The following is a 49,100-nucleotide window of genomic DNA, read 5'->3' on the forward strand; positions in this document are numbered from 1 at the left end:
AACGCCCCCCCCCCCCCCCCCCCCCCCCCCCCCCCCCCCCCCCCCCCCCCCCCCCCCCCCCCCCCCCCCCCCCCCCCCCCCCCCCCCCCCCCCCCGCTTTCGCGTTGACACATCGACACCACGGCACCTCGACACGGGGCAGCGGCCGCAACCCACTCCGGTCCCCCGCACCGGAACTGCACACCCCGCCGTTCCCTCCGAACTGTGACGTGTGGCACGATGCTGGCCACCCCCACCGGTACAGCCCTCACAGGAGACACTCCTAGTGCAGCCTTCCGCCGTTCCGGAGCTCGCCCACACGCATGCACGCCCGATCCACTGGGTCGCCACCGCCACGGCCCTCGCCGGTGTCGTGGCCCTGTCCTCGGTCCTGGGACCCGACGCGGCGACCGCTGTCCCGACACCCGGGCCGCAGACGAAGAGCGCCCCGGCACACATCGCCCCGCCCGACCCGGCCGCCGTCGACTTCCCCCTCGAGTGCGGCCGGGTGAAGCCCGTGGTGAAGAAGAAGGCGTCCGGCGACCTCGACGGCGACGGACGGCCGGAGACGGTGGCGGTGGTGCACTGCGACTCCGCGATGGGCACCCCGCCCGACGGTGTCTACGTCGTCACCCAGGCTGCCGGCAGCGCCGAGCCGCGTGTGGTCGCCACCCTCGCCGACCCCAAGGACCGCACCAACGTCGACGACTTCGCCGTACGCGACGGCGAGGTCGCCGCCACCCTGCTCGGCTACTCGACCGCCGATGTGCCCAGTTGCTGCCCCGATGTGCGCGAGAGCGTGAAATGGCGGTGGCGCAACGGCGCGTTCGTACGATCCGTCCCGTCCGGAGCCAAGAACGTGTGATTTGGCGCGAGGTCGCCTCGGGGCGCGCAGGCCGGGATGTGAGAAATCAGACAGTCGTGACGTGCCGTGCCATATCCGTCACCCGGCGTCCGGCCCGTACACCTCGGCCCTGTCCGAAACCCGACGGATGTGGATGCACTCGCCCGGACACTCCTTGGCGGAGTCGATCACTTCGGTGAGGAGCGGCAGCGGTACGGGTGTTGCCGCCCCCGTGTCCTGCAGCAACTCGTCCTGCGGGCTCTTCACATAGGCCAGACCGTCGATGTCCAGCTCGAACACCTCGGGCGCGTACTGGGCGCAGATGCCGTCGCCGGTACACAGATCCTGGTCGATCCAGACCTCCAGGTCCTCGCCGACGACTCCGGCCTCCTGCTGCACGCTCATCCCTCCTGCTGTTTCCTGCGTCGAACCGAACGGGAATCCGGCCAGCTCCGACGGGTGTTGAACACTTCGACCCTACCTTTGCCTGGGTTCCGATCATCTGCGGTGGGTATTCCCCTGGCGTGAGGGAGAGCGCAAGGGTGAAGATCGGACACACCCCGACCGTCTTTGTGATCTAGGGGTTTCAATCGACACCCGCCCAGGTAGGGTCTGGAAGCGTCCAGCTCCCCTTGGAGGAGGTGAGGACCGTGGCAGCCCACGACGACGACATGAACCGCGGCATCCGCCCGGGACGCGGGTCCGACGACCCGGCCGGGCAGATCGCCTACCTTGAGCAGGAGATCGCCGTCCTGCGACGTAAGCTCGCCGACTCTCCGCGACACACGAGGATTCTCGAAGAGCGGATCGTCGAGCTGCAGACCAACCTGGCCGGCGTGTCCGCCCAGAACGAACGACTCGCGGGCACACTCCGCGAGGCACGCGACCAGATCGTGGCCCTCAAAGAGGAGGTCGACCGGCTCGCACAGCCCCCCGCCGGCTTCGGAGTCTTCCTCACGGCGAACGAGGACGGCACGGCCGACATCTTCACCGGCGGCCGCAAGCTACGGGTGAACGTGAGCCCCAGCGTCGAGCTAGAGGAGCTCAGGCGTGGCCAGGAAGTGATGCTCAACGAAGCGCTCAACGTGGTCGAGGCCATGAAGTACGAGCGCGTCGGCGACATCGTCACACTCAAGGAGATCCTCGAGGACGGCGAACGGGCCCTGGTGGTCGGGCACACCGACGAGGAGCGGGTGGTGCGGCTCGCCGAGCCGCTGCTGGACGTCACCATCCGTCCCGGCGACGCCCTGCTCATGGAGCCCCGCTCGGGCTACGTCTACGAGGTCGTCCCCAAGAGCGAGGTCGAGGAACTCGTCCTCGAGGAAGTCCCCGACATCGGCTACGAGCAGATCGGCGGCCTCGGCGGCCAGATCGAGGCCATCCGCGACGCGGTCGAGCTGCCGTACCTCTACCCGGACCTGTTCAAGGAGCACGAACTGCGGCCGCCCAAGGGTGTGCTGCTGTACGGGCCCCCCGGATGCGGCAAGACGCTCATCGCCAAGGCCGTCGCCAACTCGCTGGCCAAGAAGGTCGCCGAGGTCACCGGTGTGGCCGCCGGCAAGAGCTTCTTCCTCAACATCAAGGGCCCCGAGCTGCTGAACAAGTACGTCGGTGAGACCGAGCGGCAGATCCGCCTGGTCTTCCAGCGGGCCCGGGAGAAGGCCAGCGAGGGCACTCCCGTCATCGTCTTCTTCGACGAGATGGAGTCCCTCTTCCGCACCCGTGGCTCCGGTGTCAGCTCGGACGTGGAGAACACCATCGTCCCGCAGCTGCTCGCCGAGATCGACGGCGTGGAGGGCCTGCAGAACGTGGTCGTGATCGGCGCCTCCAACCGTGAGGACATGATCGACCCCGCCATCCTGCGGCCCGGCCGGCTGGACGTGAAGATCAAGATCGAGCGTCCGGACGCCGAGGCGGCCAAGGACATCTTCGGCAAGTACCTCACCGAACGCCTCCCGCTGCACGGCGACGACCTCACCGAGCACGGCGGCGACAAGTCCATGACGGTCCAGAGCATGATCCAGACCGCTGTGGAACAAATGTACGCGGAATCCGAGGAAAACCGCTTCCTGGAAGTCACCTACGCCAACGGAGACAAGGAAGTCCTGTACTTCAAGGACTTCAATTCCGGTGCCATGATCGAGAACATCGTGGGCCGCGCCAAGAAGATGGCGATCAAGGACTTCCTGGAAAAGAAGCAGAAGGGCCTCCGCGTCTCCCACCTGCTCCAGGCCTGCGTGGACGAGTTCAAGGAGAACGAGGACCTGCCCAACACCACCAACCCGGACGACTGGGCCCGTATCTCCGGAAAGAAGGGCGAGCGGATCGTGTACATCCGTACGCTCATCACCGGAAAGCAGGGCGCGGACACCGGACGCTCCATCGACACGGTGGCGAACACCGGGCAGTACCTGTAAAAACCAGGGCGGCTGCGGGTGCCCTCAGCGGGTACCCGCAGCCGACTGTTTTTTGGGCCACGGCTGGAGCACAGCAATTGACGCAAATGATCTCCCCACCAGGGCGAAGGCGTTCTAGGCTCGTCCGTACCGCCGAGTCGCGCAGTGCGGGGACGGGCACCGCACACGCACCGGAGCGCCAGCGGTACAGCAGCGTCCCCGACCGGGGACGCCGCCGGGCAAGGAGGGCCGCATGACCGTACGGCGAGTAATGGGCATCGAGACGGAGTACGGAATCTCCGTGCCCGGTCACCCCAACGCCAATGCCATGCTCACCTCGTCCCAGATCGTGAACGCCTACGCGGCGGCGATGCACCGGGCCCGCCGGGCCCGCTGGGACTTCGAGGAGGAGAACCCGCTGCGGGACGCGCGAGGCTTTGATCTCGCCCGTGAGGCCGCCGACTCCAGCCAGCTCACCGACGAGGACATCGGCCTGGCCAACGTCATCCTGACCAACGGTGCGCGGCTCTACGTGGACCACGCACACCCGGAATACAGTGCCCCCGAGGTCACCAACCCGCGCGACGCCGTGCTCTGGGACAAGGCCGGCGAGCGGATCATGGCCGAGGCGGCGGAACGGGCCGCGCAGCTTCCCGGCGCCCAGCCGATCCACCTCTACAAGAACAACACCGACAACAAGGGCGCCTCCTACGGGACGCACGAGAACTACCTGATGAAGCGGGAGACCCCCTTCTCGGACATCGTGCGCCACCTGACGCCGTTCTTCGTCTCACGCCAGGTCTTCACCGGCGCCGGCCGCGTCGGCATCGGCCAGGACGGCCACGAGCACGGCTTCCAGCTCAGTCAGCGCGCGGACTACTTCGAGGTCGAGGTCGGCCTCGAGACGACGCTCAAGCGCCCGATCATCAACACCCGTGACGAACCGCACGCCGATGCGGAGAAGTACCGGCGGCTGCACGTGATCATCGGCGACGCGAACCTGTCCGAGATCTCGACCTACCTGAAGGTGGGGACGACCGCACTGGTGCTGTCCATGATCGAGGACGGGTTCATCGCGGTGGATCTGGCGGTGGACCAGCCGGTGCGGACGCTGCACCAGGTGTCGCACGATCCGTCCCTGAAGCGACTCGTCACGCTCCGCAGTGGGCGGACGCTGACCGCGGTGCAGCTTCAGATGGAGTACTTCGAGCTGGCCCGCAAGTACGTGGAGGAACGCTTCGGGGCCGATGCCGACGAGCAGACCCAGGACGTCCTCCTGCGCTGGGAGGACACGCTCACGCGCCTGGAGAACGACCCGATGAGCCTGGCCGGCGAGCTGGACTGGGTCGCCAAGCGGGAGCTCATGGAGGGCTACCGGCGCAGGGACGGCCTGGACTGGGACGCCGCCAGGCTGCATCTGGTGGACCTCCAGTACGCCGACGTACGTCCCGACAAGGGCCTGTACAACCGTCTGGTGGCCCGTGGGCGGATGAAGCGCCTGCTGGACGAGGGAGAGGTCGAGAGGGCGCGTACGGCCCCTCCGGAGGACACTCGCGCGTATTTCCGCGGGCGGTGCCTGGAGCAGTACGCGGACGATGTCGCCGCCGCCTCCTGGGACTCGGTGATCTTCGATCTGCCGGGCCGGGACTCGCTCCAGCGGGTCCCAACCCTGGAACCGCTTCGCGGAACGCGTAATCACGTCAAGGAGCTTTTGGACCGCTGCCGCACGGCAGAAGACCTGGTCAGGGTGTTGTCGGGGAACTGAGCGGGTACCGGGGGTACCCGGGAAGGACGGCCGGACAGGGTGGAAAACGCCTGGTCCGGGAATCATCGAGGTGGTCCCCGTACGTTGGAGCAACGACGGGGGCATTGTCGGACCCTGGGAGTAGGGTCTGATCTTGACCGAGCAAGTGTGTCGGGCGAACCGAGCGGGGTGAGGGTGATGGCGACCAAGGACACCGGCGGCGGGCAGCAGAAGGCCACCCGGTCCACGGAGGAGGTCGAGGAGCAGGCGGCGGAGACGCAGGCTTCCGAGGACCTCAAGGAGCGTCAGGAAAAGCTGGACGAGGACGTGGACGACGTCCTGGACGAGATCGACGACGTGCTCGAAGCCAACGCAGAGGATTTCGTTCGATCGTTTGTTCAAAAGGGTGGGGAGTAATTTCACCTTGAATCCAAGGTGAAATCGGGATCCGTGACCGAATAGTCAGGCATCGGGCGCTGTTCGGGGTGAAGCAGCGCTGTCCGGGGCTGCGTTCGCGACGAGCGAGGCCGCGCCGGGCGGTCTCCAGGTGTGCTGCCGGGAGTGCTCTGCCGAGTACTGCCGGCAGCGCCAGGAGGCTCGGTTCCATCGGCATGACCGAAGCCGAGCGTGAGCCTGACGCGATGATCGCCTCTCGGGTGGGGCAGGGCCCTGTGTGTTCTGTCCGGACGCCCCGGCCAAGCAGGTGGATCACTGCCATGAGACGGGTAGGGTCCGTGGCGTACTGTGCTTCAGCTGCAGTGCAGCGCTGGGGCAGTTCAAGGATCGGCCCGATGCCATAAGGCGGGCTGCCGCATACGTGGAAGGAATCGCGTGGAAGCCAACACTCGTAGCACCGGGCGTCTGCCGGCTGCCTTCCTGACGCCAGGGTCCTCCTCCTTCATGGACTTCCTCTCCGAGCAGCAGCCGGAACTGCTGCCGGGCAGGAGGACGTTGCCGCCCGTCCAGGGTGTGATCGAGGCGCCGCACGGGACGACCATCGTCGCCGTCACGTTTCCCGGTGGGGTCGTACTCGCCGGTGACAGGCGGGCCACCATGGGGAACGTCATCGCGCAGCGGGACATCGAGAAGGTGTTCCCCGCGGACGAGTACTCGGCGGTGGGCATCGCCGGTACGGCGGGGCTGGCCGTGGAGATGGTGAAACTGTTCCAGCTGGAGCTGGAGCACTTCGAGAAGGTCGAGGGCGCGCAGCTGTCGCTGGAGGGCAAGGCGAACCGGCTCTCGACGATGATTCGTTCGAATCTGGGCATGGCGATGCAGGGCCTCGCCGTGGTCCCGCTGTTCGCGGGGTACGACGTGGACCGGGAGAAGGGACGCATCTTCTCCTACGACGTCACGGGCGGGCGTTCCGCGGAGCAGGGGTACGCCGCCACCGGTTCCGGGTCGGTCTTCGCGCGCGGTGCGATGAAGAAGCTGTTCCGGGAGGACCTGAGCGAGGCCGAGGCCACCACACTGGTGGTGCAGGCGCTGTACGACGCGGCAGACGACGACTCGGCGACCGGTGGTCCCGATGTCGCCCGCCGGATCTACCCGATCGTCACCGTGATCACCGAGGACGGCTTCCGCCGGCTCACCGAGGACGAGGCGGCCGACATCGCCCGGTCCGTGCTGGAGCGGCGGCTGGAGCAGCCGGACGGTCCGCGGGCCTCGCTGCTGTAGGGCCGCAGGCGGGTTGTTCGGTTGTTTCAGGGTGATCCAGTGACTTCGACAGAAAGGGACGGATAACCGGTGTCGACGCCGTTCTATGTCTCACCTCAGCAGGCGATGGCCGACCGGGCGGAGTACGCCCGCAAAGGCATCGCCCGTGGCCGCAGCCTGGTCGTGCTGCAGTATGCCGACGGCATCGTGTTCGTCGGCGAGAACCCGTCCCGTGCGCTGCACAAGTTCAGCGAGATCTATGACCGGATCGGGTTCGCTGCCGCCGGAAAGTACAACGAGTACGAGAATCTGCGGATCGGGGGCGTGCGATACGCCGATCTGCGGGGTTACACCTACGACCGCGACGATGTGACCGCCCGGGGTCTGGCGAACGTGTACGCCCAGACGCTCGGGACGATCTTCTCGAGCGTGGGGGAGAAGCCGTACGAGGTGGAACTGGTGGTGGCCGAGGTCGGGGAGACCCCGGAGAACGACCAGATCTACCGGCTGCCGCACGACGGCTCCATCGTGGACGAGCACGGCTCGGTGGCGGTGGGGGGCAACGCGGAGCAGATCAGCGGATACCTGGACCAGCGGCACCGGGACGGGATGACGCTGGCGGAGGCGCTGGAGCTGGCGGTGCAGTCGCTGTCCCGCGACACCAACGGCAGTGAGCGGGAGATTCCCGCGGAGCGGCTGGAGGTGGCGGTGCTGGACCGTATGAGGCCGCAGAAGCGGAAGTTCAGGCGCATCGGCGCCAGGCAGCTGGCGCGTCTGCTGGAGGCCGGCGGAGCCGAGACGGCGGCGGAGGCGGAGGACCGCGAGGACGCGGAGACCGACTCCGGCGGTGACGTCGAGTAGGGACCCGGGCCCGCGTCGTGCCTGCGGCGTGGTGGGCGGATGCCTGCGGCGTGCCTGCGGCGCAGCTTTCGGTCGGGTGAGGGCTGGTGCAGCGCCTGCGGTCGGTGGGTGGGGCGGAGCCAGGTCGGGGGTATCCGTCCTCGGACTGGTGCGGAACCGGTGTCCTGGTCGGGTTGAGGGTGCGGACGCGCCAGTCGCTGCGGGCCACCGCCCCCGCCCCGCCCCGTCCCCTTCCCGCCGCGCGCGACCAGCCCCGGCCACCGCCCCCGCACCGACCGCCGTGCGCGGCGGGATGCCCGCCCTCCGTCTCCGCTTCCGCGGGCAGCCGTACCGCCGGGCCGGCCACGGGTGGGCGCGACGGCACCCCTCCGGCGCCGGCTGCGCGACCTCCCCCGGCCCACATCAGCGCAGGGCGCCCCGCAAACGCCCCGGCCCACATCGGTGCGAGGCCCCCGCAAGCCCGGGCCGTACAGCCCACCTCGCCGCGGGGCGTCCCACAAGGACCGGGTGTGCGAAACGTGGCCCCACAGGAGCGGGGGCACCCCTCACCGCACCGGTGCCGTGGATCCCCGTACCACCAGGTCGACCGGGATGTCGCCGGGCGAGGGGACACGGCCCTCCAGCACCGCCAGCAGCGCCCCCATCCCCCGCTCCCCGAACAGCTCCGCGTCCAGACGGACCGTCGTCAGCTCCGGATCGATCGCCGTCGCCAGCGCCAGATCGTCCCACCCGGTGACGGACAGATGTTCGGGAACCCGCAGTCCCAGCCGCCGTGCGGCCTTGTACACGCCCGCCGCAAGCTGATCGTCGTCGCAGACCACCGCCGTCGGCCGGTCCGGTGCCCCGGAGAGAGCCACCTCCGCCGACGCCTCCGCACCCCTGATGGAGATCGGCGCCCGCGCCGTACGCAACGAGGTGCCCGGTACCGCCCGCAGCCGCGCCACCAGCTTCCGCGCGCGTACCTCGAAGGTCCAGGACGCCACGTCCGCCGCCAGGTGGAGGAAGTGACGGTGGCCCAGGCCGAGCAGGTGGTCCGTGACCTGGCGGACACCGTCGGCGATGTCGAGGTTGACCGTGGCCGCGCCGACAGTGCCCCCGGGATCGCTGTCCAGCATCACCAGCGGCAGCTGGTCTCCGCGGATCGCGGTCAGGGCCTCCGCGGCCATGGAGGAGGCGATCACGCCGTCCAGGGCGGCCTGGGCGGACGCGAAGGGGTCGCGGGCTGGGCCGATCCCCTCGGGGGAGGGGTAGAGGACCACACCGAAGCCGTGCTGGGAGGCCACCCGTGCGGCCCCGGTGTAGACGCCCGCGAAGAACTCCGTGGTGAGCGCGGGGACGACCAGGAGCACCGTGCGGGTGCGGCCCAGACGGAGGTTGCGGGCGGCCAGGTTGGGCCGGTAGCCCAGGGTGCGCGCGGCCTCGCGGACGCGCTCCGCCGTGGCCACCGAGACCCGGCCGCGCCACTTCTCGCCGAGGACCAGGGAGACCGCGGCCTGGGAAACGCCGGCGGCCTGGGCGACGTCCCGGCTCGTGGGGCGGGTGCCGGCTCGGGGCATCGTCGGGCCGCTCCTTCGTCTGGACTGGTGAACAGCGGACATGGTACGTATGGAGACCTTAGTTATACGTAACACTTTCCAGTGGAGGCGCCGGAATGGCCACGGGATACCTGGAGATCCTCCGGGCACGGCACGCCACCCGGCTGCTCGTCGGCACGCTCGTGGGACGGCTTCCCAACGCGACCGCGGCCGTCGCGATCGTGCTGTTCGTGCGCGCCGAGGGCGGTACGTACAGCCTGGCCGGCGCCCTGGCGGCGGTGTACGGCGTCGCCAACGCCGTCGGGCAGCCCGTGCTCGGGCGGCTGGTGGACCTGCGGGGACAGCCGCGGGTGCAGCTGCCGGCCGCCGTGCTGTCGGCGCTGGCGATGGCTGTGTTCGCCTTCGTGGGGATCGGGTCCCCGGCGCCGGCCTACGGCGCGGTGGCCGCAGCGGGACTCTTCACTCCGCCCCTGGAGGGCGGACTGCGGGCGCTGTGGTCCTCCGTGCTGCCCAAGGAGGACCATGTCCACCGGGCCTACGCCATGGATGCCGTGGCCCAGGAGGTGATGTTCACCGTCGGGCCGCTGCTGGTGACGGTGTGCACCGCGTTGTGGTCCGCGCAGGCCGCGCTGCTGGTGCTGAGTGTCATCGGGGTACTGGGCGCTCTCTCCGTCGTCGTCTCGCCGCCCTCGCGCGCCTGGCGGTCGGCACCGCGTGAGGCGCACTGGCTGGGTGCGCTGCGCTCGCCGGGGCTGCTCGCGCTGCTGGGTGCCTTCCTGGCCGTGGGGATGGCGTTGGGGTCCATCACGGTGGCGGCCATGTCGTACGCCGACGGGCACGGCGGGGACCGTGTGTACGGCTGGCTGATGGCGGGGATCGGGCTGGGTGCCCTGATCGGCGGTATGGCGTACGGGGCGCGGCAGTGGGCCGGTGAGCCCGCACGGCGGCTTCAGGTGCTGGTGGCCCTTCTGGCGGTGTGCTATCTGCCGTTGATGCTGATGCCCGGCGTAGTGGCCATGACGTTGCTCACCGTGGTTGCCGGGCTCTTCCTGGCGCCGGCCATCGCCTGTGCCTTCGTGCTCGTGGACCGGCATGCGCCGCGCGGGACGGTGACGGAGGCGTTCTCCTGGCTGGTGACGACCTTCACCGTGGGGGCGTCGGTCGGAACGGGCCTCACCGGTCCGGTGGTCGAGGCGGGCGGGGCCCTGTGGGGGTTCGCCGTACCCGGCGCCGCGGGCGGCGTGTCGCTGCTGGTTTTGATCGCCACCGGACGGGTATTGGCAGGTCCCGCCGGACGAGCCGTGGTTGCGGCCCGTTCGGAAAATGATCCGAACCGTGCCCTCGAACCTCGTTTGGGTTCAGGGGATCGGGCGTAATGTTCCCTCATGGACCGCCGCATTTTCGGGCTGGAGAACGAGTACGGCGTCACGTGCACGTTCAGGGGACAGCGCCGCCTGTCGCCTGACGAGGTGGCGCGGTACCTCTTCCGCCGTGTCGTGTCATGGGGCCGAAGCAGCAATGTCTTTCTGCGGAACGGCGCCCGCCTCTATCTCGACGTGGGGTCACATCCGGAATACGCGACACCCGAATGTGACAACGTGACCGAGCTGGTCACCCACGACAAGGCCGGCGAGCGCATCCTCGAAGGACTCCTGGTGGACGCCGAACGACGCCTGCACGAGGAGGGAATCGCGGGCGACGTCTACCTCTTCAAGAACAACACCGACTCGGCCGGAAACTCCTACGGGTGCCACGAGAACTATCTCGTCGCCCGGCACGGGGAGTTCTCCCGGCTGGCGGACATCCTCATCCCGTTCCTGGTCACCCGCCAGCTGCTGTGCGGCGCCGGCAAGGTGCTGCAGACGCCGCGCGGGGCGGTGTACTGCGTCAGCCAGCGGGCCGAGCACATCTGGGAGGGCGTCTCCTCGGCGACGACCCGCTCCCGGCCGATCATCAACACGCGCGACGAGCCCCACGCGGACGCCGAGCGCTACCGCCGGCTGCACGTCATCGTGGGCGACTCGAACATGTCCGAGACGACCATGCTGCTCAAGGTCGGCGCCACCGACCTGGTGCTGCGCATGATCGAGGCGGGCACCGTCATGCGCGATCTCACCCTGGAGAACCCGATCCGGGCGATCCGCGAGGTCAGTCACGACATCACCGGGCGCAGGAAGGTGCGCCTGGCCAGCGGCCGGGAGGCGTCCGCGCTGGAGGTGCAGCGCGAGTACTACGAGAAGGCAGTGGACTTCTGCGAGCGCCGGGGCATCCGCACCGGCACCGTCGAGCAGGTGCTGGAGCTGTGGGGCCGCACGCTGGACTCGATCGAGTCCGAGGACCTCGACCGCATCGGCACCGAGATCGACTGGGTCATGAAGTACAAGCTCCTGGAGCGGTACCGGGCCAAGCACAACATGACCATGTCGCACCCCCGGGTCGCGCAGATAGACCTCGCCTACCACGACATCCACCGCCGGCGGGGCCTGTACTACCTGCTGGAGAAGAGGGGACAAGCCGCCCGGATCTGCAACGATTTGAAGATCTTCGAGGGCAAGTCCGTACCGCCGCAGACCACTCGGGCCCGGCTGCGGGGCGACTTCATCCGGCGGGCCCAGGAGCAACGCCGGGACTTCACCGTCGACTGGGTGCACCTCAAGCTCAACGACCAGGCCCAGCGCACCGTGTTGTGCAAGGACCCGTTCCGTTCGGTGGACGAGCGGGTGGAGAAGCTGATCGCCGGAATGTGAGCAGGGCGTTCCGCCAGGGATCGGAAGAATTCCCGGAACGTCACACGGGCGCCGTACGTTACACCGTGCGGCGCCCTCGTCACGCCGTAGAGTTGCGCGGACGCCATCCACAAGATCGATGATTACGAGGCCCCCACCGTGCGCCGACGCTCACTTCTCATTGCCGTTCCCGCTGGACTGGCCACCCTCGCCGCGTGCGGGGACGACAAGTCCGAGTCGGGCAAGGCCAGCGACAGCGCGTCGCCCTCGGCGCCGGAGGCGTCCGCCGCGCCGCCGCCGAAGATCGTCGACGGTCCCCTGCCGGCGATCACGGCGGGTACGAAGTTCGGGGAGAAGCCGACGGTGGCCAAGGGCAGCGGTGACCCCTCCAAGGACCTCGCGGTCAAGACGGTCATCGCGGGCGGCGGCAAGACGGTCGCCGAGAACGACTTCGTCGTGGCCCACTACCTGGGCCAGGTGTGGAGCACCGCGAAGGTGTTCGACAACTCCTACGACCGCAAGAGCCCGCTGGCCATCCAGCTGGCTCAGGGCACCATCATCGACGGCTGGCGGTACGCGCTCACGGGCAAGAAGACCGGCAGCCGCGTCCAGATGGCCGTCCCGCCCACCTGGGGATACGGCGAACAGGGCAACGAGCAGGCGGGCATCAAGGGCACCGACACGCTGGTGTTCGTGGTCGACGTGCAGGACGCGTTCAACGCCAAGAGCTCCGCCAAGGGCAGCGAGGTGGCTCAGGACAACAAGGACCTGCCCAAGGTCGGGACCAACACCGACGGCAAGGCTCCCTCCATCGAGGTGCCCGACACCGATCCGCCGAAGAAGCTCGTGTCGAGCTACATCCTCGAGGGCGACGGCGAGGAGGTCGGCGCCGACAACAGCGTCCTCGTGCAGTACAAGGGCGTGCTGTGGGACGGGGAGAAGGAGTTCGACTCCACCTACGGCCGGGGGCAGCTGACGTCGTTCTCGCTCCAGCAGGTCGTCAAGGGCTGGGCGCAGGGACTCACCGGCAAGAAGGTCGGCAGCCGGGTCCTCATCGTCATCCCGCCGGAGCTCGGCTACGGGGAGAACCCGCCGCAGGGCAGCGACATCAAGAAGGACTCCACACTGGTCTTCTCGGTCGACATCCTCGCGAAGCTGTGACGCCGTGGGGATGTAAGACTGTGCGTGTTCGCCTTTCCGCAGACAAGCAGGAGCGTTAGACGTGAGCATCGACAAGCCCGAGATCGACTTCCCGGGCGGCGAGCCCCCGGCGGACCTCGAGATCAAGGACATCTGGGAGGGCGACGGCGAGGTGGCGCAGGCGGGCCAGACCGTCACCGTTCACTACGTCGGCGTGGCGTTCAGCACGGGCGAGGAGTTCGACGCCAGCTGGAACCGTGGCACCCCGTTCCGCTTCCCGCTCGGCGGCGGCCGGGTCATCAAGGGCTGGGACCAGGGCGTGCAGGGCATGAAGGTCGGCGGCCGCCGTCAGCTGACCATCCCCGCGCACCTCGCCTACGGCAACCAGAGCCCCACTCCGGCGATCAAGCCCGGTGAGACCCTGATCTTCGTGGTCGACCTGCTCGGCGTCTGATCCGACCGGAGCCGATCGTCCAGGGCCCATGCCTGTCCGGGCATGGGCCCTCGGCTTTTGCCGCGCCGCCGCGGGGCTGTACGGTCATCGCTCGTAAGCACCATAGGGAGGCGGAGCGCGTCGATGGCCATTGCCAAGGCCGAGCGGCTGATGAATCTGGCGCTGTGTCTGCTCGGGACCCGGCGGCCGCTCAGCAAGCGCGAGCTGCGTGATTCCATCGAGGCGTACGTCGAGGCATTCAGGCCGGGAAACGGCGTGGCGGGCTCGGACGACTCCTTCAACCGCATGTTCGAGCGGGACAAGGACGATCTGCGCGAACTCGGACTGGTCATCGAGACCGTCGAGAACCTCGACGGCGAGACCGGCTATCTCGCCCGTCGCGACAGCAACCGGCTGCCCCCCATCACCCTCGACGCCGAGGAGGCAGCGGCCCTCGGGCTCGCCGCCAAGGTGTGGCAGCAGGCCCGGCTCGCCGGAGCGGCCAGCGGCGCCCTGCAGAAGCTGCGTGCGGCGGGCATCCCCGAGGACGTCGACCCGTACGGTTCCCATGGTGCGCTCGAACCGCGCATCCCCGTGCACGAGGCGGCGTTCGAGCCGCTGATGCTGGCCTGCCGCGACCGCCGGCCGGTCGTCTTCGACTACCGCAAGGCCAACGCCGCCCAGCCCGAACAGCGGCATGTCGAACCGTGGGCACTGGAGTGCTGGCGCGGCCACTGGTATCTGGCCGGCTGGGACCGGGACCGCGGCGCCGAGCGGGTCTTCCGGCTCTCCCGGATCACCGGCAAGGTGCGCTCGCGCAACGGACGGTTCACCGTCCCGGTGCCGGACGTCGTCACCGTACGGGAGACCGTGGCGAGTTGGGCCGGGGAGACCGCGGACCGCTCGGCGCGTATCCGGCTGCGCTCCGACGCCGGTTACCCCCTTCGGGCGAAGGCCACGGCGGTCCGGGAACTCGGTGACGGCTGGGACGAGTTGGAGATTCCGTACGGGCACGGCCTGGATGCCTGGCTGGTGGAGTTCGGACCGGACGTGGTGGTCCTGGAGCCCGCCGAGCTGCGGACCGATGTGGTGGACCGGCTGCGTGCCGTGGCCAAGGGCTGAGGGGGAGCGGACAAGAACGTGGCAGGCAAACCGGTCAGGCCCGTGAACGCCATCGACCAGACCCGGCGGATGCTCTCCCTGGTGACGTATCTGCGCGAGCGCCCCGGCGCCCGGATCGAGGACGTGGCGCGCGCCTTCGGCATCACCGAGGACGAGCTGGTCTCCGACCTCGACGTGCTGCCCATGTGCGGCACCAGCTTCCGCGGCGGCGATCTGCTGGACATCGACACCGACGGCGAGCGCATCTGGTGGCACAACCCGGCCGCACTCGGCGCGGACGCGGCCGAGCCGCTGCGCCTGGCCGCCGACGAGGCCACCGCCCTTCTGGTGGCCGCCCGCGCCGTGGCCACCCTGCCCGGACTGCGCGAAAGCGACCGGCAGGCGCTGCTGCGCGCCACCGCCAAGGTGGAGACCGCGGCCGGTGAGGCGGCCGGTGCCAGCTCCCGGCTCTCGGTGACCTTCGAGTCCGAGGGCGGCGTCTTCGCCGACGTCGACCGGGCCATCGCCGAGCGCCGCAGACTGTGGATCCGCTACTACTCGCCCGCGCGCGACGAGGTCACCGAGCGGGAGATCGACCCCATCCGCCTGGTCAGCGTCGGCCACACCTATGTGGAGGCATGGTGCCGCCGCTCGGAGGCACGCCGCACCTTCCGGCTGGACCGGGTCGCCGAGATCAGGATCCTCGACGAGCCGTCCGCGCCGCCCGAGGTCGAGTTGCGGGACCTGTCGGAAGGCCTGGTGCAGCCCGCGGCCGAGGACCCGGAGGTCGTGGTCGAGGTCGCGCCGGGCGGGCGTTGGGTCGCCGAGTACTACCCGCACGACAGCGCGGATGAGCTTCCCGACGGCGGACTGCGTATCACTTTGCGCACACCCGAGCCGGCCTCGTTGAGGCGGCTGGCCCTGCGGCTCGGCCGCGACGGCCGCATCGTCGAACCGCCCGAGCTCGCCGACAGCGCCCGGTATGCCGCCCGCGAGGCACTGGCGGCGTACGACGGGGTCGAGGCCGCCGGATGAGCGGCCGCACCTCGGGCGCGGTGCGGGCAGCCGGTGGGGTACGGGCAGGACGACAGGCAGGAGCGAGGGCTTTGAGCGAGTCGGCGACCCCTGGGACGCGGGGCATGACGGCGGCGTCCGCGTTCGCCGGGATGAGAAGCGTGACCCCGGTGATGTTCCGGGCGGGCTGCCCGGACTGCCGGGAACGTTTCGAGCTCGCCGCGGGTGCGCTGCGGCTGGCCATCGGGGCGAGCAGTCGTACCACCTTTTACTCCTTCACCTGCCCGCGGTGCGGGGTTGCCGTCCGGAAGCCGGCGGGGGAGCGGATCGTGGAGCTGCTGACCGGGGGCGGGGTCCGGACGCTGCGGCTGCACTCGACCGTCTAGGCTCGCCCTCATGTTCTGGCCGATGTTCGCGGTTGCCGTGGGGTTCCTGGGTGTACTGGTGCTCGGGGTGTTCGCCGTCCGGGTCTTCGTCGAGGCGGAGCGGCTCGGCAGGCAGGTCACGGACTCGGCCCGGCGGATCAGCCGGGCCGCGGAGGACCTGGAGCGGGCGGCGGGGAGTGCGGCGCGGTCTGCCGAGGCGCTCTGAACGGTCCGGGCCCCCTTCGCCGGGTCGGCGCGTGCCGGGCTGCGGTGTGTCGAGGGAGCTCGCAGGCGGCCCCGGGTGCTCGGTCCGGTCGCCCTGCGCGGGGGCGGACCGAGGTGCGCGGCCCGGCGCTGGCTTGGTGCCTCATCCGCTCTCGGCTTCGCCCGAGCGGGAGGTGCCCCCGTCGTCCTGCGGCGCGACTGCCCGCAGGAGCGGAGGCTCGGCGGGCGTGCGGCCTGTCGACCCAGGGGGCGCGGCGGGTACGCTGCTGAGCGCGGCCCGGAGAACGAGGCGCGGACCGCGGACGGGAGTACGCACGGGGATTGCCGGACGTTCACCCCTGAGCGTTACGATCGCTGCCAGCACCGTCGTTCGGGCGCATGTCCGACCGGTCGGACAGCTACCCACCCACCCGCCTCGGTGAGAAGGTAAAGACTTATGGGACGGCTCGGACCTACCGAGATCATTCTGATCCTCGTCGTCATCATCCTGCTGTTCGGCGCGAAGAAGCTCCCGGACATGGCGCGGTCGCTCGGCAAGTCCGCGCGCATCCTCAAGAGCGAGGCCAAGGCGATGAAGGACGACAACAAGTCCTCTGCCCCGGCCGATCCGCCGGCCACCGGCGAGCAGCCCCCGGCACAGCGCACCATTCAGGCGGCCCCCGGCGACGTGACCAGCTCCCGCCCGGTCACCGAGCCGACGGACACGACCAAGCGCTGACGCAGGGCCGGTGACCTCCGGCCCGCCGCACGAGATGGGAACGTGGGTTGCTCAAGTCTGCCCGCAAACACGAAAGGGATCCCGAGGGGCGCATGCCTCTGGTGGAACACCTTCGTGAGCTGCGCAATCGTCTCGCCAAGGCCGTTGTCGCGATTGTCCTGGTGATGATCGTGGCCGCGTTCTACAGCGAGCAGCTCATGCAGTTCCTCGCGGAGCCGGTGCCGAAATGCGAGGACCTGGCGAACAGCGACGGCGGCAACTGTGCCATCGTCTCCTTCAACACGCTGACGTCACCGTTCACCACGACGATCAAGGTGAGCCTCATGGCCGGCCTGATCGTCTCCAGCCCTGTGTGGCTCTACCAGCTCTGGGCCTTCATCGCCCCCGGACTGCACAAGCACGAGAAGAAGTACACGTACGTCTTCGTCGCGGCCGCGGTTCCGTTGTTCGTGGGCGGCGCCTACCTGTCGTACGTCATCCTCCCCGTCAGCATCAAGGTGCTGCTCAGCCTCACACCCGGGGGATCGGCCAACATCCTCTCGCTCGACGAGGTGCTCGACTTCACCATCAGGATGGTGCTGGTCTTCGGTCTGGCCTTCGAGCTTCCCCTGCTGCTCATCATGCTGAACATGGTCGGCATCGTCTCCGGCCGCCGCATGATCGGCTGGTGGCGCGGTGTCGTCATGGGCGTCTTCGTCTTCGGCGCGGTCGCGACGCCCACCACCGATCCGGTCGGCATGATCGCGCTCTCGGGGCCCATCGTCGTCCTCTACTTCGTCGCTGTGGCGATCTCGCTGCTCAACGACAAACGACGGGCCCGCAAGGAGTCCGAGGGCCCCGACGACGACGAGGCCTCCGAGCTGGATCTCACACCCGAGCCCATCGAAACGGTGGAGCCCGTGGCCGCCCTGCCCGAGCAGACGACCAAGGACCGGGTCAACGGTTATGACGACGTGACCTGAGGACCGCCTCGCAGCTCATAGGGTCACTCCCGTGACCAGCGAGATCACCCTCTTCGTCAACCCCACCGCGGGTCGCGGCCGGGGCGCCCGCGCGGCGCTGCCGGCCGCTTCCGCGTTGCGGGACGCCGGCTTCTCGGTGCGGACCGTCCTCGGTGACGACCCGCGGGACGCCCTGGCCCGGGCGCGTGCCGCGATCGAGCAGGGCACGGGCGCGCTGGTCGCCGTGGGGGGCGACGGCATGGCGAACCTCGCCCTGCAGGCCGTCGTCGGCACCGGCACTCCGTTCGGCCTGGTCGCCGCCGGAACCGGCAACGACTTCGCCCGCGCGCTCGGCATGCCGTTGCGGGAACCGGCCGCCGCGGGCCGGATGATCGCCGATGCCCTCAAGTGCGGCCGGGTCCGTGACATCGACCTCGGCCGGATCGGCGACCGCTGGTTCGGCGCCGTGCTCGCCTCCGGCTTCGACTCCCGGGTCAATGACCGCGGCAACCGGATGCGGCTGCCGCTCGGGCGCTTGAAGTACGACGTCGCGATGGTCGCCGAGCTGGCCGCCTTCCGGCCGCTGCCGTACCGGATCACTCTCGACGGCGGTGAGGTCCGCGAGGTCGAGGCGACGCTGGTGGCTGTCGGGAACGGGCCGTCGTACGGCGGCGGCATGCGGATCTGCCCTGGCGCGGATCTCACCGACGGGCTGTTCGACATCACGGTGGTGGGCGACTGTGGCCGGGCCACGCTGCTCAGGGTGTTCCCGAAGGTGTACCGGGGGACGCACGTCGGCCACCCCGCGGTCACCGTGCTGCGCGCGGCGAGCGTCGAACTGGCCGCCGAGCAGGTCACCGGCTATGCGGACGGCGAGCCGGTGGGCCCGCTGCCGCTGACCGCGCGGTGCGTACCGGGCGCCCTCCGAGTCGTCGGCCCCTGACCCGGCAGCCCGCGCTGCGCACCGGGACGGTTCCCGATAATGATCGTCCTGTTGTCGGTGCGGCCCGGTACGCTCGAAAGCACGATGACAGACGATCTCTCACCGGCCGAGCGGTACGCGGCAGCACGCAGGCGCGCTGCCGAGCAGGCCACCGCGCTCGCCTCCTTCCGCGAGATGTACGACTTCGGCCTCGACCCTTTCCAGATCGAGGCCTGTCAGGCGCTCGAGACGGGGAAGGGCGTGCTGGTCGCCGCGCCCACCGGCTCAGGAAAGACGATCGTGGGCGAGTTCGCCGTCCACCTCGCCCTCGGCCAGGGCAAGAAGTGCTTCTACACGACACCCATCAAGGCGCTGTCGAACCAGAAGTACGCCGACCTGTGCCGCCGCTACGGCACGGAGAAGGTGGGCCTGCTCACCGGCGACAACAGCGTCAACTCCGAGGCTCCGGTGGTCGTGATGACCACCGAGGTGCTGCGGAACATGCTGTACGCAGGATCACAGACCCTCCTCGGCCTCGGCTATGTGGTGATGGACGAGGTGCACTACCTGTCCGACCGTTTCCGAGGTGCCGTCTGGGAGGAAGTGATCATCCATCTCCCCGAGTCGGTGACCCTGGTGTCCCTGTCGGCGACGGTGTCGAACGCCGAGGAGTTCGGCGACTGGCTGGACACCGTCCGCGGTGACACCCAGGTGATCGTCTCCGAGCACCGGCCCGTGCCGCTGTTCCAGCACGTGCTCGCCGGACGCCGCCTCCACGACCTGTTCGAGGAGGGCGAGGGCCACAAGAAGGCCGTCAACCCCGACCTCACCCGCATGGCGCGCCTGGAGGCGAGCCGCCCCTCCTGGGGCGACCGCCGGCGCGGGCGGGGCAACACGCGCGAGGCCGACCGGGAGCGGGAGCGCCGACAGCGTTCGCGCGTGTGGATCCCGAGCAGGCCCGAGGTCATCGAGCGCCTGGACGCCGAAGGCCTGCTGCCCGCCATCACGTTCATCTTCAGCCGCGCCGCGTGCGAGGCCGCGGTCCAGCAGTGCCTGTACGCGGGACTGAGGCTCAACGACGAGGAGGCGCGGCTCCAGGTGCGCTCACTGGTCGAGGAGCGCACCTCCTCCATCCCGGCCGAGGACCTGCACGTCCTGGGTTACTACGAGTGGCTCGAAGGCCTGGAGCGCGGCATCGCGGCCCATCACGCGGGCATGCTGCCGACGTTCAAGGAGGTCGTGGAGGAGCTGTTCGTGCGCGGTCTGGTGAAGGCCGTGTTCGCGACCGAGACCCTCGCCCTCGGTATCAACATGCCCGCCCGCTCGGTGGTGCTGGAGAAGCTCGTCAAGTGGAACGGCGAGCAGCACGCCGACATCACCCCGGGCGAGTACACCCAGCTGACGGGCCGGGCGGGCCGGCGCGGCATCGACGTCGAGGGCCACGCGGTGGTGCTGTGGCAGCGTGGCATGAACCCCGACCACCTGGCGGGACTGGCCGGCACCAGGACATATCCGCTGCGGTCCAGCTTCAGGCCCTCGTACAACATGGCGGTCAACCTGGTCGAGCAGTTCGGCCGGCACCGCTCGCGCGAACTGCTGGAGACGTCCTTCGCGCAGTTCCAGGCGGACAAGTCGGTCGTGGGCATCTCGCGCCAGGTGCAGCGCAACGAGGAAGGGCTGGAGGGCTACAAGGCCTCCATGACCTGCCACCTCGGCGACTTCGAGGAGTATGCGGGGCTGCGCCGGGAGCTGAAGGACAGGGAGACCGAACTGGCCCGGCAGGGCGCGGTGCAGCGGCGCGCGGAGGCCGCTGTCGCGCTGGAGAAGCTCAAGCCCGGTGACGTCATCCACGTACCCGCCGGAAAGTTCGCGGGGCTGGCTCTGGTTCTCGATCCGGGGCTGCCCGCGGGCCGTTCGGGCGGGCACCGGGGTGTGGAGTACCACGACGGTCCGCGTCCGCTGGTGCTGACCGCCGAGCGGCAGGTCAAGCGGCTGGCGTCGATCGACTTCCCGGTGCCGGTGGAGGCGCTGGAGCGGATGCGGATCCCGAAGTCCTTCAATCCGCGTTCGCCGCAGTCCCGTCGGGACCTTGCCTCCGCCCTGCGCACCAAGGCGGGGCACATCCCGCCGGACCGGCACCGCAAGAAGCGTTCCCAGGCGGCGGACGACCGGGAGATCGCGCGGCTGCGCAAGGCGCTGAGGGCGCACCCGTGCCACGGCTGCCAGGACCGTGAGGACCACGCCCGCTGGGCCGAGCGCTACCACCGGCTGGTGCGCGACACCTCGCAGCTGGAGCGCCGTATCGAGGGCAGGACGAACACCATCGCCCGCACCTTCGACCGGATCGTCGCCCTGCTGACCGAGATGGACTATCTGCGCGGCGACGAGGTCACCGAGCACGGCAAGCGGCTGGCACGCCTGTACGGCGAACTCGACCTGCTGGCCAGCGAATGTCTGCGCGAGGGCGTCTGGGAAGGGCTCGCCCCGGCCGAACTCGCCGCCTGCGTTTCGGCGCTGGTGTACGAGGCCCGGGTGGCCGACGACGCGATGGCGCCCAAGCTGCCCTCGGGCAAGGCCAAGGCGGCGCTCGGCGAGATGGTGCGCATCTGGGGCCGGCTGGACGCCCTGGAGGAGGACTTCCGGATCAGCCAGACCGAGGGGGTGGGCCAGCGCGAGCCCGACCTCGGCTTCGCCTGGGCCGCCTACATGTGGGCCTCGGGCAAGGGCCTGGACGAGGTGCTGCGCGAGGTGGAGATGCCGGCCGGTGACTTCGTGCGCTGGTGCAAGCAGGTCATCGACGTGCTCGGGCAGATCTCGGCCGCGGCACCGGCCGTCGAGAGACCGACGGTCGCCAAGAACGCCCGCAAGGCGGTCGACGCACTGCTGCGCGGCGTGGTCGCCTACTCCTCCGTGGGCTGACCGAAGCCGACCGATACCGCCACAAAGCCCGGTGCGCCCCGCGCGCGCCGGGTTTGTGCGTTCCACTGCGCCGTGTGGGCCGTATCGTCGGCCCGCCCGATGGGCAGGATGAGGTCGCCGGGGGCTTCCCTCACTCGTGACGGTGAGTGGTTTTCGCACGCCCGTACGCCGTAACTCAATGTGTTCGAAAGGCGGCGCAGCGTGCAAATGTCACGAGCGTACTCCTGCCCCAGAGGTCATTTCCGGCACTCGCTGAATATGACATGGCGATGATCCGCTCGGACTAAGCTCGCCCGCAGCGCACTGGGTTGAGATGAAATCGTGCGCTTGTTCCCCTATGTGCATGTTCCCCGATCATCAGTCGATTCGCTTCAGAGGGCTCACATGGCGAGTGTCCAACTTCCTTATGCACGTGTGCTGTTGCTGCCGGCCATAGTGATGGCCGCGGCGACCGGAGCCGCCGTCGCCCTGGTGACGGAGCCCGCCCGGACCGCTGTCGGGGTGTGCGGCGCCGTCGCGACCCTGCTGGTGACCGCCGCAACGGCCGAGGCGGTGCGCCGTGGCCGCGGACTGCGGGAGGCCCGAGCCGAGTACGCCCGTCACCGTGCGTATCTGGAGGCCCGGATCGCCGCCCACGACACGGAGACGCAGTACTTCACCCAGCAGGTTTTCCCCGCGACCCTCGACTACCTGCACAGCGGCAACGACCCCGACGAGGTGATCCGCGCCCTGCCCCGCCTCGACCCGGCCTGGCGCGACCTGCCGAAGTACCAGGTCCAGCTGCTCAGGACGATGCTGAAGATCATCGACGACGAGGAGAACCTGCGTGACTCCTCCCAGCGCTCCTTCGTCAGCATCGCCCGACGCGTCCAGGCCATCGTCCACCAGCAGGCCAAGGAACTCCGGGAGATGGAGGAGGACCACGGCCGCAACCCCGAGGTCTTCGACGACCTGCTGCGCATCGACCACGGCACCGCGCTGATCGGCCGCCTCGCCGACTCCATCTCCGTCCTCGGTGGCGGCCGCCCCGGACGCCAGTGGCCCAAGCCCGTCGCCCTCTACAGCGTGCTGCGCGGCGCCATGTCCCGCATCCTCGAGTACCGCCGTATCGACCTTAAGTCGATCGCCAAGATCAACATCAAGGGCATCTACGTCGAGCCGGTCATCCACGCCGCCGCCGAAATCCTCGACAACGCCACCCGCTACTCGCCGCCGACCTCCAAGGTGAGCGTCACCGCCACGGAGGTGCAGACCGGCGTCGCCATTGAGATCGAGGATGCCGGAGTCAGCCTGGACGAGCAGGCGCGGGCCCGTATCGAAGGCATCCTGGAGCAGGCCCAGCGGGGTGTCGACCTCCAGGAGATCGGGGGCAACCCGCGCCTCGGCCTCGCCGTCGTCGGCCGGCTCTGCACCGCGTTCAACATGCAGGTCTCGCTGCGCGCCTCCGCCTACGGCGGTGTCCGTGCCGTCCTCGTCGTACCGAGCGAGATGATCACCGACCAGCCCGGCGTGGGTCTCGCCCATGGCATCGGGGCGACGGCCGTGCCCCGCCCGGTCGACGCCCTCCCGGGACCGGAGCGCACGCCCAAGAAGCGACGCCCCACCAGCCCGCGCATCCCCGACACGGTCCCGATGGAGGACGACGTCCCCGAGGTCACCGAATGGACCGCGGGCGGGCTGCCGCAGCGCCGCAGCCGGGTGAAGACCCCGCTGGCCCAGCGGTACGCCGAACAGGCGGCCGCCGAGCGGGCCGAACGGGAGGCCAAGGAGCGGGGCGAGGAGTACCACGACATCTGGGCCGTGCCCGAGCCCGAGAAGAAGCGGAACGACCGCGAACCCGGGTTGTGGGTCGACGCCTTCTGGGAGGGCCTGAAGAAGGACCTCGACCCGGGTGTCCACCCCACCGACTTCACCCGCAACCCGACCGCATACCTGCATCTCATCAACGAACCGGCCCGCACCGAGGCCGATGACGAGGGGGACCTCAAGTGATCCAGCAACGCGCCAACTTCGACTGGATGCTCAAGGAGCTCGCCGACGGCGTACCAGGCGTCGAGATGATCGTGGTGCTCTCCGCCGACGGTCTGCGCATCGCCCGTTACGGCGGTGAGCCGGACGCCGCCGACCGGGTCGCCGCGGCCTGCGCGGGCGTACAGAGCCTCGCCGGAGCCGTCGCCCAGGAACTTCCGCACGGCGACGGAGAGATGAAGATGGTGCTCATCGAGATCAACGAGGGTTACTTCTACCTCATGGCGGCCGGTGCCAACGCCTACCTCGCGGTGCTCTCCGACATGACCTGCGAACCCGGCCGCATGGGGGGCATGATGCGCGACCTCGTCGTCCGCATCGGCGCCCATCTGACCAGTCCGCCGCGACGGAACGGGCAGACCGTATGACTCCTCCGAAACGCCAGAGGCGCTCCCCCCAGGGCGGCCCCCCTCCGCAGCCGGCCGGACCGGCCAAGAAGGAGGGCGAGGGCGGCAACCCCGAGCGGCTGTACGTCGTCGCCGGCCCGGACGGCGACCGGGCGGACATCGACCTCGTGACGCTGATCGTGGCCCGCTCCCCGGACCCCCCGCCCTCCGCCACCCCCGAGCAGGCGGCGCTGCTCCGGCTCTGCGCCGCACCCTTGTCCGTGGCCGAACTGTCGGCCTATCTCAGCCTGCCGTTCAGCGTGGTGACCGTGCTGCTCACCGAGTTGCTGACGGCGGAACTGGTCCAGGCGCGCTCCTCGATCGTCCGCAAGGCGCTCCCCGACCGTTCCCTTCTCGAAGCGGTGATGCATGGACTTCAAAGGCTCTGAGACCATCCCGGGACCCCGGGCCGAGGATCAGCTGCCGCATACGGCCGAGGCCGCGGTGAAAATCGTCATCGTGGGCGGATTCGGCGTCGGCAAGACGACCATGGTCGGCTCGGTCAGCGAGATCAAACCGCTGACCACCGAGGAGACCATGACACAGGCCGGCATCGGGGTCGACGACAACTTCGGCTCGGCGTCCAAGACGGCCACCACCGTCGCCATGGACTTCGGGCGCATCAAGATCACGGAACAGCTGGTGCTGTACCTCTTCGGGACCCCGGGCCAGGAACGCTTCTGGTTCCTGTGGAACGGGCTGTTCGAGGGTGCGCTCGGCGCGGTCGTCCTCGTCGACACCCGTCGCCTCGAAGTCAGCTTCGACGTCATGGGGCGCCTCGAGGAGCGCGGCGTGCCGTTCGTCGTCGCCGTGAACTCCTTCCCGGACGGCCCGCGGTACCCCGTCGGTGATCTGCGGTCCGCCCTCGATCTGTCCGAGCAGATTCCCATCGTGGAGTGCGATGTGCGGCGCCGTGCCTCCAGCCGTGACGTCCTGATGACCCTGATGCGCTTCCTGCACTCCCTCGCCTTGAGCCGCTCGCTCACCTGATCCGCGGCATCAGTTCCCCCAGCCCCTGCCTTCCCCTTCCGGAGCGACCACTGTGACGCCTGAATCCCACTCCCAGACGGAAGACTCCCCGACCGGCACGGACGGCCCCCGGCCCGGGCCGCCCCCCGGCTGCCCCGCGCACGGCCTGGGTCCCGGTGGGCTCGCCCGGCTGCACGAGTCGGAGGACCTGAGGAAGCTGTACGAGGAACTGCGGGCCGAACACGGTCCGGTGGCACCCGTGCTGATCCACGACGACGTCCCGATGTGGGTGGTCCTCGGCCATGCCGAGAGCCAGCAACTGGTGCGCACTCCCGCGCAGTACTGCAAGGACAGCCGTATCTGGTCCCCGCTCGGGGACGGTCTGGTCAAGCCCGATCACCCGCTGATGCCGCACATCGCCTGGCAGCCGATGTGCGCGCACGCCGAGGGCGACGAGCACAAGCGGCTGCGCGGCGCCATCGACGGCGCCGTGGCGGCCACCGACTTCCGCAGCCTGCGCCGGCACGTCAACCGCAGCGTCCAGCGGGTCGTCAACCGTTTCTGCGAGGTGGGCGAGGCCGACCTGGTCAGCCAGTACGCCGAGCATCTGCCCATGGCCGTGATGTGCCACGTCCTCGGTATGCCCGACGAGTACAACGACCGGATCGTCCAGGCCGCCCGCGACATGATCCGGGGCACCGAAACCGCCATTGCCAGCAACGCCTATGTCATGGCGGCCCTGGAACGTCTCACCGTCCGCCGCCGTGCCGAGCCGCTGGGGGACTTCGCCGGCCATCTCATCGCCCACCCGGCCGGGCTGACCGACGAGGAGGTCAGCCAGCACCTCAGAGTGGTCCTGATCGCTGCCTACGAGGCCACCGCCAACCTCCTCGCCAACGTGCTGCGCCAGGTGCTGATCGACCCGCGCTTCCGCTCCCAGCTCAACGGCGGCCAGATGACCGTGCCCCAGGGGGTGGAGCAACTGCTCTGGGACGAACCGCCGTTCAGCACCATCTTCGCCTACTACGCCAAGCAGGAGACGGAGCTCGGCGGCCGGCGCATCCGCAAGGGCGACGGACTGCTGTTCGCGCCCGCGCCGGCCAATGTCGACCCACGCGTGCGCCCCGATCCGACCGCCGACATGCAGGGCAACCGCTCGCACCTCGCCTTCGGTGGCGGCCCGCACGAGTGCCCCGGCCAGGACATCGGCCGCACCATCGCCGAAGTCGGCGTCGACGCGCTGCTCATGCGGCTGCCCGACGTGGAGCTCAGCGTCGACGAGGCGGAGCTGTCCTTCACCGAGTCCATCGCCTCGCGGCATCTCGTGTCGCTGCCCGTCCACTTCACACCCCGGCCGCAGCAGGACGTGACGCAGCGGCCGAGCCACGAGAACGAGGCGTCCCTGCAGCAGGACTGGCACATCGGGGGAGCCGCCCGGCCGGAGACCGCGGTGGCCTCCGAGCCGGCGCCGCCCGTGCCGCACATCGAGCCGCCCGTGCCGGTGCCGCCGCCTGCCCCGGTGACGGAAGCCGCCCCGCCGCGGAACGCGTGGCAGCGCCTCCTGCGCTGGTGGCGCGGCTACTGACCGGCCGCCCAGTCCTCGTACGACGTCCAGGCCGCGAGCACCCGGCCGCTGGTGAACCGGTGCTCCACGCCCGTCATCGGATCGGTGAACTCCAGCGCCCGCGCGAGTAGTTGCAGCGGACGCCGGAAGTCACCGGCCGGGACGGGGCCGGTCACCACGGGGTACAGCGGATCGCCGAGGATCGGCACGCCGAGGGCGTTCATGTGTACGCGCAGCTGATGGGTCTGTCCGGTGGCGGGCACCAGCCGGTACCGGCCCAGACCGTCCGGACGGTGGCCGGTGAGCTCCACACGGGTCACCGCGTTCGGCTCGCCCCCGACCTCCTCGGCGGTCAGCACCCCGCGTTCCTTCACGATCCGGCTGCGTACGGTCCGGGGCAGCTCCAGCGCCGGGTCGTACGGGGCGACGGCCTCGTACTCCTTGTGCACCAGACGGTCGCGGAACAGCGTCTGGTACGCGCCGCGCTCCCCGGGCCGCACCGTGAACAGCACCAGGCCCGCGGTGAGCCGGTCGAGGCGGTGCGCGGCGCCCAGGGCAGGGATGCCCAGCTCATGGCGGAGCCGGGCGAGCGCGGTCTGGGCGACATGGCTGCCGCGGGGGGTCGTGGCCAGGAAGTGGGGCTTGTCGACGACGACGATGTGCTCGTCCCGGTGCACGACCTCCAACGGGAACGGCACGGCCACCTCGGCGGGCAGCTCCCGGTGGAACCACAGAAACATACCGGGCGCGTACGGTGTGTCCGCCGGTACGGCCCGCCCGTCCGCCCCGACGATCAGCCCCGCGGCGAACATCGCGTCGATCACTGGCGCGCCGGCCGCCAGCCGCCGCACCAGATGCTCCCGCACCGTGGCCCACTGCTCCCCGGCGGGCAGTCGCACCCGCACCGGGTCCACGCCGTCGCGCTGCGGCAGGGGAGAGGGCGGCACCGTCCGTCTGCGTCTCACACCGAGCAAGCGTACGGGCGCCCTACGCGCACAGGGACGCGCCGCCGGCGCCCGGGCGGCCCGACCCGGTGCCGGTACGGTCTGCGGTGACCCGGCTGGGGGCCGTTCACGCCCGCACGTCCTGGTTCCCGTGGCCGGGCCCGCGGGACCCGAGGTCGTGGTGTGGGGAGCCCGTACCGGTGATCGGTGTGCTACCCATCCGGCGTGCTACCTGTCCGGAGTGCCCGGATCCGGCGGCTCCTCGTGGTGGAGCGCCCGGGTCAGCTCCGCCTCGATCTCGTGGAGCGGTCTGCCCTCGGCACGGGCGTAGTCGGTCACCGCGATGCGGACGTCCCGGGCGAGGTCCCGCCAGGCCCGCCAGGCCGTCTCCCACGTCGCCCGCTGGTGCGCGCTCCAGTGGGCGCGGGCGCGCGGGTCGTAGGTGTCCCGCAGTTGCTGTACCCGGGTGTGTGCCTCGTCCGCCGCACGGTGCTTGGCCACGAGTTCGTCGAAGGTGTGTGCCACGCGCCCGGATCCTGGGGCAGCGGCGCGCCGTCGGGGGCTCGCCACGCCGCCCGGCCCGGTGCGGGGTGCCGCGGTTCACCCGGCCGGTGGCCGGACCGGAGGTCAGGCGGCGGTTTCCGCGCCTTCCTGCTCCGCCTCGATACGGGCGTTCCAGTCCCGCTTGGAAGCCTGCCAGCCGTCCTCGTTGTGACCGAGCCGCCAGTACCCGGAGATCGACAGGTCCTCGCGCGGTATGCCGCGTTCCACGCGGAGCAGCCGGCGCAGCTCCTTCACGAAGTGCGCCTCGCCGTGGACGAAGGCGTGCACCCGGCCCTCGGGGAAGTCGAGGCTCCGCACGGCCTCCACCAACGCCTCACCGACGCGACGGTCGCCCCGGTGCAGCCACCGCACCTCCACGTCGGAGTCGATCTTCTGCTCCTCCTCGGGACCGGAGACCTCCACGAAGGCGAACGCCCTGGCACCCCGCGGCAGTGCCTCCAGGGACCGGGCGATCGCGGGCAGCGCGCTCTCGTCTCCGACGAGCAGATGCCAGTCGGCGGCCGGGTCCGGGGCGTAGGCGCCGCCGGGGCCGTTGAACCGTACGGTCTCGCCCGGCCGGACGTTCGCCGCCCAGGGGCCGGCCAGCCCTTCGTCACCGTGGACCACGAAGTCCAGGGTCAGCTCGCGGTGCTCGGCGTCCCACTGGCGCACCGTGTACGTGCGGGTGACCGGCCACTGGTCGCGCGGAAATTCCTCGCGGATGCGCTGAAGGTCGAAGGGCTCCGGATAGGTGACCCCCGCGGCCGGGAACAGCAGTTTGACGTAGTGATCCGTGCAGGTGTCCGCCGCGAGGCCGGCGAGGCCCTCGCCGCCCAGCACCACGCGCTGCATGCGCGGGGTCAGCCGCTCGGTGCGGACGACCTGGGCGGTGTGCGGCGTGCGCGCTGCGCGTCCCGGACGCTCTGCCATGAGGTGCCTCCCAGCTGTCACAGTTAGGGTTACCTAAGTTAGCACTCTCGACCTCCGTCGGTGGGTGAGCCCGGGTTCGGCCGTGCGCGCGGCTCACGACGACAGCGTCGTCAGCAGACGCCGCAGCGAGCCGCCCAGCCCCCAGCGGGCGGCCAGCGACTCCACTCCGTCCGGATCGCGCGGCGTGCGCGGCAGTGCCGTGTCGACGTCCGGCAGCGGGACGTCGTCCGCGACCCTGACCACCTTGGGGGCGACCGCGAGGTACGGGCGGGCCACATCCAGGCGCTTCCGCTGCGTCGGCGTGAGCCTGGCCCGGGGGTCGTCCACGGCAGCCAGGATCCCGGCCAGGTCACCGAACTCGGCCAGCAGCTTGGCCGCGGTCTTCTCCCCGACACCCGGCACACCCGGCAGTCCGTCACTCGGATCGCCGCGCAGCAGCGCCAGATCCGCGTACCCCTTGCCGTCCACCCCATACTTCTCGCGCAGCGTGGCCTCGTCGGTCACCTGGAGCGTGCCCACGCCCTTCAGCGGATACAGCACGCGCACCCCGCGCGCGTCGTCCACCAGCTGGTACAGATCGCGGTCGCCGGTGACGATGTCGACCGGTCCCGTCGCCCGGCCGGTGAACGTGCCGATCACGTCGTCCGCCTCGTACCCGGCGACTCCCACGCGCGCGATGCCCACCGCGTCGAGCACGGTCTCGATGACCGGCACCTGCGGGGACAGTGCGTCGGGCACCTCCTCCTCGTCCGGGCCCGCCGCGCGCTCCTCGGCCACGCGGTGCGCCTTGTAGGAGGGGATGAGCTCCACCCGCCACTGCGGACGCCAGTCGGCGTCCATGCAGGCCACCAGATGGTCCGGCCGGTGGTCCTTGACCAGACGGTCGATGAAGTCGAGCAGCCCGCGCACGGCGTTCACCGGAGTGCCGTCCGGGGCCCGGACGGACTCCGGAACGCCGAAGTAGGCGCGGAAGTACAGGGAGGCGGTGTCGAGGAGCATCAGTCGTCCGGTCACGTCCGCATCATGCCGCACCGCACCGACACTGCCCCGCACGCAGCGCCCCGTTGCGCTGTAAGCAACAGGTTGCGTCATCCGCCGCCTGTGTGAGGCGGCGCACGAATGCGTTTGCCCTGTGCAGAACCGGGGAGGCGCGGACCCGGAGCGATGCCGGTTGCAGTTTCAACTGTTGTGGGCCGCGTGAGCCGTCCGCCGGACATCGCTTCTGCCATGTGCCGTCGAGACAAGAGGTACGCGTGTCATCCAGGCTTGAGGCCGAGCACCTGTTCAAGGTGTTCGGCAGACGACCGGACCAGGCGGTCGAACGACTGCGTCACAAGAAGGCAGACCGGGACGAGCTGCGCGCCGACGGCGTCACCGCGGCCGTCATCGACGCCTCGTTCACGGTGGAGCCGGGCGAGATATTCGTCGTCATGGGCCTGTCGGGTTCGGGCAAGTCCACCCTGCTGCGGATGCTCAACGGCCTGCTGGAGCCGACCGCCGGGCACGTGCGCTTCGACGGTCAGGACCTGACCGCGCTGTCCGGCCGGGAACTGCGCCAGGTCCGCTCGAAGAAGATCAGCATGGTGTTCCAGCACTTTGCGCTGTTCCCGCACCGCAGCGTCCGCGACAACGCTGCCTACGGTCTTGAAGTGCAGGGCGTGCCCCGCGCCGAGCGTGAACGCCGCGCCGACGAGGCGCTCGCCCTGTGTGGCCTGGCCGGCTGGGAGAAATCGTGGCCCGACGAGTTGTCCGGCGGTATGCAGCAGCGCGTCGGCCTGGCCCGCGCGCTCGCCACCGACGCCGACCTGCTGCTGATGGACGAGTCCTTCAGCGCCCTCGACCCGCTGATCCGCCGCGACATGCAGGACCAGCTGATCGAGCTGCAGAAGAAGCTGAAGAAGACGATCGTCTTCATCACCCACGACCTCAACGAGGCCATGCGCCTGGGCGACCGCATCGCGGTGATGCGGGACGGCCGCATCGTGCAGATCGGCACCGCGCAGGACATCCTGATCCGGCCCGCCAACGACTACGTCGCCTCCTTCACCCAGGACGTCGATCGCTCCCGCGTCCTGACCGCCGGGTCCGTGATGGACTCCGACGTCCGCGGTGACGAGGCGGACTGCGGCTGCGAGACCGCGACGCCCGAGACCCCGTTCACCGACCTGTGCGCGATCAGCGCCCGGGTGCCGCACCCCGTGGCGGTGCTCGACAACGAGGACGCGCTCGTCGGCGTCGTGCCCCGGCAGCGGCTCGTCGGCTTCCTCGGCGACGAGGAGTCCGGCCCCGGTGTCTGTGACACCCCGCGGGACAAGGGCGGCGAGAAGGTGATGGCCCGTGCCTAGGATTCCGCTCGGCGACTGGGTCAACAGCACCGTCGACTGGCTGCTCGCCAACGTCACCTGGCTGTTCGACTTCTTCAAGGCCGTCTTCACCGGCGCCTACGACGGTGTCAACGCCGTCCTCCAGGCGCCCGAGCCGCTGATCCTGTGCGGCATCTTCGCGATGATCGCCTTCTGGCTGCGCGGCACCTTCGCCGGTGTCCTCACCTTCTTCGGCTTCGCCTTCCTGGACTCCCTCGAACTGTGGGAGGACTCGATGGTGACGCTGGCCCTGGTCATCGTCGCCACCGTGATCGCGCTGGTCATATCGGTGCCGGTGGGCATCTGGGCGGCCCGCTCGGACCGGGTCAGCGCCGTTGTCCGGCCGATCCTGGACTTCATGCAGACGCTGCCCGCGATGATCTACCTCATCCCGGCGATCCTGTTCTTCGGGACCGGCTCCGCCCCGGGCATCGTCGCCACGCTGATCTTCGCGCTCGCCCCGGGCGTGCGCATGACCGAGCTGGGCATCCGTCAGGTCGACAAGGAACTGGTCGAGGCCGCCGAGGCGTTCGGCACCACTCCCCGCAACACCCTGTTGCGCGTCCAGCTTCCGCTGGCGCTGCCCACGGTGATGGCGGGCGTCAACCAGGTCATCATGCTCGGCCTGTCCATGGCCGCGATCGCCGGCATGGTCGGTACCGGCGGTCTCGGCGGGGCGGTCATCGAGGCCATCGGCCAGCTGAACATCGGCCTCGGTGCCGAGTCCGGTCTCGCCATCGTGATCCTGGCGATCTACCTGGACCGGATGACCAGCGCCCTGGGCACCCACGTCTCCCCGCTCGGCCGGCGCGCCGCCGCCAAGGCGCGTGCCACCCAGGGGCTGAAGATCTGGTCCTACCGGCCCCGTCCGCAGGTCGCCGTGGTCGGTGTCGTCGTCCTCGCCCTGGTCGCGGGCGGTATGGGACTGTTCGGCGGCAGCGCCGGCGGCTCCGGCACCGCCGCCGACGCGAAGAAGGTCGGCGACGGCAAGAAGATCAGCATCGGCTACATCCCCTGGGACGAGGGCGTCGCCTCCACCTTCCTGTGGAAGGAGATCCTCGAGCGGCGCGGGTTCGAGGTCGAGGCCGAGCAGTTCGAGGCCGGACCGCTCTACACGGCACTCGCGCAGGGCACCATCGACTTCCAGACCGACGCCTGGCTGCCCACCACCCACGAGGCGTACTGGAAGAAGTACGGCAAGCGGCTCGACGACCTCGGCACCTGGTACGAGGAGACGACTCTGGAGCTGAGCGTCCCGGCGTACATGGACGACATCGACTCGCTGGAGGACCTGCAGGGCAAGTCCTCCACCTTCGGAGGGAAGATCACCGGCATCGAGTCCAGCGCCGGCATGATGGGTCTGCTGAAGGACAAGGTCCTCGGGGACTACGGCCTGGACAAGGAGTACGAGGTCGTCGACAGCTCCACCCCGGCGATGCTGGCCGAGCTCAAGCGGGCGTACAGCAAGAAGGAACCGGTCGTCGTCACACTCTGGTCGCCGCACTGGGCGTACAGCGACTACGACCTGAAGAAGCTGAAGGATCCCAAGGGCTCCTGGGGCGAGGGTGACGGGGTGCACCTGGTGTCCCGCAAGGGCTTCGCCGGCGACAACCCGGTCGTGGGGAAGTGGCTGAAGGACTTCTCGATGACCGAGAAGCAGCTCACCGGTCTCGAGGCCGAGATCAACAAGGCGGGCAAGGGCAAGCAGCAGGACGCCGTCCGCGCCTGGCTCGAGGACAACCCGGAAGTCGTCGACAAGCTGGCCCCGGTCGCGTCCGGCTCCGGCGACACCCCCGCCGAGGCGAAGCGGCCCCTGGACGTGGCCTGGTTCCCCTGGGACGAGGACATCGCCGTCACCTACCTGTGGAAGAACGTCCTGGAACGGCGCGGCTACCGGCTGAACCTCAAGCAGATGGAGGTCGGCCCGGTCTACACCGGCCTCGCCTCCGGGGACCTCGACCTCAATTTCGACGCCTGGCTGCCGTACGCGCAGAAGAACTACTGGGACAAGAGCAAGGACCGTCTCACCGACCTGGGCACCTGGTACGAGCCCACCTCGCTGGAGATCGCCGTCCCCTCGTACGTCAAGGACGTCCAGTCCCTCGAGGACCTCAAGGGCAAGGCCGACCTCTTCGACGGGAGGATCATCGGCATCGAGCCGGGCACCGGTGAGATGCAGCTGCTCAAGAACGAGGTCATGCCGGGCTACGGCCTGGAGGACGAGTACGAGGTCGTCGACGGCTCCACGCCGGCGATGCTGGCCGAGCTCAAGCGCGCCCTCGCCAAGAAGGAACCGATCGCGGTCACCCTGTGGTCGCCGCACTGGGCCTACAGCGAGTACGAGCTGACCAAGCTGAAGGACCCGAAGAAGGCCTTCGGTGAGGGCAACACGATCCGCACCATCGCGAGCAAGAAGTTCCCCGAGCAGTACCCGCAGCTCACGAAGTGGATCAAGGGCTGGCGTATGAGTGAGGACGAGCTGGGCACCTTGGAGGCGGAGATCAAGAACCGTGGCCAGGGCCATGAGGAGGAGGCCGTCGCCGCCTGGCTCGAGGAGCACCCGGACATGGTGGAGCGGATGACCCCGCAGTAGCGAGGGCCCCGCAGCGGCCGGTGCTCCGCAGCCAGTGGTCGACGGCACCGCGCCGTCCGCCGGCCGCGCGGTCCACCGCCGTACCGGCCAACCCCCGAGGGGCGGGCCCGGACCCGCACCTGACGGCGCGGCCGGGCCCGCCCCTCGGGCATGTCCCGCCCCTGCCGGGAACACGGTAGGAATCCGGCCAAACGCAGAGGGTGATGCCCTCCCCGAACCTTTCCGATCCTTCCCGAACCTCCCCGTGACCTTCTGCCCGGCCCGGGGAACAATGGCCAGAACACCCCTTTTCCGTATCCGTGGGAAACCGAGGGGCCCGCCGGGCGGCTGGCGCGAACCGTGAGGTCCGCACCGGCCTGGTGGGACGGCGACGTGACAGGCGCCTGAAACGGTTTGCCGAACGTGCGTAGGGTGCAGTCAACTCAACACAAGGAGTGCGCCGGTACGGCGGGCGTGCAGGGTGCGGGACGATCGGTGAGGAGGGAGCCGGAGCGATGGGCGACCACAAAGAACAGCCCTTGCGGGTGGGCGCGGCCGTGCGCCGCCGCCGCCGCGCGCTGGACCTCACCCTTGCCGTCGTGGCCGAGCGCAGCGGTCTGTCGGTCCCGTTCCTGAGCCAGATCGAGAACGAGCGGGCGCGGCCCAGCCAGACGTCGCTGGAGAAGGTCGCCGACGCCCTGCGCACCACCGCCGTGGAACTCCTCGCCGCCGCCGACCCGGCATGCAGTGTGGACGTCGTCCGCGCCGAGGGCAGCGAGCCCTGGGCGGAGCCCCGCGTGCGCTCCCTGGTGCGAGGTCACCACCAGATGTACGCCTCCGAGTTCACCGGTGACCATGACGCGGGCCGTGAACTGCAGTACCGCAACGACCAGTTGATGTACGTGGCGGACGGCGCCGTGGAGATCGAGGCGGAGGGCCGCGCGTACCGCCTCGGCCGCGGCGACACCCTGTATCTGACCGGAGGTGTGCGGCACCGCTGGCGGGCCACGGTGCCGGAGACCCGGTTGCTGGTCGTCGCGGTCGCCGAGGACATCGAGGCGCTGCGGGACAAGCCGCGCCGATGAGCCCCGCCCGGGTCGTCTCCCTCGTGCCCTCGCTGACGGAGGCCGTGGCCCACTCCGCCCCCGGCGTCCTCGTCGGCGCCACCGACTGGTGCAGCCATCCGGCCGGGCTGGACGTCGTGCGCGTCGGCGGTACGAAGAACCCGAAGGTGGACCGGATCACCGCCCTCGCCCCCGACCTGGTGATCGCCAACGAGGAGGAGAACCGCGAGTCCGATCTGGCGGCACTGCGGGCGGCGGGCCTCGACGTGCTGGTGACGGAGGTGCGCACGCTGGCGGGGGCCTTCGGAGAACTGGACCGGGTGCTCACCGCGTGCGGGGTGGCGCCACGGCCCCGGTGGCTGGAGGAGGCCGAAGCCGCCTGGGACGCCCTGCCCGCGCCTCCGGAGCGGCGGACCGCGGTCGTGCCCGTGTGGCGGCGCCCCTGGATGGTGCTGGGCCGGGACACCTTCGCCGGCGACCTACTGGCCCGCCTCGGCGTCGACCAGGTGTACGCGACCCACCCGGAGCGCTACCCCCGTATCCCGCTCGACGAGTTGCGCGCGGCGCGACCGGACCTCGTCGTGCTCCCCGACGAGCCGTACCGCTTCACCGCCGACGACGGCCCGGAGGCCTTCCCCGGGCTGCCCTGCGCGCTGGTCGACGGCCGGCACCTCACCTGGTACGGGCCGTCGCTGGCCGGGGCGCCGACGGTGCTGGGCCGGGCCCTGCGAGCAGCGAGCCGCTGACCGGGCCGCGCACGGTGTGCGGAGCGGCCGGCCCGGGCGGCGGCGAGGGGCGCGGTGCGCACGTCGGGTGCGCGGGAAGTACGGCGGCGGGGGCCGCCACGGTGGCGGTGCCCGTGACGCAAGTCTGCCCGTTGGGCCCGAGGCGACGCACGGGCGTCGCACACGAGGGCCGGACGGTGGCGAGGACCGTGGTCATACGGTCCTGCCCGGGGGGAGAACGGTCACCGGGGTGGGGGAGGGCGCTCACCAGGGAGTCCGCCCACCAGGGAGTCCGCTCCTGTGACGGCATAAGCTGGCCTTATGAGCAAGACGGAGGACCCCGTCGGCGACCGTCCCCTGAGCGTCGGATCGCTGGGTCACCGGGTGCCGGACCTCGGGGCGCTGGAGCTGCTGCTGGCGGTGGCGCGGCTGGGAAGCCTGGGCGGCGCGGCGCGCGAACTGGGCATCACCCAGCCGGCGGCGAGCAGCCGCGTCCGGTCGATGGAGCGGCAGCTCGGGGTGGCCCTGGTCGACCGCTCGCCGAGGGGATCGCAGCTGACCGACGCGGGGGCGCTGGTCACCGACTGGGCGCGGCGGATCGTGGAGGCGGCGGAGGCGTTCGACGCGGGTGCGCAGGCGCTCAGGGACCGCAGGGACTCACGGCTGCGGGTGGCGGCGAGCATGACGATCGCCGAGTATCTGCTGCCGGGCTGGCTGCTCGCGCTGCGCGCGGAACGCCCGGACACGGCGGTGTCACTGCTCGCGGGGAACTCCGCGGCGGTGGCGGAGCGGCTGATGTCCGGGGAGGCGGACGTCGGGTTCGTGGAAGGGCTGACGGTGCCGGCGGGGCTGGACTCCGCGGTGATCGCCCACGACCGGCTGATCGTCGTGACGGCACCGTCGCATGCGTGGGCGCGTCGGCGGCGGCCGCTCGCGGCCCGGGAGCTGGCGGCGACCGAGCTGATTCTGCGGGAGGAGGGGTCGGGCACGCGGCAGGTGCTGGACGCCGCGCTGGGTGGGCTGGCGCGACCGTTGATCGAGTTGTCCTCGACGACCGCGGTGAAGGCGGCGGTGGTGGGCGGGGCGGGGCCGGCGGTGCTGAGTGAGCTGGCGGTGGGGGAGGAGTTGGCTCTGCGGCGGCTGGTGCGGATTCCTGTGGAAGGGGTTGCGCTGACTCGGGATCTGCGGGCGGTGTGGCCCACGGGGCATCGGCCCACCGGGCCGGCGCGGGACCTGTTGTCGCTGACGCGGGGGTGAGTGTCCGGTGTGGTCTTCATGGCGTGCCCCTCGGTGGTGCTGAGCGGGGGAGGGGATGTGCGGCCCGGCGCTTACGGGGTGCCGCCGCGCCCTCCCGCGCCGCCCTGCGGCACGACTGCCGGTGTGACTGCCCGCGGAACGGAGGAGCGCCGGAGCGGGGGAGTGGGGAGCGGGGCGCGGTGTGGCCGAGCGTGGCTAAGCGGATGCCGAGGTGATCAGGGCTTGCATGACGCGTAGGTCGTCGTCCATTTCCGGGTGCCATTGGACGCCCAGGGTCCAGGGGGCGGTGGGGAGTTCGATGGCCTCCACCGTGCCGTCCTCGGCGTACGCCGAGGGGACGAGGTTCTTGCCCAGGCGGTCGACCGACTGGTGGTGATAGGTCGGTACGGAGGTTTCCTCCGGGACGGCGGCGGCGTAGCGCGTGCCCGGGACCGGCTTGACCGGGTGGCGGCCGAAGGTGCCCGGCACCTCCGCGTGCCCGTCGATGTGCTGGACGAGCGTGCCGCCGAGGGCGACGTTCAGCAGCTGCATGCCCCGGCAGATGCCGAGCAGCGGGACGCCCCGGTTGAGGGCGGCCTCGATCAGGGCCAGTTCCCAGGCGTCCCGCGCCCGCGCGGGCGGCCCGGTGCGCGGGCCGGGCTCGGCGCCGTAGCGGACGGGTTCCACGTCCGGGCCGCCCGCGACGACCAGGCCGTCGAGCCGGGCCACGGTGTCCGCCGCGTGCTCCGGCGCGTCCGGCGGGAGCATCGCGGCCAGTCCGCCCGCCCGCCGTACCAGCCGTGGGTAGCCGGCCGGCAGCAGCGCGGCATCCAGCTGCCACACGCCCCAGCGCACACCGGACTCCGCGTACGTGCTGATGCCGATCAGTGGCCTGGCCGACACGTAGGGCACCTCCCTCTGCCTCAGTCCCGTGACAACTCTGCCTCGGCCGCCGCCAGCGCCGCGAATTCCTCCTCCGGCGCCTTCGCCACCAGATGCTTACGGCTGTACAGGCCGAAGTACGCCAGCGCCACGATGTACACCGCCAGCGCGATGAACGCCGCCGTCACATCCACCAGGAACGTCGCCACCAGTGCCGCGCACGCCAGCACCAGTGCCACGGAGGAGGTCAGCACGCCGCCCGGCGTCCGGTACGGCCGCGGCAGTTCCGGTTCCCTGCGACGCAGAACGATGTGGGAGAGGGACATCAGCGCGTACGAGATCGTCGCGCCGAAGACGGCGATGTTCAGCATGCGGGCCCCGTCGCCCGTCCCGGCGGCCAGCGCGAAGCCGATCGCGCCCGGTACGAGCAGACCGAGGTACGGCGCCCGGCGGCTGCTGGTGAGGGACAGGAACCTCGGCAGGTAACCCGCGCGGGACAGGGCGAACAGCTGGCGCGAACCGGCGTAGATCAGTGAGAAGAACGACGCGACCAGGCCCGCGAGGCCCGCGTAGTTGACGATTCGGCTCAGCGTCGTCGCCTCGCCGTCCGGCTGGAGTGCCTCCACCAGCGGGTTGCCCGCATCCTGGACCGCGGCCGAGCCCCGCGCCCCGGCCGCCGCGAAGAAGGTCACCACGGCCAGCACCACCAGGATGCCCATGGACCAGCGGATCGCCTTCGGCAGCGTACGGGCCGGTTCCCTGGTCTCCTCGGCGGCCAGCGGTACTCCCTCCACGCCCAGGAAGAACCACATCCCGAACGGGAACGCCGCCCAGATGCCCAGCAGCCCCATCGGCAGCCAGGAGCTCGCGCCGAGGGCCGAGGAGTCCACCGGGATGTCGTCGAGGGACGACGCGTCGAACTCGGGCAGTGCGGCCAGCGCGAAGACCACCAGGGCCGCCACCGCGATGCCGGTGACGACGAAGCTGAACCGCAGCGCCTCCCCCACGCCCCACAGATGGATGCCGATGAAGACGATGAAGCAGGCCAGATACACCGGCCAGCCGGACTCCAGGCCGAACAGGCCCAGTGACTCGACGTAGTCGCCGATGAAGATGGAGATCGCGGCGGGCGCGAGCACGTACTCGATGAGGATCGCGGTCCCGGTGAGGAACCCGCCCCACGGTCCGAGCGCCCGGCGGGCGAAGCCGTAGCCGCCGCCCGCCGTGGGCAGGATCGAGGACAGCTCGGCGAGGGCGAAGACCATGCAGGTGTACATGGCGCCCATCAGCACCATGGCGATCGCCAGGCCGCCGAAGCCGCCCTCGGCCAGGCCGAAGTTCCAGCCCGAGTAGTCGCCGGAGACGACATAGGCGACACCGAGACCGGTCAGCAGCAGCCAGCCGGCGCTGCCGCGCCGGAGCCTTCTGCGCTCGAGGTAATCGTCCTCGGCGGCGGGTTCGTGGGGCGTGGTCGGAAGGCTCACGGGGCGACTCCCCAGGGGGCGGTGGCGAGCAGGGCGGCAATGGAGTGGATCCAGACCTTTGTGGGCCCATACCTTCGTGGCGCGAACGGCGTGCGCGCAAGACCCGTGCGTCAAGCCGCGGTAAACCCTGCCCCGACCCCCGGCGCGTCACGCCCTCACGCCAGAAACCCCCGCAGCAGCGCCGCCGTCCCCGCACAGTGCTCGCGCATCATCTCCCGCGCCCCGTCCGCGTCCCCCTTCAGCACCGCCTCGACCAGCGCCGCGTGCTGCCGCTGCGAGTGCTCCAGGTTGCGCACCAGCAGTGGGATGCAGTCCAGCAGATCGTTCACCGCGGCCCGTACCGCCGCGTACTGCGCGGTCAGTGTCGGTGAGCCGCACAGCTCCGCCAGCGTGAGGTGGAACAGCGTGTCCAGCCGCCGGTAGTCACCCAGTGGCGCCTCCTGCGTGCCGGACAGTGCCTCCCGCAGCCGTGCCGCCTGCCCGTCCGTCAGCCCGTGCGCCGCGCAGAGACCCGCCGCGCCCACCTCCAGCACCTCCCGGAAGCGCAGCACGTCCTCGATGTCCACCTCGGTGATCCGCCGCCGCAGCTCCCGCTCGCCGGTGTCCGTCGCGCGGGGCAGCACGAACGTTCCGCCGTACCGCCCGCGCCGCGACTCCACCAGACCCTGGTCCTGGAGCACCTTCAGTACCTCGCGCAGCGTCACCCGGCTGATGCCCAGCCGCTCCGCCAGCTCCCGCTCGGCCGGCAGCCGCTCCCCGCCCGCCACCAGACCCAGCCGCACCACCTGGAGGATCTGCTCCAACGCCTCCTCGAAGCCGTTGCCGGCACGGACCTGCCTCAGCACCGGTGCCAGACGGTCCCCGACCGCGCCGACCGCGTCTTCCGGCATCTCGTCGTGCCCCCTTCCCAAGCAATGGTTCTCCGCAATACCTTATGGCTCCCGGCTTGACCGAAGAAGCCCGAAGAAGCCCGAAGAAGCCCGAAGCAGCCCGAAGAGGCCCGAGGAGGCACTCCCGTGGCAGACCGCACACCACCGCTGGCCGTCGAGGAGCTGCACGCACTCGTCGCCGGCGGCGAGATCGACACTGTCGTCCTGGCCTTTCCCGACATGCAGGGGCGGCTCCAGGGCAAGCGGTTCGCCGCGCGCTTCTTCCTCGACGAGGTGCTCCGGCACGGCACCGAGGGCTGCAACTACCTGCTCGCCGTCGATGCCGACATGAACACCGTCGACGGTTATGCCATGTCCTCCTGGGAGAACGGTTACGGCGACTTCGCCATGTACCCCGACCTCGACACCCTGCGCCGGGTGCCCTGGAACGCGGGTACCGCCATGGTCGTCGCCGACCTCGCCTGGGCCGACGGCTCCCCGGTCGTCGCCGCCCCCCGGCAGATCCTGCGCCGCCAGCTGGACCGCCTCGCCGCGCTCGGTCACACCGCCCAGGTCGGCACCGAGCTGGAGTTCATCGTCTTCCGGGACACCTACGAACAGGCCTGGGACGCCGGCTACCAGGGGCTTACCCCCGCCAACCAGTACAACGTCGACTACTCGGTGCTCGGTACCGGCCGCATCGAGCCCCTGCTGCGCCGCATCCGCAACGAGATGGCCGGCGCCGGACTCACCGTCGAGTCCGCCAAGGGCGAGTGCAACCCCGGCCAGCACGAGATCGCCTTCCGCTACGACGAGGCCCTGGTCACCTGCGACCAGCACGCCGTCTACAAGACCGGAGCCAAGGAGATCGCCGCCCAGGAGGGCGTCTCGATCACCTTCATGGCCAAGTACAACGAGCGGGAGGGCAACTCCTGCCACATCCACCTCTCCCTCGCGGACGCCGCCGGCGACAGCGTCATGCCGGGCTCCGCCGAGGAGCCGGAGTCCATGTCCGAGGTGATGCGCCACTTCCTCGCCGGGCAGCTCGCCGCGCTCCGCGAGTTCTCCCTGCTCTACGCCCCGCACATCAACTCCTACAAGCGGTTCCAGCCGGGCTCCTTCGCCCCGACCGCCGTCGCCTGGGGGCGCGACAACCGCACCTGCGCCCTGCGCGTCGTCGGCCACGGCCGCTCCCTGCGCTTCGAGAACCGGCTGCCCGGCGGCGACGTCAACCCGCACCTCGCCGTGGCCGGCATGGTCGCCGCGGGTCTGTACGGCATCGAGCAGGAGCTCGAGCTGCCCGCACCCTGTCCCGGCAACGCCTACACCGCCGACTTCGAGCACGTCCCCACCACCCTGAGTGAGGCCGCCGAGCTGTGGGAGAACAGCGCGATCGCCAAAGCGGCCTTCGGTGAGGAGGTCGTCGCGCACTACCGCAACATGGCGCGCGTCGAGACCGACGCCTTCGACGCCGCGGTCACCGACTGGGAGCTGCGCCGCTCCTTCGAACGCATGTGAGGCCCTTCTTGTCCGAGCAGTCCTGCGACCACTCCTCCGAGCTCCAGGTACGCAACCCCGCGACCGAGGAGGTCATCGCCACCGTCCCGGCCACCACCCCCGCCGGCGTCGATGCCGCCGTCGTACGCGCCGCACGCGCGCAGAGCGCCTGGGCCGCCCTCGCACCCGGTGACCGGGCCCGGCTGCTGCGCCGGTTCGCCGTCACGGTCGACGAGCACATCGAAGAACTGGCGCGCCTGGAGGTCCGCGAGGCCGGCCACACCCTCGGCAACGCACGCTGGGAGGCGGGCAACGTGAGGGATCTGCTCGACTACGCGGCCGGGGGAGTGGAACGCCTGACGGGGCGTCAGATCCCGGTCTCCGGCGGGGTGAACGTCACCTTCCTCGAGCCCCTCGGCGTCGTCGGCGTCATCGCCCCCTGGAACTTCCCCATGCCCGTCGCCGCCTGGGGAACGGCACCCGCCCTCGCCGCCGGCAACGCGGTACTCCTCAAACCCGCCGAGACCACCCCCCTCACCGCCCTGCGCCTGGCCGGACTCGCCCTGGAGGCAGGGCTTCCCGAGGGCCTGTTCCAGGTGCTTCCCGGACACGGCCCCGTCGCCGGAAACGCCCTCGTCGAACACCCGGGCGTCGCCAAGATCGTGTTCACCGGATCGACGGCCGTGGGAAAACAGGTGTGGGCCAGGGGCGCGGACCGCCTCAAGCGCGTCACCCTCGAACTCGGCGGCAAGAGCCCCAACATCGTCTTCGCCGACGCCGACCTGGAGGCCGCAGCTGCCGCCGCCCCCATGTCCTTCCTCGACAACGCCGGCCAGGACTGCTGCGCCCGTACCCGCATCCTCGTCGAGCGTTCCGCGCATGACCGGTTCCTGGAGCTGCTCGCGCCCGCCGTCGAGGCGGTCCGGGTGGGCGACCCCGCCGACGAGACCGTGGACATGGGCCCGCTGATCTCCGCCACCCAGCTCGCCCGCGTCCGCTCCTACGGCACCGACGGCCTCGACGGCATCCGCGGGAAGGCTCCCGAGGGCCCCGGCTACTGGTTCCCGCCCACCGTCCTCACCGGCGTCGACCCGGGCGCCCGCGTCGCCGTGGAGGAGGTGTTCGGCCCCGTCGCCGTCGTCCTCCCCTTCGACGACGAGGCCGACGCCGTACGCCTGGCCAACGCCACCGACCACGGCCTGTCCGGCTCGGTCTGGACCCGGGACGTCGGCCGCGCCCTGCGCGTCTCCCAGGCCGTCCGCGCGGGCAACCTGTCCGTCAACTCCCACTCCAGCGTCCGCTACTGGACCCCCTTCGGCGGGTTCAAACAGTCCGGCGTCGGGCGCGAGCTCGGCCCGGACGCGCTGACCGCCTTCACCGAAACCAAGAACGTATTCATCAGCACGGAGGCCTGACCGCACATGAGCGAAGAGAACATCTGCCGCCGGCTGACCGGCCGCAGCGCCGTCGTCACCGGCGCGGGCAGTGGCATCGGCCTCGCCACGGCCCGCCGGCTCGCCTCCGAGGGCGCCCATGTCGTCTGCGCGGACGTGGACGAGGCACGCGGCAAGGCCGCCGCCGAGGAGACCGGCGGCATCTACGTCCACGTCGACGTCACCGACCCCGAGCAGGTCGAGGCCCTGTTCCAGGCCGCGTACGACACCTACGGCAGCGTCGACATCGCCTTCAACAACGCCGGGATCTCCCCGCCCGACGACGACTCCATCCTGGAGACCGGCCTCGAGGCCTGGAAGCGCGTCCAGGAGGTCAACCTCACCTCCGTCTACCTGTGCTGCAAGGCCGCCCTCCCCCACATGCGGCGCCAGGGCAAGGGCTCGATCATCAACACCGCGTCCTTCGTGGCCCGGATGGGCGCGGCGACCTCGCAGATCTCGTACACGGCCTCCAAGGGCGGCGTTCTCGCCCTGTCCCGGGAACTCGGTGTGCAGTTCGCCCGCGAGGGCATCCGCGTCAACGCCCTGTGCCCCGGCCCGGTCAACACCCCGCTGCTCCAGGAGCTGTTCGCCAAGGATCCGGAGCGCGCGGCCCGCCGCCTGGTGCACATCCCGCTCGGCCGGTTCGCCGAGGCGGAGGAGATCGCCGCCGCCGTCGCCTTCCTGGCCAGCGACGACTCCTCCTTCGTCAACGCCACCGACTTCCTGGTGGACGGCGGAATCTCGGGGGCGTACGTCACCCCGCTGTAGCGCTCGTCGTTACAGTGCCCGAATGAGCATGACGCCCCCGCCCGGCTGGTACCGCGACCCGCACGCCCCGCACCGGGAACGCTGGTGGGACGGCACGGCCTGGACCGGGCACCGGCGTCCGCCCGAGGCTCCCGCCGTGCCACCGGTCCCGTCCGCGGGAGGCACGGGCGGCACGGGAGGCGGAGGCTCAGGCGGTGCGGACGGCACGGGCCGCGCGAAGGCGGTCGCCCTGACCACCGCGGGGGCCGTGCTCGTCGCCGCGGTCGTCACCGGCGTGGTGGTGCTCGGCGGGGACGACGGCGACCCGGAGACGAGAACCGGCCCGGCAGTCACCGGTACGGTCTCCGCGACCGAGCCGCCGTTCGTGTCGCCGACCGCGCAGGAGCCCCCCACCGACGACCCGGACATCGTCGAGGACCAGCTCAACGGCGTCACCTTCCCGCTCATCGACGGCTGGGTCAGGCCCGAGCACATCGCCCAGGACGACGTCGTCATGACCACCGACGGCACCTACGACTGCCCCGGCGAGGGCTCCGTCTGCCGCCACGGCCTCGTCATCTCCCGCACCGTGACCGAGAGCGACACGGCCTCGCCCGAGGAACTCGCCAAGGACGACATCCCCGACGCCGCCGACGACGCCTTCGACGAGGACACCCTCGGCCAACGCCCGTACGGCGGCCTCACGTCCCACAAGGTCGTGAAGTCCGGCCCGGTCGCGGTGGCCGGCCGCGCCGGGTACTTCGTACGCTGGCGCGTCACCACCGCCAAGGGCCCGGGCGGCTATGTGCAGTCGACGGTGTTCCCCTCCAGCGTGGGCACCGGGTCGCCGGTGCTCGTCCGGTACGTCTTCGAAGCGGGCGAGGACGGCCCGCCCCTGGCCGACATGGACCGCATCACCAAGGGCATCCGCGCGGTCACCGACGAGGCGTCCGGCGGTGGCGTCGGCAGCAGCATCGGCCCGACGGACTGAGCCCTCACAGGAACGTGTGACCCTCACCACGGTACGTCGGCACGGTAGCCGTCACCCTGTCGCCCTCCACCAGACGCAGCGCGTCGAACCGCTCGCACAGCTCGCCCGCCTTGGCGTGCCGGAACCACACCTTGTCGCCGATCAGCAGGTCGTCGGCGGGCGGACCCAGCAGCGGGGTCTGTACCTCGCCGGCCCCCTCCTGGGGGTCGTACCGCAGTCCCTCGGGCAGGTACGGCACCGGCAGCCGGTCCGCGCCGGGAGCACCGGAGGCCGGATAGCCCCCGCCGAGGACCGTCACCACGCCGACCCCGGGCCGCCGTACGACGGGCAGGGCGAAGAGGGCCGCCGGACGCCCACTGAACGACGTGTAGTTGTCGAACAGCCGCGGCACATACAGTCCGGAACCGGCCGCGATCTCGGTGACCGCGTCCTCCGCGGCGGTGTGCTGCACGCTGCCCGTGCCGCCGCCGTTGACGAACTCCAGATCCGGTACGACCTCCCGCACCGCCCGCACCACCGCGGCCCGCCGCTCGGTGAGCTCACGGCGCGCGGCGGCCTGCATCAGCCGCACCGCCCGGGACCGCAGCGGGCGTCCGGCCACCGCGTCACCGACCCCGGCCACATGACCCTCGTACGCCATGATCCCGACGACCCTGAACCCGGGCCGACGGGCCACCGCGCGCGCGACCTCGGCGACCTGGGCGGGGGAGTGCAGTGGCGAACGGCGGGCGCCGACCCGCACCCGTCCGCCGAACAACTGGAGCGCCGTGTCCAACTCCAGGCACACCCTCACCACCTCGTCACCACCGGCGCGGGACGCGTCGATCAGGTCCAGTTGTGCCGGATCGTCGACCATGACCGTGACGGCGGCGGCGAGTTTGGCGTCGGCGGTGAGTTCGGCGTAACCGGTCCGGTCGGCGGACGGATAGGCGAGGAGAACGTCGTCGAAACCGGAGCGGGCCAGCCACAGGGACTCGGCCAGCGTGAACGACATGATGCCCGCGAAGCCGTCCCGGGCCAGCACCCGTTCCAGCAGCGCACGGCAGCGCACGGACTTGCTGGCGACCCGGACCGGCTTGCCTCCGGCCCTGCGGACCAGATCGTCCGCGTTGGCGTCGAAGGCGTCCAGATCCACGATCGCCAGAGGGGCTTCGAGCTGGGCGGTGGCCCGGTCGTAACGGGCCCGGTCGGCGGCGCGCGCAGTCATGACCGCAGCCTGCCAGACAGAATTACCGCAGGGTAGGGGGACGTTCCGGGCAGATGCCACGCGCCTGCGGACTGGTTCCCGTTGCACGCGGACTACGCCGTAGAGTGACGCGCACGCACGGTGGAGCGAGGCCGGCCCGGGGTCCGGGCGGGATGACGCGCCGTCCGTGCGGGTATCTCTGCCCGGGACGAGTCCGTGCCGGGCCCCTGGCAGCGAAGACACCGGCCCGCACTGGCAGAAACGGCCCGGGCACGAGGAAACGGGGGGTGCATGAGCACGGAAGCGCGCCGCGCCTCCCTCCCTCCGCGCCCCACCGTCCCTCCACTCCCCGCCCAGCCACCGGCCCCACCGGAGCCCGCCCCGGCAGACCCCGCCCAGCGGGGCCGGACCGCGGGCGGCCCGGGCGCCTTCGACGCCCGGGAGCCTGTCCAGGGAGGTTCGGAGTCCGCGGCGCCCCCTCCGCCGCGCGCCTCCGCCCGTTTCCCCGACACCCCGCCGACCGTGGGCCGGGGTTCGCGTTCCCCGGATGTCCCGCCGGTCCTGGGGCGGGGTCCGGGGAACGCGGATGCCGCACCGACCGTGGGCGGGGGCCCCGGTTTCCCCGACGCCCCGCCCGCCGTACCGCCGCAGCCCAGCCACCGGCCCGCCGCACGAGGCGCGGGCGCTCCCGCGGAGACCGCGTCGGAGACCACCACCCGCCTGCGTCCCGTCCCCGCCCGCCCGGTGTACCGGCCGGGCGGCACGTCCCGGATGCCGACCGCCCCCTCCCGCCCGGCGCGCCCGCACCCCGGGGAGGAGCACCGACCCTCCGGGGCGGGCCCCGCGCACGCCCCGACCGGTGCTCCCGACCCCTCGCTGTCCTGGAGTACCCCCACGGCGCCCGGCGGCGTCCCGGGGGCCGGACGGGCGGCCGTCGTGTCGTTCGGGGAGCCGGAGGGCTACGACGAGCACACGCGTCCGCGGCCCTTCGGGCGGCGAAGCCGGTCACGGATCGTGACCGCCGCGGCCTGTCTCGTCCTCGGCACCGGGCTCATCGGCGGTGCCGTCACGGGCAGTTGGCTGGCGGGCGACTCCGAAAAGACCGGCGCCCGGCACGGCTTCGCGGCCGCCGGGGACATGTGGCACACCGTGCCCGTCGACCAGCTGTTCCCGCCCACCCTGCAGGGCAGGGGCGCGGGCCCCGGCGACGCCGACCGTTCCTGGACCCGTATTGCCGTGGCCCCCGACAGCGGCTGCAAGGGTGCCTTCGACCCTCTGCTGCGCAAGGCACTCGACCCCGTCGGCTGCGAGCGCCTGCTGCGCGCCACCTACACCGATGCCACCCAGAGCCATGTCACCACCGTCGGCCTGCTGTTCACCGAGGCCGACGCCGCCGGCATGACCTCCCTCGCCCGCCGCTTCGACACCGAGCGCCTGGACCGCCGTACCGACCTGATGCCCCTGCCGTACGCGGCGAAGGGCACGGCCGCCGCCGGTTTCGGCGCCGAGCAGCGAGCCTCCTGGGTGATCTCCGTCCTCACGGACGCCCCCGTCGTCGTCTACGCCGTCACCGGTTGGGCCGACGGCCGCACCGCCGACGACCCGCAGCCCGCCGAGGACGCCATGGAGCCCGGAGCCACCACCGCCCCCGCCCAGGCAGGCCTGGGCCACGAGGCGCAGGGACTCGCCGACCGCGTCGAGCGCGGTCTGCGCAAGAAGGCGGGCGCCACGGAGCAGCCGTCGTGAGGCCCGTCACCGGCCGGCGTCCCGCCGCGGTCCTCGGCGCGCTCCTCGCCGCCATGCTCGTGCTCCTGCCCGCCACGCCCGCGCACGCCGACGGCATCCGCGTCCGGCAGTGGTCCCTGGAGGCCATGCACACGCAGGAGGTGTGGCAGACCACGAAGGGCGCGGGTGTCACCGTCGCCGTGCTGGACACCGGCGTCGAGGCCGACCATCCCGACCTCGACGGCAACGTCCTCACCGGCAAGGACCTCGTCGGCTTCGGCGCGGGTGAGGGCGACCGCGCCTGGGCCCGCCACGGCACCGCCATGGCCGGGATCATCGCCGGTCACGGTCACGGCCCCGGGAACGCCGACGGCGTCATGGGCATCGCGCCCGAGGCGAAGATCCTCCCCGTCCGCGTGATCCTGGAGGACGGCGACCCCTCCCGCGCCAAGGCCCGCAGCACCCGTGGCAACGCCCTCGCCGAGGGCATCCGCTGGGCCGCCGACAACGGCGCCGACATCATCAACCTCTCCCTCGGCGACGACTCCGCCTCCGCCCACCCCGAACCCGGTGAGGACGAGGCCATCCAGTACGCCCTGCGCAAGGGCGCGGTCGTCGTCGCGTCCGCCGGGAACGGCGGCGAGAAGGGCGACCGCGTGTCCTACCCGGCCGCCTACCCGGGCGTCATCGCGGTGACCGCCGTCGACCGCTACGGCACCCGTGCCCCGTTCTCCACCCGCCGCTGGTATGCCACGGTCAGCGCCCCCGGAGTCGACGTGATCATCGCCGACCCCGACCACAAGTACTACGAGGGCTGGGGCACCAGCGCCGCCGCCGCGTTCGTCTCCGGGGCCGTCGCTCTGGTGGAGGCGGCCCATCCGGGTCTGACCCCGGCCCAGATCAAGCGGCTCCTCGAGGACACCGCCCGCAACGCCCCCGCCGACGGCCGCGACGACTCCCGCGGCTTCGGCTTCATCGATCCGGCCGCCGCGATCAAGGCCGCGGCCCGTCTGAAGCCCGGCGGCCTGAGGTCGGCGGCCCACGGCGAGAAGTACTTCGGCCCCGGCCCGGACACCGAGAAGTCGGACGACAGCACCGCCGACTGGGCGGCCCCCCTGGCCGGCAGCGCCGGCGCCGTCCTGCTCGTCGCCACCGTGGTGCTGTGGCGCGGACGCCGCCCGGGCCGGGAGCGGTTGTAGCCGCTTGCCGGGGATGGTGACGAGGCCGAACCGGCTCGATCGCGTGATCGTCCATTCAGCGACCTGCGGCACGCCGGGCCGACCGGGCCGACGTGCCCGTGCGGCCCGCGGCGCCTGTACGGTGCCGACCTGCGGGCCCCCGCTTCTCCCCCGTTATGTTTTTCGCGGTCCTGCAAGAGGGCCGCTGGCCTCCGGGTCCGGCATGACTGTGTCCCCCTGTCGAACGGATGACCTGGGGGGT

Annotated in this window: 44 protein-coding genes and 1 pseudogene; 35 read left to right on the top strand and 10 right to left on the bottom strand. The window is 70.9% G+C overall.

The genetic code is table 11. From position 1 onward, the window contains the following. Positions 1 to 265: 265 nt before the first annotated feature. The gene (locus ACZ5C2_RS24925; protein WP_468794927.1) at positions 266 to 844 is read left to right on the top strand and encodes a hypothetical protein; all 579 of its coding nucleotides are present in this window, start codon (positions 266 to 268) and stop codon (positions 842 to 844) included. A gap of 78 nt (positions 845 to 922) precedes the next feature. Here ACZ5C2_RS24925 and ACZ5C2_RS24930 read toward each other — a convergent pair whose 3' ends face one another. Continuing rightward, entirely contained in the window at positions 923 to 1,228 is a 306-nt protein-coding gene (locus tag ACZ5C2_RS24930) for a ferredoxin (protein ID WP_468794930.1), read from the bottom strand. Positions 1,229 to 1,473: 245 nt separating this feature from the next. Between ACZ5C2_RS24930 and arc the strand changes: the two genes are divergently transcribed. The 6 genes from arc (at position 1,474) to prcA (ending at position 7,480) form a co-directional block, all read left to right on the top strand. Then, on the top strand, positions 1,474 to 3,240 hold the full coding sequence (arc, locus tag ACZ5C2_RS24935) for a proteasome ATPase (protein WP_468794933.1): 1,767 nt from the start codon (positions 1,474 to 1,476) through the stop codon (positions 3,238 to 3,240). Positions 3,241 to 3,472: 232 nt separating this feature from the next. Continuing rightward, entirely contained in the window at positions 3,473 to 4,984 is a 1,512-nt protein-coding gene (gene dop, locus ACZ5C2_RS24940; protein ID WP_468794936.1) for a depupylase/deamidase Dop, read from the top strand. 177 nt (positions 4,985 to 5,161) lie between these two features. Further along, entirely contained in the window at positions 5,162 to 5,380 is a 219-nt protein-coding gene (locus ACZ5C2_RS24945) for a ubiquitin-like protein Pup (protein WP_468794939.1), read from the top strand. 286 nt (positions 5,381 to 5,666) lie between these two features. Next, positions 5,667 to 5,843, top strand: coding sequence for an endonuclease domain-containing protein (locus ACZ5C2_RS24950; RefSeq protein WP_468795047.1), 177 nt, complete (start codon positions 5,667 to 5,669; stop codon positions 5,841 to 5,843). After that, the gene (gene prcB / locus ACZ5C2_RS24955; RefSeq protein WP_468794942.1) at positions 5,795 to 6,640 is read left to right on the top strand and encodes a proteasome subunit beta; all 846 of its coding nucleotides are present in this window, start codon (positions 5,795 to 5,797) and stop codon (positions 6,638 to 6,640) included. Before ACZ5C2_RS24950 ends, prcB begins: the two co-directional genes overlap by 49 nt. Before the next feature lie 69 nt (positions 6,641 to 6,709). Continuing rightward, on the top strand, positions 6,710 to 7,480 hold the full coding sequence (gene prcA / locus ACZ5C2_RS24960; RefSeq protein WP_468794945.1) for a proteasome subunit alpha: 771 nt from the start codon (positions 6,710 to 6,712) through the stop codon (positions 7,478 to 7,480). Positions 7,481 to 8,025: 545 nt separating this feature from the next. Here the strand turns inward: prcA and ACZ5C2_RS24965 are convergent. Next, positions 8,026 to 9,036 (bottom strand): LacI family DNA-binding transcriptional regulator, encoded by a 1,011-nt coding sequence (locus ACZ5C2_RS24965; protein ID WP_468794947.1) that lies wholly within the window; start codon positions 9,034 to 9,036, stop codon positions 8,026 to 8,028. A gap of 95 nt (positions 9,037 to 9,131) precedes the next feature. Here ACZ5C2_RS24965 and ACZ5C2_RS24970 point away from each other — a divergent pair, with 95 nt between their 5' ends. The 17 genes and pseudogenes from ACZ5C2_RS24970 (at position 9,132) to ACZ5C2_RS25050 (ending at position 26,487) form a co-directional block, all read left to right on the top strand. Further along, positions 9,132 to 10,391, top strand: coding sequence for an MFS transporter (locus ACZ5C2_RS24970; protein WP_468794950.1), 1,260 nt, complete (start codon positions 9,132 to 9,134; stop codon positions 10,389 to 10,391). A 9-nt stretch (positions 10,392 to 10,400) separates the two neighbouring features. Next, on the top strand, positions 10,401 to 11,762 hold the full coding sequence (gene pafA, locus ACZ5C2_RS24975; protein ID WP_468794953.1) for a Pup--protein ligase: 1,362 nt from the start codon (positions 10,401 to 10,403) through the stop codon (positions 11,760 to 11,762). 138 nt (positions 11,763 to 11,900) lie between these two features. Beyond that, a complete protein-coding gene (locus ACZ5C2_RS24980; RefSeq protein ID WP_468794956.1) occupies positions 11,901 to 12,902 on the top strand; it encodes an FKBP-type peptidyl-prolyl cis-trans isomerase in 1,002 nt (333 codons plus the stop codon). A gap of 61 nt (positions 12,903 to 12,963) precedes the next feature. Continuing rightward, a complete protein-coding gene (locus ACZ5C2_RS24985) occupies positions 12,964 to 13,335 on the top strand; it encodes an FKBP-type peptidyl-prolyl cis-trans isomerase (protein ID WP_030835713.1) in 372 nt (123 codons plus the stop codon). A 123-nt stretch (positions 13,336 to 13,458) separates the two neighbouring features. Next, on the top strand, positions 13,459 to 14,436 hold the full coding sequence (locus ACZ5C2_RS24990; protein WP_468794959.1) for a helix-turn-helix transcriptional regulator: 978 nt from the start codon (positions 13,459 to 13,461) through the stop codon (positions 14,434 to 14,436). An 18-nt stretch (positions 14,437 to 14,454) separates the two neighbouring features. Next, positions 14,455 to 15,447, top strand: a pseudogene (locus ACZ5C2_RS24995) (helix-turn-helix transcriptional regulator); the annotation flags it as partial. Between the two features lie 107 nt (positions 15,448 to 15,554). Beyond that, positions 15,555 to 15,815: a hypothetical protein gene (locus tag ACZ5C2_RS25000; protein WP_468794962.1), complete on the top strand. Its 261-nt coding sequence runs from the start codon at positions 15,555 to 15,557 to the stop codon at positions 15,813 to 15,815. A gap of 10 nt (positions 15,816 to 15,825) precedes the next feature. After that, on the top strand, positions 15,826 to 16,020 hold the full coding sequence (locus ACZ5C2_RS25005; protein ID WP_468794965.1) for a hypothetical protein: 195 nt from the start codon (positions 15,826 to 15,828) through the stop codon (positions 16,018 to 16,020). A 435-nt stretch (positions 16,021 to 16,455) separates the two neighbouring features. Next, the gene (tatA, locus tag ACZ5C2_RS25010) at positions 16,456 to 16,737 is read left to right on the top strand and encodes a Sec-independent protein translocase subunit TatA (RefSeq protein ID WP_145870252.1); all 282 of its coding nucleotides are present in this window, start codon (positions 16,456 to 16,458) and stop codon (positions 16,735 to 16,737) included. 92 nt (positions 16,738 to 16,829) lie between these two features. Then, on the top strand, positions 16,830 to 17,699 hold the full coding sequence (tatC, locus tag ACZ5C2_RS25015) for a twin-arginine translocase subunit TatC (RefSeq protein ID WP_468794969.1): 870 nt from the start codon (positions 16,830 to 16,832) through the stop codon (positions 17,697 to 17,699). 31 nt (positions 17,700 to 17,730) lie between these two features. Beyond that, positions 17,731 to 18,621: a diacylglycerol kinase gene (locus ACZ5C2_RS25020; protein WP_468794972.1), complete on the top strand. Its 891-nt coding sequence runs from the start codon at positions 17,731 to 17,733 to the stop codon at positions 18,619 to 18,621. Between the two features lie 39 nt (positions 18,622 to 18,660). Beyond that, complete coding sequence (locus tag ACZ5C2_RS25025) at positions 18,661 to 21,519, top strand: DEAD/DEAH box helicase (RefSeq protein WP_468794975.1); 2,859 nt, start codon at positions 18,661 to 18,663, stop codon at positions 21,517 to 21,519. 384 nt (positions 21,520 to 21,903) lie between these two features. Next, positions 21,904 to 23,511 (top strand): sensor histidine kinase, encoded by a 1,608-nt coding sequence (locus ACZ5C2_RS25030; RefSeq protein ID WP_468794978.1) that lies wholly within the window; start codon positions 21,904 to 21,906, stop codon positions 23,509 to 23,511. Then, on the top strand, positions 23,508 to 23,915 hold the full coding sequence (locus ACZ5C2_RS25035) for a roadblock/LC7 domain-containing protein (RefSeq protein WP_125507959.1): 408 nt from the start codon (positions 23,508 to 23,510) through the stop codon (positions 23,913 to 23,915). The genes ACZ5C2_RS25030 and ACZ5C2_RS25035 overlap by 4 nt, the downstream gene beginning before the upstream one ends. Then, positions 23,912 to 24,322: a DUF742 domain-containing protein gene (locus ACZ5C2_RS25040; protein ID WP_468794981.1), complete on the top strand. Its 411-nt coding sequence runs from the start codon at positions 23,912 to 23,914 to the stop codon at positions 24,320 to 24,322. The genes ACZ5C2_RS25035 and ACZ5C2_RS25040 overlap by 4 nt, the downstream gene beginning before the upstream one ends. Beyond that, positions 24,303 to 24,923, top strand: a complete 621-nt coding sequence (locus tag ACZ5C2_RS25045) for a GTP-binding protein (RefSeq protein ID WP_468794984.1) — start codon at positions 24,303 to 24,305, stop codon at positions 24,921 to 24,923. Before ACZ5C2_RS25040 ends, ACZ5C2_RS25045 begins: the two co-directional genes overlap by 20 nt. Before the next feature lie 52 nt (positions 24,924 to 24,975). After that, on the top strand, positions 24,976 to 26,487 hold the full coding sequence (locus ACZ5C2_RS25050) for a cytochrome P450 (protein ID WP_468794987.1): 1,512 nt from the start codon (positions 24,976 to 24,978) through the stop codon (positions 26,485 to 26,487). Here ACZ5C2_RS25050 and ACZ5C2_RS25055 read toward each other — a convergent pair. The 4 genes from ACZ5C2_RS25055 to ACZ5C2_RS25070 all read right to left on the bottom strand — a co-directional run bounded on the left by ACZ5C2_RS25055 (position 26,481) and on the right by ACZ5C2_RS25070 (position 29,882). Further along, on the bottom strand, positions 26,481 to 27,431 hold the full coding sequence (locus ACZ5C2_RS25055) for an RluA family pseudouridine synthase (protein WP_468794990.1): 951 nt from the start codon (positions 27,429 to 27,431) through the stop codon (positions 26,481 to 26,483). The genes ACZ5C2_RS25050 and ACZ5C2_RS25055 overlap by 7 nt on opposite strands. 207 nt (positions 27,432 to 27,638) lie before the next feature. After that, positions 27,639 to 27,935, bottom strand: a complete 297-nt coding sequence (locus ACZ5C2_RS25060) for a hypothetical protein (RefSeq protein WP_468794993.1) — start codon at positions 27,933 to 27,935, stop codon at positions 27,639 to 27,641. A 102-nt stretch (positions 27,936 to 28,037) separates the two neighbouring features. Then, positions 28,038 to 28,883 (bottom strand): siderophore-interacting protein, encoded by an 846-nt coding sequence (locus tag ACZ5C2_RS25065; RefSeq protein WP_468794996.1) that lies wholly within the window; start codon positions 28,881 to 28,883, stop codon positions 28,038 to 28,040. A gap of 93 nt (positions 28,884 to 28,976) precedes the next feature. Next, complete coding sequence (locus ACZ5C2_RS25070) at positions 28,977 to 29,882, bottom strand: 5'-3' exonuclease (RefSeq protein ID WP_468795050.1); 906 nt, start codon at positions 29,880 to 29,882, stop codon at positions 28,977 to 28,979. 254 nt (positions 29,883 to 30,136) lie between these two features. Between ACZ5C2_RS25070 and ACZ5C2_RS25075 the strand changes: the two genes are divergently transcribed. The 5 genes from ACZ5C2_RS25075 to ACZ5C2_RS25095 all read left to right on the top strand — a co-directional run bounded on the left by ACZ5C2_RS25075 (position 30,137) and on the right by ACZ5C2_RS25095 (position 36,864). After that, on the top strand, positions 30,137 to 31,228 hold the full coding sequence (locus ACZ5C2_RS25075) for a quaternary amine ABC transporter ATP-binding protein (protein ID WP_468794999.1): 1,092 nt from the start codon (positions 30,137 to 30,139) through the stop codon (positions 31,226 to 31,228). After that, entirely contained in the window at positions 31,221 to 33,839 is a 2,619-nt protein-coding gene (locus ACZ5C2_RS25080) for an ABC transporter permease/substrate binding protein (protein WP_468795002.1), read from the top strand. Before ACZ5C2_RS25075 ends, ACZ5C2_RS25080 begins: the two co-directional genes overlap by 8 nt. Positions 33,840 to 34,333: 494 nt before the next feature. After that, positions 34,334 to 34,903: a helix-turn-helix domain-containing protein gene (locus tag ACZ5C2_RS25085; RefSeq protein WP_468795005.1), complete on the top strand. Its 570-nt coding sequence runs from the start codon at positions 34,334 to 34,336 to the stop codon at positions 34,901 to 34,903. Next, positions 34,900 to 35,628: a helical backbone metal receptor gene (locus tag ACZ5C2_RS25090; RefSeq protein ID WP_468795008.1), complete on the top strand. Its 729-nt coding sequence runs from the start codon at positions 34,900 to 34,902 to the stop codon at positions 35,626 to 35,628. The genes ACZ5C2_RS25085 and ACZ5C2_RS25090 overlap by 4 nt, the downstream gene beginning before the upstream one ends. Before the next feature lie 300 nt (positions 35,629 to 35,928). Then, on the top strand, positions 35,929 to 36,864 hold the full coding sequence (locus tag ACZ5C2_RS25095; protein ID WP_468795011.1) for a LysR family transcriptional regulator: 936 nt from the start codon (positions 35,929 to 35,931) through the stop codon (positions 36,862 to 36,864). A gap of 195 nt (positions 36,865 to 37,059) precedes the next feature. On the opposite strand, the gene ACZ5C2_RS25100 is transcribed toward ACZ5C2_RS25095, so the two are convergent. From ACZ5C2_RS25100 to ACZ5C2_RS25110, 3 genes are all read right to left on the bottom strand, one after another. Continuing rightward, positions 37,060 to 37,746 (bottom strand): gamma-glutamyl-gamma-aminobutyrate hydrolase family protein, encoded by a 687-nt coding sequence (locus ACZ5C2_RS25100; protein WP_468795014.1) that lies wholly within the window; start codon positions 37,744 to 37,746, stop codon positions 37,060 to 37,062. A gap of 20 nt (positions 37,747 to 37,766) precedes the next feature. Beyond that, the gene (gene eat, locus ACZ5C2_RS25105) at positions 37,767 to 39,209 is read right to left on the bottom strand and encodes an ethanolamine permease (protein WP_468795017.1); all 1,443 of its coding nucleotides are present in this window, start codon (positions 39,207 to 39,209) and stop codon (positions 37,767 to 37,769) included. A 155-nt stretch (positions 39,210 to 39,364) separates the two neighbouring features. Next, entirely contained in the window at positions 39,365 to 40,099 is a 735-nt protein-coding gene (locus tag ACZ5C2_RS25110; RefSeq protein ID WP_468795020.1) for a FadR/GntR family transcriptional regulator, read from the bottom strand. A 126-nt stretch (positions 40,100 to 40,225) separates the two neighbouring features. On the opposite strand from ACZ5C2_RS25110, the gene ACZ5C2_RS25115 reads away from it, so the two are divergent. Genes ACZ5C2_RS25115 through ACZ5C2_RS25130 form a run of 4 tightly spaced genes read left to right on the top strand, consistent with a single transcriptional unit; the run spans position 40,226 to position 44,749 of the window. Continuing rightward, positions 40,226 to 41,596 carry a glutamine synthetase family protein gene (locus ACZ5C2_RS25115; RefSeq protein ID WP_468795023.1) on the top strand — a complete coding sequence of 457 codons (1,371 nt, stop codon included), beginning with the start codon at positions 40,226 to 40,228 and terminating at the stop codon, positions 41,594 to 41,596. Positions 41,597 to 41,604: 8 nt separating this feature from the next. Then, on the top strand, positions 41,605 to 42,990 hold the full coding sequence (locus tag ACZ5C2_RS25120; protein ID WP_468795026.1) for an aldehyde dehydrogenase family protein: 1,386 nt from the start codon (positions 41,605 to 41,607) through the stop codon (positions 42,988 to 42,990). Positions 42,991 to 42,996: 6 nt separating this feature from the next. After that, positions 42,997 to 43,779: a 3-oxoacyl-ACP reductase gene (locus ACZ5C2_RS25125; RefSeq protein ID WP_468795029.1), complete on the top strand. Its 783-nt coding sequence runs from the start codon at positions 42,997 to 42,999 to the stop codon at positions 43,777 to 43,779. 28 nt (positions 43,780 to 43,807) lie between these two features. Further along, positions 43,808 to 44,749: a DUF2510 domain-containing protein gene (locus tag ACZ5C2_RS25130; RefSeq protein WP_468795053.1), complete on the top strand. Its 942-nt coding sequence runs from the start codon at positions 43,808 to 43,810 to the stop codon at positions 44,747 to 44,749. 4 nt (positions 44,750 to 44,753) lie between these two features. Here ACZ5C2_RS25130 and ACZ5C2_RS25135 read toward each other — a convergent pair whose 3' ends face one another. Further along, the gene (locus ACZ5C2_RS25135; RefSeq protein WP_468795032.1) at positions 44,754 to 45,956 is read right to left on the bottom strand and encodes an amino acid deaminase/aldolase; all 1,203 of its coding nucleotides are present in this window, start codon (positions 45,954 to 45,956) and stop codon (positions 44,754 to 44,756) included. Between the two features lie 579 nt (positions 45,957 to 46,535). Between ACZ5C2_RS25135 and ACZ5C2_RS25140 the strand changes: the two genes are divergently transcribed. Together ACZ5C2_RS25140 and mycP are read left to right on the top strand one after the other, a co-directional pair. Continuing rightward, on the top strand, positions 46,536 to 47,681 hold the full coding sequence (locus tag ACZ5C2_RS25140) for a hypothetical protein (RefSeq protein WP_468795035.1): 1,146 nt from the start codon (positions 46,536 to 46,538) through the stop codon (positions 47,679 to 47,681). Between the two features lie 53 nt (positions 47,682 to 47,734). Further along, positions 47,735 to 48,859 (top strand): type VII secretion-associated serine protease mycosin, encoded by a 1,125-nt coding sequence (gene mycP / locus ACZ5C2_RS25145; RefSeq protein ID WP_468795055.1) that lies wholly within the window; start codon positions 47,735 to 47,737, stop codon positions 48,857 to 48,859. Positions 48,860 to 49,100: the final 241 nt, after the last annotated feature.

It is taken from the genome of Streptomyces sp. NPDC031365 (assembly GCF_055569765.1).

Bases quoted from the DNA above. Each gene is read 5' to 3' on its own strand.
- ACZ5C2_RS25090 (WP_468795008.1), top strand. From the start codon at position 34,900: ATGAGCCCCGCCCGGGTCGTCTCCCTCGTGCCCTCGCTGACGGAGGCC.
- ACZ5C2_RS25070 (WP_468795050.1), bottom strand. From the start codon at position 29,882: ATGCTCCTCGACACCGCCTCCCTGTACTTCCGCGCCTACTTCGGCGTT.
- ACZ5C2_RS25130 (WP_468795053.1), top strand. From the start codon at position 43,808: ATGACGCCCCCGCCCGGCTGGTACCGCGACCCGCACGCCCCGCACCGG.
- ACZ5C2_RS25110 (WP_468795020.1), bottom strand. From the start codon at position 40,099: ATGCCGGAAGACGCGGTCGGCGCGGTCGGGGACCGTCTGGCACCGGTG.
- ACZ5C2_RS25025 (WP_468794975.1), top strand. From the start codon at position 18,661: ATGATCGTCCTGTTGTCGGTGCGGCCCGGTACGCTCGAAAGCACGATG.
- ACZ5C2_RS24930 (WP_468794930.1), bottom strand. From the start codon at position 1,228: ATGAGCGTGCAGCAGGAGGCCGGAGTCGTCGGCGAGGACCTGGAGGTC.
- mycP (WP_468795055.1), top strand. From the start codon at position 47,735: ATGCTCGTGCTCCTGCCCGCCACGCCCGCGCACGCCGACGGCATCCGC.
- ACZ5C2_RS25005 (WP_468794965.1), top strand. From the start codon at position 15,826: ATGTTCTGGCCGATGTTCGCGGTTGCCGTGGGGTTCCTGGGTGTACTG.
- ACZ5C2_RS25065 (WP_468794996.1), bottom strand. From the start codon at position 28,883: ATGGCAGAGCGTCCGGGACGCGCAGCGCGCACGCCGCACACCGCCCAG.
- pafA (WP_468794953.1), top strand. From the start codon at position 10,401: ATGGACCGCCGCATTTTCGGGCTGGAGAACGAGTACGGCGTCACGTGC.
- dop (WP_468794936.1), top strand. From the start codon at position 3,473: ATGACCGTACGGCGAGTAATGGGCATCGAGACGGAGTACGGAATCTCC.
- ACZ5C2_RS24965 (WP_468794947.1), bottom strand. From the start codon at position 9,036: ATGCCCCGAGCCGGCACCCGCCCCACGAGCCGGGACGTCGCCCAGGCC.
- ACZ5C2_RS25095 (WP_468795011.1), top strand. From the start codon at position 35,929: ATGAGCAAGACGGAGGACCCCGTCGGCGACCGTCCCCTGAGCGTCGGA.
- ACZ5C2_RS25030 (WP_468794978.1), top strand. From the start codon at position 21,904: ATGGCGAGTGTCCAACTTCCTTATGCACGTGTGCTGTTGCTGCCGGCC.
- ACZ5C2_RS25040 (WP_468794981.1), top strand. From the start codon at position 23,912: ATGACTCCTCCGAAACGCCAGAGGCGCTCCCCCCAGGGCGGCCCCCCT.
- ACZ5C2_RS24970 (WP_468794950.1), top strand. From the start codon at position 9,132: ATGGCCACGGGATACCTGGAGATCCTCCGGGCACGGCACGCCACCCGG.
- ACZ5C2_RS25135 (WP_468795032.1), bottom strand. From the start codon at position 45,956: ATGACTGCGCGCGCCGCCGACCGGGCCCGTTACGACCGGGCCACCGCC.
- ACZ5C2_RS25000 (WP_468794962.1), top strand. From the start codon at position 15,555: ATGACGGCGGCGTCCGCGTTCGCCGGGATGAGAAGCGTGACCCCGGTG.
- ACZ5C2_RS25045 (WP_468794984.1), top strand. From the start codon at position 24,303: ATGGACTTCAAAGGCTCTGAGACCATCCCGGGACCCCGGGCCGAGGAT.
- ACZ5C2_RS24945 (WP_468794939.1), top strand. From the start codon at position 5,162: ATGGCGACCAAGGACACCGGCGGCGGGCAGCAGAAGGCCACCCGGTCC.
- ACZ5C2_RS25125 (WP_468795029.1), top strand. From the start codon at position 42,997: ATGAGCGAAGAGAACATCTGCCGCCGGCTGACCGGCCGCAGCGCCGTC.
- ACZ5C2_RS24990 (WP_468794959.1), top strand. From the start codon at position 13,459: ATGGCCATTGCCAAGGCCGAGCGGCTGATGAATCTGGCGCTGTGTCTG.
- tatA (WP_145870252.1), top strand. From the start codon at position 16,456: ATGGGACGGCTCGGACCTACCGAGATCATTCTGATCCTCGTCGTCATC.
- tatC (WP_468794969.1), top strand. From the start codon at position 16,830: ATGCCTCTGGTGGAACACCTTCGTGAGCTGCGCAATCGTCTCGCCAAG.
- ACZ5C2_RS25085 (WP_468795005.1), top strand. From the start codon at position 34,334: ATGGGCGACCACAAAGAACAGCCCTTGCGGGTGGGCGCGGCCGTGCGC.